The sequence below is a fragment of the Streptomyces endocoffeicus genome, assembly GCF_016741935.1.
Lineage (GTDB): Bacteria > Actinomycetota > Actinomycetes > Streptomycetales > Streptomycetaceae > Streptomyces > Streptomyces endocoffeicus.
This window is the reverse complement of sequence record NZ_JAERRG010000012.1, coordinates 115,344-172,069: the sequence shown is the minus strand read 5'-3', so window position 1 is coordinate 172,069 and position 56,726 is coordinate 115,344. Positions and strand designations below refer to the sequence as shown.

The following is a 56,726-nucleotide window of genomic DNA, read 5'->3' as shown; positions in this document are numbered from 1 at the left end:
GGCGATCAGGACGCTGCGCCAGTCGGCCTCTGGCGGCACCACGCTGACCCCGAGTCGGCGGCACCACGCCAACCACGTCCTGACCTGCCAGGGGCCATGGCCCGACCAGACGTTGGGGTGGACGAGGACGGCGATACGGTACCGCCCGGGTGGAAGCTCCCCGACCATGCGCGGCAGCAACATCTCGAAACGGCCGAAGAAGGAGTGGGGACCCCAGGTGGAGACGGCGAGCACCAGCCGTTCCCCGTCCGCGAGACCCAGCGCACGGCGATACGCGGTGCGCCGCGACAGGCTCGCGGTGATCCGGTCGTGCGCGGGGTCGCCAACCACGTGCGCCAGCTGAAGCGCCTCCGGGCAATGTCGGCCCAGCTCTTCCAGATCAGCCTGGTGCGGTACGACCACAGCGGCCGGAGGCTTCCCGCCGGGCATGAGGTCCCGCCTGCGCAGCCCGGCAACGCCCGCATCCGACGCCCCGGGCACGCGTTTAAGGTAGTTGGCACCGTGCCCCAGCGTGATCAGGGGCGCTTGCACCTGCTCCACTCCGCGCGGACCCGCTGCCACGGCGAGGTCGAACGTCATGTGGGTAGCCTCTGACCAAGGGAGCACAGGGCTTCCCAACTGTTGGAGGAAGCGCGGCACTTCGTCCCCGAAGGCATGGGGTGGCGTGGTGAACACCACTTGGAGCCGGAAGTCGGCCTCCAGGAGTGACAGGACATCGAGAAGCCGCTTGGCGTAGGTGATGGTGTGGACGACGGCCAGCACCTTCTTGCGTCCCACCAGTGTGAGCCACTGGCGGGGCTCGTCCGACGAATAATCTGCGATCGTGCTCAACGCCGACATGGCGTCCCCCCGTTGATCTCTTGTGCGGGTTTCGGATACGGACTTTCGTTGACCTCGGTCCTCTCCCCGGCCGGCCGGACAGAAGGCTTGCCGACCCCTTGCCGAAACCTTGCGGGGCCCGAACCGCGACGGGCACCGGGGAGCGTGGCGTGGCCCGGACAAGAAAGCAGCCCCAGGCGGTTGGCCTGGGGCTCTGTGGTGGTGGCACGGGATCGCCGGGTCGGACCGGAATGTCATCCGCTCACGGTGAGATTCGAATTCCCGCTGCTCTGATATCCCTCAGTCGCGAGGATCATGTAGTACTTGAAGGTGCCCAGACCCATTCCGGACCGGGCCCATGCGTCGAAGTGATTGCCCGTGGTGATGGTGCCGCCCGTTTTCTTCGACTGCCGGACGCTCCAGTACTGGTTGAACGTCCGGATGCCCTCGACCGAGGGGGCGTTGTAGCGCGTTGTCTGGTAGATGTCGTACGTGCCGCCATCGCTGGTGACGGCGCCCTTGTACGTTCCCGTGGGCCGGTATGTACCCCAGTTGTCGACGACGTAGTATTCCACGAGCGGATTCGAGGTCCACCCGTAGAGACAGAGATATCCATTGCCGGACGGGTTGAAGCTGCCCGAGTACTGCACGCTCCTGCGTCCGCCGTTGCTCCAGCCCTTACCGCACACGAAATTCCCGCAGTTGGTCCATGAGGTCCGGTAACTGCCGCCTGACGACAGCGTCATGGAGACCGACCCACCGCCGTCGGTCCAGAACGAATAGTAGAAGCCGTTGTTGGTGCCGGTTTGGTTCGTGGTGATGGTGGTGTCGGCGCTCGCGGTTCCGATAGTGGGCAGCGTCAGCCCGGACGTGACCAGCGTCAGGGCGCCGGCCCGGCCGATTAAGTTTCTGCGGCTGATCGGCCGGGCGGGGGTGTCGTCCCGGTGCATGTTTCCTCCTCCTCGGTTGTGGTGGGGGCCTGTTGGTGCGGACAGTGTTGGACCGGCACCGTGGGGTGTCAACGGTTTCCGCAAGGATTACGGAAACTCTGTTGTGGCCGGTGATCTCTCGGGAGGTAGTATTTCCTGTTCAACGCCTCTCCTTATTGATCGAATCCGGGAATGATCGATGAGGGGGAGAGATGAGAGATCATTTCCGGGGATCATTCATCGAAAATTTTCGGAGCCCTTCCGGATTGATTCAGCGCCCATGGAGCTCGGCCGGACAAAGAGGATGATGCGGTACATGACGTAACTCGCCCTCATATTGCGCGGGTTCGCTCTACAAGGCGGTCGGGACGACGAAGTACGAGGTCAGAGCGTTGTGAGCCTGTTATCGGGGCGTTAGTGGCGCGGCAGTAGATCGTCAGTGTCAACTGACAGTCTTACTGTCACGACCCCGGGGGACGGGGTCGAAGCCCACGACAACAGGGAACCCATGTCGCACCGCAGCACCACCCTTCGCCATGCCCGCAAGGCCGCCGCCGCGGCCGTCGTCGCTGTCGCCGCGTTCGGTCTGACCGCGTGCCAGGACAACGCGGACGCCGGCGGAAGCTCGCCCTCCTCGGCCGCGAGCGACTCCTCGGACTCCGGTTCGTCGGACGGGGGCTCGTCCGGTTCGGCCGGAGGCGACCAGGGCAATGGCGGTGCGGGCGGCGGTGGCGGCGCCGGTGCGGGCGCCTGCAAGACCTCGCAGCTCGGGTTCAGGAGCTCGCACGGCATGGGTGAGGGCACGCTGATCGTCGACCTCAAGAACAACGGGTCCGCCCCCTGCACCCTCCAGGGCTTCCCCGGCGTGGACCTCAAGAGCAAGAACGGCTCGCTCAGCGCCGAGCGCAGCGACATCGCGGCGCCGAAGACCAAGGTCAAGCCGGGCGAGGAGACCCGCTTCACGCTCTACTACCCGCCGAACAACTCCGGCGGCAGCGGCGAGACCTTCACCACCCTCGTCGTCACCCCGCCCAACGAGACCCACTCCCACTCCCTCCCCGTGAGCATCAACGTCCCCGTCACCGACGGCTCCGGCGACGCCATCAAGGTGGACCCGGTCGGCACCGGCAAGTAGGCGCGCACAGCATGGCATCCCCAGGCCGCTGGCCTGGGGATTTGCCATGAGCAACGAGTACGGGCAACAAGACTCCCTGATCGATCGAACGTTCAACTTCCGGCGCACCGGCGTGCGCCCTCGCCCACGACGGCCGACCCTGGATGGCGGGGGCGGTGGAGCGTGGACCGGACTGGAACCGGACTGGAAGGTGAACGTCACGATGGAGTCACCCGCGATCGTTTCGGCGCAGGAGTGGGAGGCCGCGCGTCAGCAGCTGCTCGGCGAAGAGAAGCGGCTGACCCGCGCCCGTGACGCACTGGCCGCCAAGCGCCGGCGGATGCCGTGGCTGGCGGTGGAGAAGGCGTACGCGTTCGACGGCCCCGAGGGCAGGATGAGCCTGCTCGACCTGTTCGCGGGGCGTCGTCAGCTGATCCTCTATCGCGCCTTCTTCGAGCCCATCGTGTACGGCTGGCCCGAGCACGCCTGCCGCGGCTGCTCCATGGTCGCCGACCACGTCGGCGACCTCGCCCACCTCAACGCCCGCGACACCACCCTCGTCTTCGCCTCGCGCGCCCCGCAGCCGGAGATCGAGCAGGTGAAGGCGCGGATGGGCTGGACGATGCCCTGGTACACGATCACCGATGACTTCGACGCCGACTTCGACGTGGACGAGTGGCACGGCACGAACGCGTTCATCCGCGACGGCGACCGCGTGTTCCGCACCTACTTCATCAACGCCCGCGGCGACGAGGCGCTGGGCAGCACCTGGAGCTACCTCGACATGACCGCGCTCGGACGGCAGGAGACATGGGAGGACTCGCCCGAGGGCTACCCCCAGACCCCGCCGTACGAATGGTGGAACTGGCACGACGCATACGGTGCCCCCGAGCCGGCCCCGGAATGGCTGGCCCAAACGCGCCGCGGCCCCCGAGGCCGGGCCGCTTGACCTCCGCGGCCCCCGAGGTTGGCCCGCCTGACCTCCGGGGCCCGTCACCAGCCCGCCTGACCTCCGGGGCCCCGTCACCAGCCCGCTTGACCTTCGCGGCCCCCGAGGCCAGCCCCGTGACCAGCACACATTGACGTCCGTATGCCGCACACTGTGGAGCCATGGACCACCACCTCCGCCCCGCGACGGCCGCCGACGCCGACGCCGTGAAGGCCGTCATCGACGCGGCATACCGCCCCTACGTCGCCCGGATCGGGCTCCGCCCGGCCCCCATGGACGCCGACCACGCGGCCGACATCGCGGCGGGCCGCGTCTTCGTCACCGGCGACCCGGTCGTGGGCGTGCTGGTCCTGGTGGCCGAGCCCGACCACCTCGTCCTGGAGAACATCGCCGTACACCCCGACGCCCACCGCCAGGGCGTGGGCAAGCACCTGCTCACCTTCGCCGAAACCCACGCACGCGCCCTCGGCCTCCCGGAGATCCGGCTCTACACCAACGCCCTCATGTGGGAGAACCAGGAGATCTACCCGAGGTACGGATACGAGGTGACGGAACGCCGCCGGGACGGCCAGTACGACCGCGTCCACTACCGGAAGCGCGTAACCGAACCGGCGCCCGACGAGCGGTGAAGGGGTAGCGGCCGGGCCGCCGACGGAGCACTGCCCAGCGGTACGGAGCACTGCCCAGCGGTACCGGCACCTCGACTTGACCTTACCCTCGAGGGCAAGGTTTAGCGTTCTTCGAGGTGAGAGACGTGCGAATCGGTGAGCTGGCCCGGCGGGCGGGTGTGACGACCAAAGCGGTGCGCTACTACGAATCGCTGGGGCTGCTGACGCCCGAGCGGCTGGCCAACAGCTACCGGGACTACGGCGAGCACGATGTGCGGCTCGTGCGGGAGATCCGGGCGCTCAGCGAACTAGGGCTGCCCGTGGAGCGCACCCGGCCGTTCCTGGACTGTCTCGCCGGCGGTCATCGGCACGCCGATGACTGCCCGGCCTCACTGGCCGAGTACCGGGAGGCGATCGACGAGCTCTCCCGGCGCATCGCGGGGCTCACCGCGCGCCGGACGGCGCTGATCACGCATCTGCGGCAGGCCGCCCATCGCAACAGCCGTGTCCCGGCCACCGACGAAGGAGAGCGCCTGATGACCGACTACCTGAGCCTGCCGCCCGACCTGCCCGTACCCGAGGACGACGGTGCGGCCGCCCATCTGCCCGGGACGTCCGCGCCGCCCCTGGAAGCGCACAGCACCGGCGGTGCGACGGTCCGTCTCGACGCCCTCGGACCGGGCCGTACGGTGATCTACATCTACCCGCTCACCGGCCGTCCGGGCACCGACCTGCCCGAGGGCTGGGACACGATCCCCGGGGCGCGCGGCTGTACCCCCGAGGCGTGCGGCTTCCGTGACCACTACCAGGAGTTGCTCGCGGCCGGTGCGGTCCGGGTGTTCGGGCTGTCCAGCCAGGAAACCGACTATCAGCGCGAGGTCGCCGAGCGGCTCCGCCTGCCGTTCGAGATGCTCTCCGACCCCACGCGGAGCCTGGCGCGGACGCTCGGTCTGCCCACGTTCGAGGTGAGCGGGCTGACGCTCTACAAACGGCTGACGTTGATCATCCGCGATGGCGCGATCGAGCACGCCTTCTATCCGATCTTCCCGCCGAACGAGCACGCCGACCAGGTGCTGACCTGGTTGCGGGAGAACCCTCTGTAGCCCGCTAAGGCCGCTCCAGGATCCCCCGCTCCATGGCCACCACCACCGCCCTCGTCCGGTCGTTCACATCGAGCTTGGCGAACAGCCGGAGCAGATGCGTCTTCACCGTGGCCTCGGCGATCACGAGGCGGCGTCCGATCTCGGCGTTGGTGAGACCGTCCGCCACGGCGTTGAGGACATCGGTCTCGCGCTCGGTCAGCGGGTCCTGAACGGGCCGCCGCATCCGCGCGACCAGCTTCTCCGCGACCCGGGGAGCGAGCACCGTCTCGCCTCGCGCCGCCGCGTGGATGGCGTCGACGAGCTGATCGCGGGTGGTGTCCTTGAGCAGATAGCCGATGGCACCGGCCTCCACCCCGCGCTCGATCTCCGTGTCGGTGTCGTACGTGGTCAGGATCAGCACCCGGGTACGCGGATACCGGGCGACGATCTCGGTCGTCGTCGCCACCCCGTCCAGCACGGGCATCCGCAGATCGACCAGGGCCACGTCGGGGTCGTACCGCTCGACGAGTTCGAGCGCCGCGCGTCCGTCACCCGCCTCGCCGACGATCTCGATGCTGTCCTCGGCGGCGAGCAGGGCGATCACCCCGGCCCGCATCACGGTGTGATCGTCCACCACGACGATCCGCAGACCGCCCTCGCTCATGCCCCCTATGCCTCCTATGTCCCCCATGCCTCTCATGCCTCCACCTCGCCCGCCATGGGGATCATCGCCAGGATCCGCGTCCCGTCGCCCACCGAACTCGTCACCGTGAGCCTCCCGCCCAGCTCCGCCAGTCGCTTGCGCATGCCGTCGAGTCCGAAGCCCGTCGACTCCCCGACCAGGAACCCGGTTCCGTCGTCGGTGATCTCCAGCTCCACGCCGTGCGGACGCCGCGCCAGCACCACGCCGACCATGGACGCGCGCGCGTGTTTGCGCACGTTGGCCAGGGACTCCTGGGTGCAGCGCAGCAGCGCGATACGGGTCTGCTGGTCGCACTCGAGGTCCGCCAGGTCGGCGTCCACCGCCAGTCCGGTGTCCTCCGCGAAGCGGTCCAGCGTACGGCGCAGGGTCCGCGCCACCGAGCCGCCCGCCACCTGGCCGGGGCCCGGCTGCCGCGCCGAGCCGACCAACTCCCGGGCCTCGGTGAGGTTTTCCCGGGCGGTGGACTCGATCGACCGCAGTTGCTGGGCGCTGGTCGCCGGATCGTGGTGAATGCCCGCCTGGGCCGCCTCCGCGAGCACGATGATCGACGCGAAGCCCTGCGCGAGCGTGTCGTGGATGTCCCGTGCGATGCGTTCCCGTTCGTCGGCCGCGCCCTGCCGCTGGTGGGCCTCGGACAGCTGCGCCTGCGTACGCTCCAACTCCTCGATCAGCCGCGCCCGTTCACTGCTCTGCGCGACGACCGAGTGCGCCCACAGGCCGATCAGTACGCCCACCGCGACCACGACCAGGGTGGACACCATCGTCTCGCCGAAGAATTCCGCGGTCCAGCCCTGCCGGATCAGACTCCCGGCCAGCGTGGCACCGGTGGCCAGCCCGAGGAACCCCATCGAGACCCGCGGTGTGCGCCCGAACATCCAGTAGTGCGGCAGCGTCACCATGAACAGCGCCGCGTAGCTGCTGCCCAGATAGGCCAGCCCGCCGAGCGCGAGCACGAGCGCCGAGAGATAGACCCGCGGCCGTATGACACGGTTCCCCGGGAAGCGGTCGAGCACCGCGTAGCACAGCACCACGCAGCTGAGCAGCGCGAGCGCCTCGTACTTGCTCCCGCTGGCCGGGACCGTCGTCACCAGGCCGACGGCCATCGCACCGAACAGCACCCAGCACACGGCGTTCCACCGGCGCAGCGACGTGGCCCAGAAGGCGTCGGCCAAGGGGGTGGCGAGAGCGGTCATACCGATCAACGTACGTCGACCGCCGGTCGTCCGTCGGCCGTGTCGGCCGAAGCCGCCGCCATGCGCCCAGCCGCCCGACCCGCCGTCCGTCCCGCCGTCCGACCCGCCGCCCGTGACGGCCACCAGCTCGCCTCACCGAGCAGCAGCATCGCCGATGGGAGGACCATGATCCGGACGATGAAGGCGTCGAGCAGCACGGCCGCCGCGAGGACGAAGCCGATCTGCTTCATCTCGATGATGTGGAGGAAGACGAAGCTCACGAAGACGGTCGTCATCACCACCGCCGCACTCGTCACCACACTGGCCGACTTCCGGATGCCGTCCAGCACGGCCTGCCTCGTGGCCGCGCCCGCGAGTACGGCCTCCCTGATCCGGCTCACCACGAACACCTGGTAGTCCATCGAGAGTCCGAAGAGGATCACGAAGAGGAACAGCGGTACGCGCGATCCGATCGAACCGGTGGAGTGGAAGTCCAGCAGCCCCTCGGCCCAGGTCCCCTGGAAGACCAGGACGAGCAGACCGAGCGCGGCCGCCGCGGACAGCACGTTCAGCAGGACCCCGATCAGGGCCAGCACCAGCGAGCGGAACGCGTACGCGGTCATCGCGAAGGTCACCAGCAGCAACGCGCCGAGGACCAGCGGGAGTTTGCCGTTCTGGTGCGCGGGATAGTCGGCGTACCGGGCGACGTCGCCACTCACTCCGAACTCCGCCCCGTCGATCCGGCCGACGGTCGCGGGGAGGTAGTCCTCGCGCAGGTGGTCGAGGGAGTCGTACGCCTGGTCGGAGTTGCCCAGGTGCGGCACCTTCAGCTCGAGCGTACTGATCCGGTGGTCGGCGGAGGTCCGCACCCGCGAGGCGCCGCTGAACAGCGGGTCGGCGTCGGCGCGTCGGGCCAGCTCCCGCAGAGCCCCGCCGACCTCGCCGGATCGCGCGGCGTCGGCACGCACGACGACCTGGTGGGTGACCCGCTGGTCCGGGAACGCCGCGTTGAGCCGGTCGTACACCCGCATGGCGGCGATGTCGCGGGAGTGGGTGTCCCGGCTCATCTCCGTGATCTTCAACCCGGCCAACGGGATGACGAGCGCGAGCAGGGCGAGTACGGACACGCACAGGGTCGCCAAGGGGTGCCGGCTCGCGGGGCGCAGCAGGGCGGCCCATACGCGGCCACCGCCGTCGCTCCGGGTCCGGCGCGCGGGCTTTCCCCGCTCCGCGCGGCGCCGAGCCCTGCGCTCCTCCCGCTCGCCGAGCTTGACGAGCATCGCGGGCAGCGCCGTCAGGGAGCTGGCCACCGCGACCAGGACGACCACGATCGTGCCGGTGGCCAGCGAGGAGAAGATGACGTCGGAGGCGAGATACAGCGTCGCGGTGGAGGCCACGACCGCGAGCCCGGAGATCACGACGGCCCGGCCCGAGGTGGCCGCGGCCAGGTCCACCAGCGCCTCGGAGCTCAGCCGGCCGCCCGAGCGGGCGCGCTCCTCGCGCTCCCGTTTGAGGTAGAAGAGCGTGTAGTCGACGCCGACCGCGAGACCGATCATCAAGATGACGTTCGTGCCGACCCCGGCGTCGGGGGACACATGTGAGGCCACCATCGAAAGCCCGATGGCCGCGGCGATGGACGACAGCGCGAGCAGCAGCGGCACCCCCGCCATGGTCACGGATCCGAAGACGACCAACAGGGTGATCAGGGTGATGGGGAGCGTGATCTTCTCGGAGAGCGCCAGGTCGTCGCCGCGCTGCTCGTCGACTCCCTTGCTGATGGAGGGGCTCCCGGTCTCCTCCAGCCGCAGCCCCGGATACGCCTTCGCCACGGCGTCCGTCTGTCGGGTCACCGCGTCGACCTTGTCCTTCGCGTCCCGCTCCTCGCCCTTCAGCGCCACCTCGACCATGAGGATCCGGCGATCCCCGGACGGCAGCGGGTCGGCGACGCCCGCGACCTCGGGCAGCCGCTCCATCCGGGCGGTCAGGTCCCCGGCGGCGGCTTCGGCCGCGTCCCGGTCGAGGGGGCCCGACCGGGCGGAGATCAGCACCTGCTCGGTGGCCCGGCGCTCCAGACCCCCCTCGGCGGCCATCGCCTCCGCCCGCCCGGCCTCGCCGACCCGGTAGTCGGCCGTCGTCGCGCTGTGTGTCCCGACGGCACTGCCGGCCCCCAGGCACAGCGCCACGAACACCAGCCAGCCGACGATGGCCCGCCAGGGGTGCCGGGCGCTCCAGCGCGCCATGCGCACAGTGAGTGATTTCATGCCAGAAAGCCTTGCTGGCGGGCGCGGTTGGCCGACAGAGGTACCCGGTTGAACTTCCCGTCCACCGATCGGTGGACGGCACGGCTACTCGGGCAGCGGCCGGTCGTGGACGACGTGCTTCATGACGAGGGTGGAGTTCAGCCGCTGGACGCCCGGGAGCCTGGCCAGCCGCTCGTCGTAGAGCCGCTGGTAGGCGGCCAGGTCGGTGGTGGCGACGCGCAGCAGGTAATCCGGTTCGCCGAAGAGCCGCTGCGCCTGGATGACGTGCGGGATGGCGGACACGGCCGCTTCGAAGTCGGTGACGGTGTCGGCGTCCTCCCAGCCCAGGGTGGCGAAGACCAGGGCCTCGAAGTTCAGGCCGACGGCGGCCGGGTCGACGATGGCGCGGTAGCCGCGGATGGCGCCCTCGCGTTCGAGGTCCCGCAGCCGGCGGTGGCAGGGCGAGACACTCAGCCGACTGGGCCTATGCGATCGCGGCCGGGCTGCGGGACCGCTCGGTCGTGCCCGCGGTCGCCGGGCTGATAGCCGGATACGTCGGGTACACGCTGCTCGCCGTCGCCGGCCTGGTGGTCATCGTGGCGAGCTCGCCCACCACCCTCACCGCGCTGACCGTCGCGGGGGCCGCTTATCTGATGTGGCTCGGCTGGGGAGTGCTGTCGCGACCGGCGGTCCTGAGCGCGTCGGGTGCGTCGGGCGTGCCGGGTGGGACGGACGCGTCAGGCGCGCTGAGCGGGTCGGGCGCGTCGGATGCGTCAGGCCGGTCGACGGAGGCCATGGCCTCCTCACGGTGGCGGATCGCGCTCAAGGGGGCGGGCATCAGCGGGCTGAACCCGAAGGCGCTGCTGCTGTACTTCTCGCTGTTCCCGCAGTTCATCCGCCCCTCGGACGGCTGGCCGGTCGCCGCGCAGACCGGACTGCTCGGCACGCTCCACATGGCGGCGTGCGCCGTCGTCTACCTCGGTGTCGGCGTTCTGGCCCGCACCGTACTGACGACGCGGCCCTCGGCGGCCCGGGTGGTGACCCGGGTTTCCGGTGCCATGATGCTCGGCATCGGCGGTCTACTGCTGGTGGAACGCCTGGCGAACACCTGAAGCCGGACGCCGCCGGTGCCCCATAGGGCCCGGCGGCGTCCGGCCGCGGTCAGGATCAGGAGCAGGACTCGAAGAACTGCTTCCAGCCGTCGCTGGGCATGGCCGGCGGCTCGCCCGTGGACCCGAACTCGCCGTACTTCTGCTTCAGCGCGTAGTCGAAGTCCCCCAGGCCGCTGCCCGCGTACGACAGACGCACGTCCCGGTCCAGCTGCCCGTCACCGGAGTTGTTGAGGATCGCGAGGTCCGGGTACGGGTCGTCGCCGTAGTTGGCGATCCGGAGCTGCTGGACCTCGCCGTGGTCGCCGATGTCGGAGTGCCGGGACTCGGCGGAGCCCAGGTTCGACCGCTTGAGCGGGCCGGGGCGGTACTCCGCGACGCGCGCGGTCGAGGGGTCGTCCCCGTCGGCCGGCTCGACGATGTTGACGACCATGTCCAGGGTGCCGTCGTTCTGGAAGTCGGCGACCGCGGCGGTCGCGACCTCCCCCTTCTTCGCGCCGAGAAGTGCGCTGACGGACTTCTTCGCGCCGAACGAGCCGTCCGCCGTCCCCCACTGGATCGTCATCTTGGTGCCGGTGTGCCCAGGATTCGAGATCTTGTCCGGGTGGCCGTCGCCGTCGAGATCACCGATCAGCGTCGTGGCATCGGCCAGACACGGACCCGCCGCCTTGGTGACCTTCCCCGACTGTCCCGCACCGCCCGAGGGCGACGACCCGGCCGCACTGGCGTGGTAACCGGCGACAGTCAGGGTCAGGGCGACAGCCGCGATCGGCGCGGCGATCAGACGTGACCGTTTGCGAAGCATCTACGAACTCCTCATGTCGTTGCTGCGAGAGAACCGCGGCGCAGGGCCCCCTTACGGGTCTTACGGGCTACTGGTCCGTTCCACCGAAGGGGACGGCATCCGCCGCGGAGGTGTGCCAGTTGGTGACGATGGGCTCGTCGACGGTGATGGTGCCGACCGGCAGGGAGACCGGGTTGGGGTCCTTGGCACCGATCCCGACGATGATGCTGTCCAGCTCCTTGCCACCGTTTTCCTTGGTGGTCTTCGGGTTCACGCCGGCGTAGGCGGTCGTTCCCTTGCCCAGCGTGATCGCCGGTCCGACGGCCTGCTCCGCGGGCCCCGCCTCGGTGCCGTCAGACCCGAAGGCCACCGTGGGAAGCGCGGCGGGCAGAGTGCAGGTGATCCCCGGCTTGGCCTTCGCGATGACCAGGATGTAGCCCCCGGCCTGCGTCTCGGACCTGGTGCTCCAGGAAATGTCGTTGGCCCCGCACGCCTGCCCGACCTTGCCCCGCTCACCGTTCCCGGTGTCGGCGCCGGAGCCGTCCTGGGACCCCTTGTCCTTCCCGTCGGAGGACCCGGCCTCTGAGCCGGAGGCGTTGTCCTTGCCGGTATCCGCCCCGGTCGTGGCCTCGGCGGAGGCGGACGAGTCACTGGACCCACTGCTCGTGTCCTCGTCGGACTGGCAGGCGGTGGCGAACATCGCGGCCGTCACCAGCAGGCTCGCACCGGCGAACGTACGGATCCGGGAGCGGTTGATAAGCATGGAATGACCCTCTTCGTCATCAGCGGAGTACTGCGCCCGGCGACGTTTCGCTCGGTGTGCCACCCACTCTTCCGGTGACCGCTACCGTTCCATTAGCGCCCCGCTAACGAACCGCTGACGCGCCATCAGCCGACCGCGCTCGCACGGGTCGTTGTGGTGGGCGGCGTCGTGTTCGTCAGCGCAGCGCGGTGGCGTTGGTGGGAGAGCCGACGCCACCGGTGAGGTTGAGGGGCTTGACGGTCAGCAGGCCGGTCCAGCGGCCGGTGGCCCGGCAGTCGGCGGCCAGAGCGGTCAGGTTCCACAGCTCACCCAACGGCAGGCCGAGCTTGGCGATCAGTTCCTGGTGCATCATGCCGCCGTCCTCGGGTGCGCTGGCGTGGAAGTCGCTCTCGGGCACCACGGGGAGGACTTCGACGGCGAAGGTGTCCGTGGCCAGCAGGGCGATGCGGTGATCCCAGCACCAGGCGGCGAAGTCCCGGGACTGTACGAACCCGGTGGCGCGCCGCTCGGCGCGGACCGCGGCTCGTGCGCCGGGTTCGGCGGTGAGGTACCAGTGGGCCCAGCCGGTGTGGACGAGAATCAGATCGCCGGGTTCGACACGGCAGTGCTGTGCCTCGAGCGCCGCGTCGAGCAGGTCGGGGCCGAGGGCGGGGCCCGCCGCATGGTCGAGCGGCGTGCCGCGGCTCCGGAGGAGGCCGTCGATGTCGATGAGGAGCGCGCGCCCGGCCAGCGGGGTCTCGGCCCACAACTGCACGCCCAGGCGTGGGCTTCGCGGCGCGATCTCATCGTCCGGCACGGCGTTGTAGAAGCCGTGCCCGGAGGCGCGGCGGTGGCGCAGGCCGTCGAGCTGGCTGCTGGCCTGGAGGAAGAAGCCCTCCAGGACGTCGTCGCGGGCCTGCTTGTGTTTGGCGGTGATGCGGTGGTGGGGGATGCCGCGGGCCCGGGACATGGGCGGGTCGAAGGCGTCGAGGGCGTAGTCGAGGTTGACGGCACGGCCGTCTTGGACCTCTTGTGCCGCCCGCCGGATCTGTTCGGGGCCCGCGAAGTTGGCCATGCCGCGTTCGGGCTGGTCCGCGAAGAGGTACCAGCTGGAGCCGGGCGGGGCATCGGTGCGCCGCAGCAGCTCGTCGTAGGTGAGGTGAGGCAAGGGGTGAGGCATGGGGTGGGACAAGGGGAGAGACAAGCGGAGAGACAAGGGGAGAGGCGCTTTCTGTTCAGGGACAGCGGGCGGCGATGGCGTCGGCCGCCCGGCGTACTTCGGTGCTGACGCGCGGGTGGTCGGCGGTGGGCAGATCGCCGCTGGGGCCGGCGACGCTGAGCGCGCCGAGGACCTGTTCGTCGCGGCGGATGGCGGCGCTGATGGCGGTGACGTCCAGGACACGTTCGCTGAGGGAGACGGCATGGCCGTTGTCCTTGGTGCGCTGGAGCTCGCCGCGCAGGTCCTCGGCGCTGACGCGTTCGCCGGAGATCCGGGTGAAGGGGGTGACACTGTCGACGTAGGCGTCGAGCTCCTCCTCGGGCAGCCAGGCGGCCAGGGATTTCCCGGCGCCCAGGTGCAGGGGGAGCTTTTCGCCGATGGGCAGTTGGTAACGGAGCGGATTGAGGCCCTCGACGCGGGCGATCAGCACCCGGGAGAGGCCGACGCGTACGTACAGGGTGGACGTCATGCCGGTGGTCGCGGCCAGTTCCTGCAGTACGGGCAGGGCGACCTGGCTGAGCCGGTTGTTGACCAGGAAGGCGTGGGCGGTGGCCACGGACGCCGGTCCCGCGACATAGCCGGGCTCTTCCTTGACGGCGTAGCCGCGGTCGATGAGGACGTTCAGAATGCGCTGAGCGGTGGCCACGTGGAGCTCGGAGCGGCGCGCGATCTCGCTCAGACGCAGCGGGCGGCGGGCGTCCTCCAGCACGGACAGAACGTCGAAGGCTCGGTCGACCGAGCGCATCGGAGAGGCGGGGGTGGCCATGGTCGGCTCCTGGGTGGTCTGCTCGGCTGCGGAAATTCCTGATAAGCGTTATCAGCATGCGAGCAGCGGCGTGGGTCGCACAAGATCCACCCGGAGCGGTACGACGTCCTATTCCGGCTGCGGTGCGGTTTCGGCGGGCTGAGGCTCGGGTGTGGCGGTGGCGGTGGCCGTAGTCGTGGCGGTGGTCGTGGCCGTGGTCGCGGTCGTGGCCGCGGTCGTGGCCGTAGTCGTGGCCGGTTCCGGGGCGTCGGCGTGGGCGTGGGCGTACGACAGGACGTAGGCGAGCAGGCCGGTGATGCCGGCGGTGATGAAGGTCGGGGGCCCGGCGGTGGTTGCGACCCCGTTGACCCAGGCGGCGTCGCCGAGAGCCAGCCCCAGCGCCTGGCCCGCGACGATGCAGAGGCCGCCGAGCAGGAAGCCGAGGACGCCGAGGCGGAAGAGGATTTTGATCAGGTGGGTGGGCATGGCACGACCTCGTGTGGAAGGGCGGATCAGACGGGCAGCACGCCGGTGGCCACCGCGGCGCCGATCAGGAGGATCGGCAGGCAGTAGTAGCCGACGAGGGGAGCGAAGGTGCGGGCCGGGTTGACCCCGGCGATGCCGCTGGCCACGTAGATCGGGGCTCCGGACGGCGGCGAGGCGCCCTCGGTGGAGGCGAAGATCAGCACGGCGACGCAGGCGGTGGCGGCCGGCACTCCGGCCTCGACCAGGGACGAGACGGCGACCGGGCCGATGGCGGCCATGGTGGCGCTGGCGGTGAGCGGGATGGCGACGGCGACGACGATCACCCCCACGATCAGGGTCATGGCCCACTTCGGCGCGTGCATCTGCGTCAGCACATCGGTCAGCTGTTGCGGCAGGCCCAGGTCGCCGAGGACGTTCGAGGCGGAGAAGGCGGCCACGATCGTGACGCCGATGACACCGAACTGCGGCGCCGCCCCCTCCAGCAGTTGCCACCACCCGCGGCCGGCGCGAGGCAGCCGGCGGCGGCCCAGGAACAGCACGATCGCGATGAGCAGGACCGGTATCCAGGTGATCAGACTGATCGCGTCCGACATCGTGGCACCGACGTAACGGCCCAGCTCGCCGCCGGTCGGTCCGCGGGTCAGCAACAAGGGAACGATCATCCCGGCGAACAGGAACAGGCTGGTCCACCCCGCGCCCAGGCTGGCCCGGAGCGGCAAGAGATCGGCGCGGTCCATGGGCTGGATCTTGTGGCGGCGGACCATCCAGAACGCCGCCAGCAGGCGGTAGCCCAGACACCACAGCCCACCCAGGAACAGCGGCAGCACGATGTCGTCCTTGGAGACCAGCGCCGCCACCCCGGCCGAGCCCATCAGGATGAACATGGTGGAGCTGAACGGAAAGGTGACACCCATGCCCGCGCCACCGGCGGCGACGGTGGCGGCGAGTTCACCGCTGACCTTGGAGCGCTTCATCCACGGGATGGTCACCGAGCCGACGGCGGCGGTGACGGCCGCTCCGACGTGGGCGATGGCGCCGAAGACGCCCGCGGCGACGGTCGAGGTGTACACCGGTCCGCCCCGCAGCCGCCCGAGCAGGGAGTTGAGGATGTTCAGCAACTGATCCAGGACCGGCGTACGGCTCAGCAGGTAGCTCATGAACACGAAAGCCAGGGCGGCGAAGGTGACCTCCTCCTGCATCGCTTCGGCGAACCCGTCCCACATGACGTGAGCGATGTCGCCGCCCGCGAACAGGCCGGTCACGACGAACCCGACGAGCAGGGCTTCGCCGATGTTCCTCTTCAGTACGGCGTTCCAGACGATGATGGCCGTCATGTAGGAGACCAGGGCCCATATCGCGATCATGCTGCTTCTCCTGCTGGTTCTCCGGCCGGTCCGCCCGCGGTCCGTCCGGCCTGTGCGCCCTGTGCGCCCTGCGCGCCTTGTCCGGCCTGTCCGGCCTGTGTGCCCTGCCCGGCCCGGATGCCGCTGCGGCGGCGCGCCTCGTCGGCCTCGATCTCACGTGCCGCGACCAGTGTCGCCTCCGCCTCCTCGGCGGGAAGGACGGCGACCCCGTCGCCGTCCGCGACGACCAGGTCACCCGGCCCGCACACCGCGCCTCCCACGGCGACGGCGACGTTCACCCTGCCGGGGCCGTCCTTGTAGGGGCCGGCGGGGGTGACCGCCCGCGCCCAGACCGGGAAGCCGATCTCTTCAAGGACCTCCACGTCGCGGGCGGCGCCGTCGAGCACCATACCGACCACCCCGCGAGCCTTGGCGCGCTCGGCGATCAGCTCGCCGATCAGGGCACGGGAAGTGTCACCCTGACCGTCGACCACGATCAGGTCACCGGGCCCGGCGATCCGCAGCGCTTCGTGGATGGCCCGGTTGTCCCCGGCCCGCGTCATTACCGTCAGCGCGCGGCCCACCGCGCGGGCCCCGGCCCACAGCGGACTGATACCGGAGTCGACCAGACCCAGCCGGTCGCGCGCATCGCCGATGTTGGCGGTCGGCAACCCCTCAAAAGCCGCCAGCAATGCCTCGGTCACCAGCGGTGTGGCGCGCAGTCCGTCCTGGCGGGCGGCAAGGGTATGCAGCCTGCTGATGTCATGGGCCAAGGCCGGGTCCAGGCCGAGGTCCGCCATCAGGTCGGCTGCGGCGGCCACTTCGCGGGCCCGCCGCAGCCCATGCTTGAACGTTCCTGCATACAGGCGTTCCAATGTGGCCTCACCGTCGGCGAGCTCCTGGGTGATCTGCTGACGCACCCACTGCTCGTCGCCGGCGGCACGGCCGGCCTCCACCGTCTGCACGATGATGGCGCCCAGCCCCTTCATGAAGAGGCTGCGCAGCAGCTTGCGGGCCGACGCCGCCCCCGGCTCCCCGCCCAGGTCCTCCACGGGCGCACCCAACGCCCGGAAGTGTTCCGCCACTGCCGAGGCCCCGCGGCCGCTGGCCACCAGAGCCGTACGGTGGCGGTACTTGGGAACCGAACCGATCACGGACACATCCGCGAAGATCGCCCGCCCACCCTCGGTGACGACGCCTTCGATCTTCCGCTTGAGGTCGGGCGCTCCGGCGTTCATGTCCGCGAAGACGGCATCGTCCCGCAGATGCGGCGCCGCCTCCACCGCCACCGACGCCGCCGCTTTGGCCCCCGTCAGCCCCAGCACAAGATCGGCCTCGCCAACCGCGTCCGCCACACTGCCCGCCCGCAGGACGCCGGTCGGCGTCGGCACGTCGCCGGGGTCATACCCCGCTACGGACCAGCCGTTTTCTGCGAAACCCGCGGCGTACAACGCCCCGGCCTCGCCCAGCCCAAGGATCCCTACACGCATCGACACCCTCGCATCTCTCATAGAGTGATAAGTTTTCTCATAGAAGGGGTGGGAGGATGTTGCCTACGTGTGAACCCCGAGTCAAGAGCTGAGTGCGAACCACTTGGACTTCGGGCGATCGGCAACGGGCCGGCGGAACCGGCGGAGCCGCCAGTACCGGCGGTACGAGGTTGTTTTCGCGGGCTGAAGTGGTGAGCCGGGGCCCATCGGGCACAGCCGAGCGCGGAGTTGTCGACGCAGGCTGGGCCGGTTTGTCCGCTCAGCCGGAGCGCGAATCCAGCGGCGGAGTCAGCCTCTGGTCATGGCCGAGATGACCCGGACGGCAAACCGGGCGCGTACTGCCGCGGCTGATGGACGCCGAGCCCGGCAGCCTGCTGGACGAACAGGGTGAGCTGGACCCCGCCAGGGCGTGGGAGATCATGATGCGCAACGAGAAGCCCGGAGGGCATGGGGAGCGCTCGGTGGCGGTCGGCGTGGTCGACATGGCGCTGTTCGACCTCGCGTCCAAGATCGCGGGCAAGCCGCTGTACCGGTGGCTGTCGGAGCGTTACGGCGACGGCCGCCCCGACGACTCCGTATTCGTCTACGCCGCCGGCGGCTACTACGCCCCCGGCAAGACCCTCACCGACCTCCAGGACGAGATGCGCGGCTTCCTCGACCTCGGCTACGACGTCGTCAAGATGAAGATCGGTGGCGCCGACCTGGCCGAGGACCTGCGACGCATCGAGGCCGTCATCGACGTCCTGGACGGGGACGGCTCCCGGCTGGCCGTCGACGTCAACGGCCGTTTCGATCTCCCCACCGCCTTGGAGTACGGACGGGCCATCGAGCCGTACGGTCTGTTCTGGTACGAGGAGATCGGCGACCCCCTGGACTACCGGCTCAACGCCGTGGTCGCCGAGAACTACTCCGGCCGGATCGCCACCGGCGAGAACCTGTTCTCCCTGCCGGACGCCCGCAACCTGATCCGCTACGGCGGCATGCGCCCCGACCGCGACATCATCCAGGTCGACCCCGCGCTCGCGTACGGCCTGGTCGAGTATCTGCGCATTCAGGACATGCTGCGCCGGCACGGCTGGTCCTCCCGCCGCTGCGTTCCGCACGGCGGGCACCAGTTCTCCCTGCACATCGCCGCCGCCCTCAAGCTCGGCGGCAACGAGTCCTACCCGGGAGAGTTCCAGCCCACCGGCGGCTTCGCCGATGACGCCGTCGTCGAGAAGAGCCGGGTCGCGCTCACTGACACTCCCGGCATCGGGTTCGAGCGCAAGGCCGACTTCTACAAGGTGCTTCGCGACCTGCACAGCTGAGCCGAACCGGGTGCCGTACGCCGTACACGTCACTCACGGAGACGCGGTAGGTGCTGCGTCCCCCCAACCCCGCACCCCCAACCCCCACAGAGACGTCGCGTGCAGGTACGCGTCGAGGTCATCGCGCGTCTGGGCCTCGCGAATGACTCGCTCGTACATCAGCTGGAAGTCCGCCTCGCCGGCCAGGTCGTAGACGTAGTGCGGTCCCCAGTCGATGTGGCCCGGCAGCGTGACGCCACCGGCCGTCGGCCCGCCCAACTCGGCGAGCGACTCCGGCAGTACGTACGGCTTCGCCGCTGCACACCTGCTCAAGGCTGCAGCATGCCTGATGGGGCCTGTCGATGGCGTCATATCGCAGCGAGTGCACGACAGGGTGAACGCCGACTGCGAGGCGAGCGGAGAGGCCTGGGCAACGAACAAGGCCCAGGTCGATGACCTGGACCTTCGCTATGGAGCGGGTGACGGGAATCGAACCCGCGCGGGCACGCATCGGGTACGAGGCAAAGGCTCACGAAGGCGCCCGCGTCTTCCCCCGTTTTGTAGTGTGGCATCAGCATCGTGTGGATACGAATGTGCACGGGGGGAAAGCATGGTTGGCATCACAGGTAGCCAACTCGGCGGTGTGATCGGGAAGCCGAGGGCCGCGGGTGAATCCGGCGGAGTGAAGTCGGGCCAGAGGGCGCGGTACACCGGGAGCGGACTGGTCGCCTTGCTGAGCGACGTGGAGAATGTAACAACCACCGGGGCCAGTGGCCAGGACAAGGGCTGGTGACCTGAACGGTGGACTACGCGACGCTGAAGGGTCTCAAGCCCAGCGAGTTCGAGGGCGCGGCTGACGGCTACCAAACGACCAGCGACATGGCTGGCCGGGCCAGGCAGGCGCTGGAGCGCCGGATCGCCGCCCAGATGCGAGAGTCCCTGGAGGGTGAGGCCGCGACGGCGGCGTACAACCAGTTACGGAACCTCTCGGAGAACTTCCACTACGTGGAGGTTGAGTGCGGCCTGGTCAGCACCGCCCTGAACGCGCTGGCTTTCGACCTGCGAGCGGCGAAGAAGAAGCTGGACGCGGCAATCGAGGACGCCCAGACGGAGAAGCTGACGGTGAACGCGGACGGCTCGGTGAGCTATCCGCCTGGTGGCGACAAGGTCGACGGCAAGACCCCCAAGGGCGGCAAGGTCACCGGCAGCGCCAGGGCACACGAGTCCGGTGCCCCGATAGACCCGGGCAACGACGCCAATGACATCGCTGACGCCCTGGACCGGCAAGCGGGGAACCAGCACCCGAACCCGTACTTCAGCCGGGCGATCGAATACGCCGACCGGATCGCCCAGGCTGTCCAGGAGGCGACCGAGGCCGACGAGCGGTGGGCGCCGAAGCTGCGTGAGTTGAAGGCCGACGATGATCTGAACGTCTCTGACAAGGACTGGATCGATACGGACAAGGACACCGGCGGGGTCAGGTCGGGTGCCAAGGACTACCTGGATCACATCAAGCGCCCGCCCGGGGATGGCAGCCCGAAGGAAAACGCCGAATGGTGGAAAGGCCTGTCCGAGGACGAGAAGGACGCCTATATCGCACTCCACTCGAAGGCTGTGGGCGGCATGAACGGGTTGCCCGCCGCCGCCCGAGACGAGGCCAACCGCACTCACCTGGACGTGATGCATGCCAAGTACCAGGAGGAGCTGAAGGCTATCCCCGAGGAACCTCTGGTCAAATACAAGACAATTCCCGGCAGTGGAGGTTATCCGGTCCAGGTATTCACCGACGAATACGCGAAATGGTACTACAAGTACAACGACCGCAGGGACCATCTGAACGCTGCTCTGGATGGCATGGAGGCCATCCAGAAGCGTTTTGATGAGACTGGCGGAAAGAATCACATACCCGAGGCGTATCTACTCGGTTTCGACCCGGAAAAGAATGACGGTCGCGTCATCATGGCCACCGGAAACCCGGACACCGCCGATCACACGGCGGTGTATGTGCCGGGCACCAAGACGCACATCGGCAGTATCGGCGGCGATCTCGACCGCGGGGAAAGACTATGGATGGAGAGCAATAAACTGGATCCCAACTCCAAGGTCTCCACAATCACCTGGTTGGGGTATGACGCCCCGGACGCCATTCCGGACGCACGGCACGACAAATACGCGGCCGCTGCGGCGCCCCATCTCCGCCAGTTCCTCGACGGCAACCGGGCGGCGCATGAGGCGGCGACCGGCGACCATGGCCATACGACCCTCATCGGTCACAGTTACGGCAGCACGGTCATCGGTGATGCCACCAAGTCCCATACCTCCTACGACCCCCATGGCGGTGCCCTGCCCGTTGACGACATCTTCGCGGCGGGCAGCCCTGGCATGCAGGTGGGGCACGCGTCCGACCTCGGCATCGGGAGCGAACACGTCTGGGCCATGAAGGCCGGCGGTGTTGGGGGAGACGACTGGTGGGTCCGGGAAGGGGGGCGGAAGGTCGGGCTCGGTGGTGACGGGAACATTCCCACCGACCCCGAGTTCGGCGCCCACCTGGTGAAATCAGGTGTCGAGGGTCATGGTGACTACTGGGACGATGAAACAACTGCGCTGCGGAATCAGGCTGCGGTGATCACCGGCAGCTACGACAGGGTTCAATATGATTAAATTGACTTCTGGGAAAGTTTGGTCGGCGCTCTTCGTGATTCCGATCCTCATGTTTATTGCGGGGTGTTCCCAGGTGGGCGATAAAAAGGCTGCGGATAAAGTGGATGTCCGTGATGTCGGCAGTATGGAGAAGAAGACGGAGAAAATGTCCAGCACTATTCTGGACATCATTGGCCTGAGGAAGGCGAAGGTCACCGAGCCGGGTCCGGGTACGCTACCGTGCTCGAAATACGCTGATGACGAGGGAGTGCAGCGCATGCACCATCCCTGGAGCGTCTACGATGTACCTTTCGATGATTTGTCCCGTGGTTTTGAGCGGCTTCGTACGGAGCTTCCCAAACACGACTGGAAGATCGTCAAGGACGGGCCCGACGGAAGTCCCGCGAAGACACCGCAGATCGTCGCGAACTTCTCTCGGGACCACTTCTCCGCAGACATCCGACTACTCGATCAGCGCAATCATCCTGACAAAACGTCATTGATCGAGGTGACGGTCGTCTCCGACTGCTTCCGCGACACAGCGCATGAGTCCAAGGAGTCCAGCTGAGGGCGGGCCTTCGGACTGGCAGGCGGGACGCTGGCATGACCTGTACGTCGGCCCCGACTGTCAGAACTCGCCGAGCAGCAAGAGCGCGGCGCCGTCCACCTCCACATCGTGATCCGCATCGACGGGACCGGCGGCGACTCCCTGCCTTCCGGCCTGGGTCACGGTCGAACTGCTGATCGATCACCATGTGTGCCGCTACGTTCAAGGCGTTGCGGGGCCGGTCGTCGGCAGTCGGGCGTGCCGGGCGACACCTTCACCTGCGGTGGCCAACTCGGCTACGGCCACCCGGGGTGCCGCCTTCAACGGCGGCCACGAGCTGACCATGAGGTCGCGCTGATCGCATGCAGGCCGGTGCCGTAGTCGCTGATCAGCCGAGCCATGTGACGCGGCTGATCACAACAAGTTCGAGCCGGTCCAGGGCCAGGAACATGAAGAAGCCCGTCCTCCGAAAATGTCCTGTGTCCGCGGACCTCCGCCGTGCGGGTTTCCGCGGCCGAGGTCGACCGCGCAGCGGCCCAGGACCGTCAGTTGCTCAGCCAGGCGCTCCACCTCGGCTATGACTTCGTGCGGCAGGCCGCCTACGACGTGCTCGGCATCGGGGTCGTAGTCCCAGGTCCAGTTATCGCTTACGCGGAGATCTCGCGCCGCGCCAGGTCTGTGATCTGTCGCATCTCGGCGAGTGCGGAGCGCAGGGCCTCGCGGTCAGTGGCCTCTTCCGCTACGGTCTCCAGCTCGCGCAGGCGGGCCGCTCGGGCGGGGTAGCGCTGGATGGCGACGAATTCTCCCCACCGCAGCAGGAAGGTACGCAGCGGAGCGATGGTGCTCTGAGTGGCGGCTTGTTCGACCACGCGGTCGAGGTGCTCGACGAAGGAGGGCAACTGGGCGGGGGCGATCTGGGCGACCGCTGCGCGGAGCGCTGCCGGAGTGAGCGCCGGCATGGGGATCAGCGGCCAGTCGGGGGCAGAGGACTGCTCGGTCATCGAAGCGTCTCCTGGGCGGCGGTCTGCGCGATCGTCATAATCTTGGCCATTGTTGCGGACGCTGGGCTTGAGCCCACGCCCGAGCCTCGTCCGCCACGCGACTCCGACGCCCCGGGCCGCTGGCCTGGGGCTTTTGCATGGAGCCTGTGACGGGAATCGAACCCGCGCTCTGAGCTTGGGAATCACCGGGTAGCGGGGACAGATCATTGCGTTGACCTGTGGAAACGGCCACAGGGGCGATCTTGGGCGCAACGGATGGTCGCCCGTGCTTGACCGTGGTTCACCGCTCGTTCTGGCACGCCGGTAGCTCCGTCACTCGTACACGACTGCCGCACTCAGCGCACGGGCGAAGAGTTTCCAGTCACCGTCCGCCGGCATCTCCTGGCCAAAGCCCCGGTACCAGTCCGGTGTGCCTTCCATCCATGCCGCGAGTGCCTCCAGGTAGCGTTCAAGCGTGGGGTTCTCCCATTGATCGCCTCTTGTGAGGAGATCGTCGCGCAGGCTGCGTATATGGCTCACCAGGGCTTCCCTGCTGTCAACTCGGTGCGCCGGGTGGTCCGGAAGCTTCTGCATGGCGGCACCCTACTGACGTGCTGAAGTCCCTCTGCCGGTATAGGCCGGACATTCTCGGTGAGAACCACCGGTCCTGTGGTCAGTGCTCGGGCCGGCTGTCACGGCAGGAGCGTGAGCGCCGGTACATGGAGGGGTTTGATGGCGCGGAAGTGGCGGTGATCCAGCGTGGCGACACTGGATGCCTTGAGGCGCTCGGTAAGCGCGATCACTGAAGCGTCGGCGATGCCGAGAGGGAATCCGCGGTACTGCTGCATGAGTTCGGCCATGCGGGAGAGATCGGCCCTCTCGGTGGGTACCTGGATGAGGTCCTCCGCGGCCACGGCTTCGATGAGATTGATCTCCGCATCGGGGCTCACGTACTTGGCTAGCAGGTAGCAGGCTTCGGTGAGCACATACGGCGTGATCAGCAACTCGCCGTCGTGGGACTCCAGTAACTCGGCACAACTCTCATGGTCGGGGTCGTTCCGGTTCAGTAGGGCGACGATCGGGCCGGTGTCAACGATCAGCATCGGCCTCGCCGAGTTCCTCGCGTGAGATGTCCTTGGCACGGGCTCCAAGGTCGTTCGACGGTCCGTCGAAGCTTCGCAGGACGCGGAAACGGCTCGGTGGGGGCGTCTTCACCAGGCGCAGGGCGTGCCGACGCAGCTCTTCGACCTGCTCGGGCTCAAGTCGCTCGATGATGTCGTACAGATCGCTGTAGTCATGGGCTGCGGTCATCGCGGCTCTCCCTCTCGGCCGTCTCTGCTGCCACGATAGCCCTCGACCACGCAAGTCCGCTGAAGGCTTCGGACAGGGCACACAACGGGCACCGGAGGCGTGAAGGGGAGCAGTCACAAAGAAGCCCCAGACCGCTGGCCTGGGGCTTTTGCATGGAGCGGGTGACGGGAATCGAACCCGCGCTCTGAGCTTGGGAATCACAGGGTGATCGGCGTTGATCAGGCCGCTGACCAGCGTAAACGAGTGCTGACGGCGGCTGGTGTGCCCGCGGCAGTGCGCGTCAGTGACCGCTGTTTGCCGCCCCATCTGGTGCGCATCTGGTGCGGGCAACCTCCTTCAGTCCCCCGGCGCGCACGCGGATGCTCATGGCACGGAGTGCGCGGACACATGTTGCAAGTTGCTGGGGTGGCGGTCTGAGCTCAACTGCGTCTGAAATTGCACGAAACATGGGACAAGCTCCGCATGATCGGTGCATAATGGGCTTCACTTGGCAACAGTGCCGACTCCCTGCGTCCAATGCCCCCTAGTGGGCCTGACTTGAGGGAGTCCGGAATGGAACCGATTTCGCTGCTGATCATTGCGATCATCCTCATGATCGCGCGTGAGAGGTAGTTGAGTCGAGTACGCCGAGTATCGAGGGCCCTCCGGGGCCCTCGATTTTACTTTCCCAGAACATCGTTTGCTGCTGACACGAGCGTTCCTATAGTTGCCAGAGTCGCAACAGGAACTCCTACTGCTGCAATTTTCTCTGCAACAGAAAGCCGCGACCACCACGATCCTGTTGCTACAGAGCCGTTGACCCGCAACAGCGCGCGCGAAGCCCTCTGTTTCAGCGCCTTAAAGAGGATGAGAAATACGCCTATGGCGAAAAGTGAACCTATAGCCAAGTTGGTGTACGGTTCATTCTGCCTGGATTTTTCGACCCTCCTCACGCACTCCCGTACGGTCTCGTGATCGTTATCACTTAGGAGCCAGAAAGCGAAAACGGCGACGAGGAAGGATAGGAAAATTAGGGAGACTTTTGTCTCGTATTTCGGTGAATTATCAACGGCTCCTCGTGCCCGGAGGAAGCCCTCTAGTCTGGCTGCCTGGCCGTAAGCCCATGTGGCATCTGACCCAGCTATGTTAAGCTCAGTGCGCTCCTTGTCTATTGTGATACTTACCGACCTTTCGGTCGAAATGGTGCTCGCTTCCAGGGATAGATTGGTCCAGTCGTCGTTCACTTCTGGCGAACTTGTATTTACGGCGGCGACGAGGTCTGCCAGGCTGGGCTCCCAGAATCGTGTACTACCTATAACGGTAGACACTTTGATTTCTGGCGATGGTATTCCTTCGCAGGCTATACTGAACATTCGTTCAATGTCGCTCTGGCCCAATCTGCACTGATAGAAAACTCTACGCAAGTCCGTTTGCTGGTTTGGGGCTGTCGTCACATCCGTAATCATTCCCCGCAGGGGTTGCTTATATTGCATATGTAACCAATTTGCGACACGCCTCTTGAGCGCCTGGGGCAGAGCGACGGCGCGCCGTGCCCCGGAAGTCATGTTCAGGTGGTGGCTCAAGTCGGGGGAGCGGATTTGAGCGGTGTCCTGCCCGGTCTGAGGTCGGGCATGGCGATCTTGTCTGACGGGGGACCCGGACCGGGGAAGTGCGTAAAGCCGTGGAGCCGACCCCCAGCTACGACGGCGCTCTTCCCCGTAGTCAGGCGCCCGCTGCTGGCGCGCGAGCGGGCGGCCCGGTGACAGGAGCGGCGGCCCGCGCCGCCATCCCGCGCGCCGCGCCGCTTGCTGGGCGTTTACTTGTAGGTTCTCTTGGGCTGCGTGGGCTTGGCTCGGTGCTGCTGATGACGGCCCGGGTGCGTAACAAGGCGTGGCCGATTGACCATCGTGCTGGCGATGACCGTTCAGAGCAGTTGCTGCTGCCAGTCAGCGAAGGTGTCGCGAATCGCCGCGGCCTCCTCAGGGGTGAGGTCGTAGGCGGCGAACTGCTTGTCGGTGTAGCGCTGGATGCGGCCGAGTGAGTCGGCGAACATGCGGCGGTCGAAGCCGGCGTCGTTCTGGGCAGCGAGTTCCATGAGCTGTTCGCGCGTGTAGCCGGCCTTCAACAGCCCTGCGACGTCGATGGCGTCGCGGACCTCGGCTCGGGTGAACAGTGCGCTGGTCTTGCCTGCGGCGACGTCGTCGCGGTGGAGTACCGGGCCGAGGTCGGATTCCACTGGTGTGTGGTGGAGGAATTCGGCGACGAGCTCCACCTTGCTCTGCGTGCCTGAGGTTGTGTCCGTGACGTTCAACCTGGTGTAGGTGGGGGTCAGATGTGCTTGCTCGACGGTGTAGCCAGCGGCTTCGTAGGCGGCGGTGATCCGCTGCGCGGCCTGGCTCATCTCGTGACTCGCCCTCTCGAAGGGTGCGAAGAGGTCCACGTCGTCGCTGACTCGGTTGACGATGTGGTGAGCCTGGACGGCGTAGCCGCCCGCGAGTGCGTATCCGTAGTCCTTGGCGAGCGCGTCCAGCCCGATGCGGATCAGCTCGCGGTGCAGCTCATCCACTAGGCAGCGGTTGTCGTCGTGCCGGACTCGCGGAGTTCAGGGAAGCACGCTTCCCAAGCGGCCCTGACCGGGAGGGGCAGGAACAGGTCGTGCCATACCTGGCGCAGCGATGCCGCGTGCAGGTACGCATTGAGGTCGTCGCGCGTCTGGGCCTCGCGGATGACGCGCTCGTACATCAGCCGGAAGTCCGCCTCGTCGGCCAGGTCGTAGATGTAGTGCGGTCCCCAGTCGATGTGGCGCGGCAGCGTGACGCCACCGGTGGTGGGCCCGGCCAGCTCGGCGAGCGACTCCGGCAGTACGTATGGCTTCGCCGCTGCATACCTGCTCATGGCTCCAGCATGCCTGATGTGCCTGCCAGCGGCGCTGATATCGCAATCGAGTGCACTACGGAGTGAACGTCGGCTGGGAGGAGACGGGCCGACATGCCCGGCGCCTGATCTGGCACGCAACGGGCACGGGACGCCTAGAGAGGTCTAGACAACAAACAAGCCCCGGGCCGCTGGCCTGGGGCTTCTGTCTGGAGCGGGTGACGGGAATCGAACCCGCGCTCTGAGCTTGGGAAGCTCATGTTCTACCATTAAACTACACCCGCGAGAGGCGCCCGATCTCTGGCGCCGCATCGTCGGACACTTTACCCCATGGCTGACCCCCGGCGCATTCGTCGTGGGGTCTTCGTGCTGTTCGGGGTCCGGTCGGGGGTGGGGTGGCGGCAAGGTGGGGGTGAGGTCGGGTGGGTTCGGGGGTGTTTTGAGGGGGATTTGGTGTGGTTTTGGGGTGGATTTTCGGGGGTGTCCGTGGGGTGGAAGCGGCTGTTGGGGTGCGGGAGTTGGGCGTACGGTGGGGGTGCGGAGTGCCGCGTGGAGCGGTGGGTGGTTGATCCCCTAATGTGGCTTTTGTCGTCCACGCCGTCCACGTTCTTGGGGAAGGGACTCATGGAGCGCACCGTCGTCCGTTGTGCTGAGGGGCATGTGTTCAGCACCTCCTCGTTCCCGATGCAGCACCTCACCGTCGATCGCATCGGCCCCGGCCGGTTGCTGCGGTGTCCGCGTTGCGCTCGGCTCCGGCACGCGGTGCCGGTGGGAGCCGATAAGCGGTGAGCGGTAGGTGAGCGGTAGCTGTTGAAGTCGCAGGGTGCGGGCCCGGTCCGGTGGGACCGGGCCCGCACCGTGGGGCACCTGTGATGTGCGTATCCTCTTCAGGTGCTTCTCTCAGACAAGGACATCCGGGCCGAGATCGACGCCGGACGGGTGCGGATTGATCCGTACGATCCGGCGATGGTGCAGCCGTCGAGCATCGATGTAAGGCTGGACCGGTTCTTCCGGGTGTTCGAGAACCACCGCTATCCGCATATCGACCCGGCGGTGGAGCAGCCCGATCTGACGCGGCTGGTGGAGCCCGAGGGCGAGGACGCGTTCATCCTGCACCCGGGGGAGTTCGTGCTCGCCTCGACGTACGAGGTCGTGTCGCTGCCGGACGACATCGCCTCGCGGCTCGAGGGGAAGTCGAGTCTGGGGCGGCTGGGGCTGCTGACGCACTCCACGGCGGGGTTCATCGACCCGGGGTTCTCCGGGCATGTCACGCTCGAGCTGTCGAATGTCGCGACGCTCCCGATCAAGCTCTGGCCGGGGATGAAGATCGGGCAGCTGTGCATGTTCCGGCTGACGTCGCCCGCGGAGCATCCTTACGGTTCCGCCCGTTACGGCTCCCGCTATCAGGGGCAGCGCGGGCCGACGCCCTCGCGGTCGTACCAGAGCTTCCACCGGACGAAGGTGTGAGCGGCGTGGGTGAGGAGCGGGAGAACCTTACGTACGAGCGGTTCGGGGTCGCGGTCCGCGAGCTGGCGGAGCAGATCGCCGGTGATGGCTACGAGCCCGACGTCGTGCTCTCCATAGCCCGTGGCGGGGTCTTCGTGGCGGGTGGGCTGGCCTACGCGCTCGACTGCAAGAACATTCACCTGGTGAACGTGGAGTTCTATACGGGCGTGGGGACCACCCTCGACATGCCCGTGATGCTCGCGCCCGTGCCCAACGCGATCGACTTCTCCGACAAGAAGGTGCTGATCGCCGATGACGTGGCGGACACCGGCAAGACGCTGAAGCTGGTCCGTGACTTCTGCCTCGGCACGGTCGCCGAGGTGCGCAGCGCGGTGATCTACGAGAAGCCGCAGTCGCTGGTGGAGTGCGAGTACGTCTGGCAGCGCACCGATCAGTGGATCAACTTCCCCTGGAGCGTCGAACCGCCCGTGGTGCGGCGGGAGGGGCAAGTGCGGGACGCCTGACACAAGCCATGACGCGTAGATGAGGGGCCCGCCGGTGCGGGCCCCCTTGGTCATGCGGCCTGTGGTGCCGGCCTTACGGCGTTCCCAGCCTCACAGCGTTCCCAGCTTCAGCAGGCTCAACAGCGCGATCAGCTGGATCGCCGACGCGCCCAGCGCCTTCTGCCACGGCAGGTCGTGCGACTTGCTCACCATCGAGGTGAAGAGCGCGCCCGCCGCTAGCCAGGTCACCCAGCCCAGCACCTTCACCAGCGAGCTGTCCCCGCCCAGGAAGAGCGCGAACACCAGCCGTGGCGCGTCCGTGATCGACATGATCAGCATCGACAGGCCGATGGTCGGCCCCCAGGTGCCGTCGCCGCCCAGCTGGCGGGCGAGGGTGTGGGTGACGGCGCCCAGGATCAGTCCACTGATCACCATGGCGACGCCCGCGGTGAGCACCCACGGGATGCTGTTGGACATGGGGGCGTTGAGGACGTCCTTACGGGCGTCATCGAAGCCGAAGACCGCCAGCAGACCGTAGACGAAGGTCACGATCAGCGCCGGGCCCCACACCGCGTAGTCCCGCATCTGCCAGAAGGTGGCCGACGGGCGCAGCACGATGCCGCTCAGCAGCTGCTGCCAGTGCAGCCGGGGGCCGGCGGGCGGGGCCGTGGAGGAGCCTGTGCGGTACGTCTGCCCGCCGTAGCCGTCGTCGTACGAACCGGGGCCCTGGCCGTACGGGTCGTACGCGTCGGGCCCCTCGCCGACGCTGAACTGCTGTGTATGGCCCGAGTTGTTGTCGGCGTACCCGCCGCCGCCCTGGCCGTACGGTCTCTGCCCCTGGCCGTAGCCTCCGGGGCCGGGGCCCTGCCCGGGCCCGGGGCCGTAGTGCGGGTCCTGGCCGCCGAAATACTCCGGCTCTCCCTGTGAGGAGGGCTGCTGCCACTGCGGCTGCTGCTGACCGCCGTACGGGTCGTTCTGTCCGTACGGCGGCTGCGGCGGCCGCTGCCGCTGCCCTTGTTGCGCGGAGTGGGAGTCCCGTCCGCGTCCGATCCTGAATCCAGCCACCATTCGAACGTACCCGGTCGTCGCGGGCCGGGTGCGGGAGCTGTGTGAGCGGACCAGGCATTGCGGCCGAGCTGTGACATCCCCTAGGGGGTCCCTTATGGGTTTTCCCCCGGTGGTGGATGGGGCTCGCCCGAGGAGAGGGAGGAGGAGGGGGTCGGCGGTGTGCCCGCCCGGCGTTGGTCCCGCGTTCGCCCGTCTTGGGCCGCGTCTTGGGCCGCGCTCTGGTCCGCGCCCCAGTTCGTGTCCTAGTCCGCGCCCTAGTTCGCGTCCCAGTTCGTGTTCTAGCCCGCGTCCGCCGCGAACGGCTTGCTGCTGAAGGCCGTCTTGTCCGCCGTGCCGTCCGTGATCCACCACCACTCGGGACGTTCGCCGTACCGCGAGAAGGCCAGACCGGGGCCCCACGCCAGGACGACCTCGTCCTTACCGTCGTGATCGAAGTCCGCGACGCCGTAGAGCCGGGCCGCGCGCTCGCCCTTACGGATGGTCTTGCCGTCCACGACGGCGGGTGCCGCGCGGGTCAGGAGGTGACGCCCGGCGACGCGGGTCGTGGCGGGGCGGGAGCCCCGCAGGGTGAGCAGCTCGACGCCGCCCCGCCCGAGCGAGACGGCCAGTTCATCGGTGCCGTCGCCATCGGTGTCGGCGGCCGCCAGGGTGCCGGACATCCCGGGCACCCTGAGGGGGCGCGGAACCGAACCGGCCGTCCGTGCCGCCCCCTTGTGGTAGACGCTCACCGTCTTGCCGATGTCCGGCCGCTCCGTCTCCACGCCCGGCTCGTCGTTACGGGTGCCGCTGTCGCCGACCGCGACATCACGGTGGCCGTCGCCGTCGAAGTCGCCGAAGGCGATCGAGTTTCCCTCGCGCAGCCTGCGGCCCGTGTGGCCGAGGCCGTGGGGCCCGGCGGCGAGGAGGGTGGAGCCGGACTGGTCGTTGTCGTTGAGCGCGTGCACCACCAGATCGGTGGCGCGGTGGCCGTCGGCGGTGTCCGCGATGGTGTCGGCGATGAGATCGCCGATCTCGCCGTGGCCTTCCAGCGGGCTCGCGTACGGCACGGTCCGGGCGGCCCTGCCCGCCCGGTTGAACGGCCCGTACAGCACCAGTAGCGAGTGCCGGTCCGCGCGGACCAGGGCCAGGTCGTGGTGGCCGTCGCCGTTGAAGTCGCCGACGGTGGGGCGTTGGGCGTCCACGCCGTCGTCCGGGCCGGTCAGCTGGACGCGGGCGGCGGAGCGGGTGCGGTGGGGGCCGCCGGGGCCGCCCCAGGAGATGTAGGGGACGGTCCGGACGGTGGCCTGGGTGCGCTCGGTCTCCTGCTTGCCGAGTGCCTCGCCCGCCGTGGTGGTGACGTCGGCGTAGCCATCGCCGTCGAGGTCGGCCGTGGCCACCTCGGTCGCGCCCGCGACGGTGACGTCCTGGGACGGCAGCCCGAGGTCGCGGTGGCGGAGCACGGTCCGGGTGGCGGGATTCAGGCCGTGGGACGAGCCGTGGACGAAGGCGATCCGACTGGGCAGCCCCCCTTTGCCGGACGGGACGGGGACGCGCAGATCGGGGTAGCCGTCGCCGTTGACGTCATCCGGCAGCCGGCTGCCCTTGCCGTGGGGGACGGGCGCGGTCGCGGTGGGGGTGATGACGGCCCCGGCGGCGGAGTCGTCGCGCCGGTCCCTGGCGCCGTCGTCGGGGCCGCAGGCTGTGAGCAGCAGCGCCAGACAGGCCGTACCGGCGGCGACGGCGGTGGTGACCGAAGTGACGGAAGTGGCGGCAGAGGCGGCGGCTGAGGCGGTGGAGACGCGGGGGACATGGGGGACGCGGGGGAGGGAGCGGCGTCGGGGGCCCGGGACGCGGCCGGGTGGTGCTGTGGGGGGAGGTGCGGGCGTCATCGGGCCACCTCAACCCATCAGGGCGGCTGAGGCCATGGGGCACGGCACTTCGTTACGAGGGTGATGCCTGGCGCTCCGACCGGCCGCCGCTCGGTGATCTTTCCGGATGATGCGGGACCGATCAGTCCGCTTGACTGTAAAGATGACCTTTGGAGCACAAGGGCCGTCCAGGACATTTACGGATGCCGTGTTGGGCATGATCCTGTAGGGAATTCGCAACGTCGTTGTGAGAAGGGATACTTCACGGCCAGTATCGGTACGTCCGGCGGGGAACTTCGATGCGGAAAAGCGGGGGCAACCATGTGCTTAACGCACGGTGTGCGGATGACGGGTGAGGCGGCGAGACCGGTGAAAGAGGGCGCGGGCGGGGTGTAGTCGCGATGTCGGACGGGAGTGGTCGGCCGGCGGCGGAGGATGCCGCTCGCCCGCCGCTGAGCGAGGGTGCTAGAAATAACGACATGGCCGGACTTTTCGGTCGACCACGGGTTCCGCTGGCCCGCACGATGACCGACTGGCGCCCACGCGGTCGGCGTGAGGGGCCCCGCTCGGCATGGGAGCGACGTGGGCGGCGCGTTCAGCAGGACACGCAGGACCAACAGGACCAGCAGGATCAGCAGGACCACCGACAGAACCAGCGGGATGAGCGAGGTCAGCGCGATCAACGGGATCAGCGCGATCAAGCCGATCGGCAGGGCTCGCCGGGCCCCCCTGAGCGCTGGGGTCCGCAGGGTCGGCAGAGCACGTACGCCCAGCTGAGCCCGCATGGGCGGCCGCCGGTGCGCACCGGCTGGAGCGGCCGCGGATCGGGCTCCGGCTCCGGCCCCGGCTCCGGCGGCGGTCCCCACGGCCGCGGCTACGGTCGGCGGCCCCGCTGGAGCCCGGTGCGCGGCGTGCGCACCGTGGCCGGCCAGGTCTTCGTCCTACAGGTCGGCGTCGTGCTGCTGCTGGTCGTCGCCGCCGTCGTGGCGCTCGTCCTGCAGTCCCGCTATGACAGCGAGCGGGAGGCCCGCAACCGCTCCATGGCGGTCGCCGAGAGCTTCGCGAACGCGCCGGGCATGGTGAGCACGCTGCGCGGCCACGATCCCAGCGCCGTGCTGCAGCCGCTCGCCGAGCGGGCCCGTAAGGGCTCCGGGGTCGACTTCGTCGTGGCCATGACGCCCCAGGGGATCCGCTACACCCACCCCAACCCCGCCCGGATCGGCAAGCACTTCATGGGCAGCATCCGTGCGGCGGCCGAGGGCCGGACGGTCCAGGAGACCTTCACCGGCACCCTCGGCCTGTCCGTACGGTCCGTCGTGCCAGTCAAGGACGCCCAGGGGAAGGTCGTCGGCCTGGTCGCGGCCGGTATCACGATCAAGAGGGTGAGTGGCGCCGCCGACCACCAGCTGCCGCTGCTGTTCGGCGCGGCCGCGGCCGCCATGGCGCTCGCCACGGCGGGCACGGCCCTGGTCAGCAGGCGGCTGCGGCGCCAGACCCACGGGCTGGACCCGTCCGAGATGACGCGGATGTACGAGCACCACGACGCGGTGCTGCACTCGGTCCGTGAGGGCGTGCTGATCGTCGGCGGCGACGGGCGGCTGGTGCTCGCCAACGACGAGGCGCGCCGGCTCTTCGACCTCCCGCCGGACGCCGAGGGCCGCCTGGTGTCCGAGCTCGGCTTCGATCCGCACACCGCCGCACTGCTGGCGTCCGGGCGCCCCGCCACCGACGAGGTCCATACGGCGGGTGAGCGGCTGCTGTCCGTCAGCCACCGCCCCACCGACCGCGACGGCGGCCCGCCCGGCAGCGTCGCCACCCTGCGCGACACCACGGAGCTGCGCGCGCTGTCCGGCAAGGTCGACCTCGCGCGCAACCGCCTCAAGCTGCTGTACGACGCGGGCGTCTCCATCGGCACCACGCTGGACGTGGTGCGCACCGCCCAGGAGCTGGCGGAGTACGCGGTGGCCCGGTTCGCCGACTACGTCTCGGTGGACCTCGCGGACTCGGTGCTGCGCGGCGAGGAGCCCCCGGACGGGGTATCGGGCATCAGCGCCCCGGACGCGGGCTCGTGGGCCGCCGTGGCGGCCGCGGACGGCGGCCGTACGGTCCTGCGTCGTACGGCCCTCAGCGGCATCCGGGACGACGGCCCGCTCTACCCCCTCGGCATGCTGATCGAGTTCGGCCCGAGCGCGCCCCAGGCCCGGGGCTTCCGCAGCGGAGCGGTGACGGTCGAGCCGGTCCTGGGCGACTTCGGCGGCTGGCAGGAGCAGGACCCCGAGCACGCCCGCCGGATCGTCGACTACGGCATCCACTCGATGATCACGGTCCCGCTGCGGGCCCGGGGCGTCGTCCTGGGCGTGGCCAGCTTCATGCGCGCGGAGAAGCCGGAGCCCTTCGAGGAGGACGATGTCTCCCTCGCGGAGGAGCTGGTCACCCGGGCCGCCGTCAGCATCGACAACGCCCGCCGCTACACCCGCGAGCACACCATGGCGGTGACCCTCCAGCGCAGCCTGCTGCCCCGGATGCTGCCGGAGCAGAACGCGCTGGATGTGGCGTACCGCTATCTCCCGGCGGAGTCGGGGGTCGGGGGCGACTGGTTCGACGTCATCCCGCTGCCGGGGGCGCGGGTGGCGCTGGTGGTGGGCGATGTGGTCGGGCATGGTCTGCACGCGGCGGCGACGATGGGGCGGCTGCGGACGGCGGTGCACAACTTCTCCACGCTCGACCTCCCGCCCGATGAGATCCTCTCCCACCTCGATGACCTGATCGCCCGGATCGACCAGGACGAGGGTCCTGGCGGGCTGGACGGCGACGGCAGCGGTGGCAGTGAGGGGATCACGGGGGCCACGTGTCTGTACGCGATCTACGATCCGGTGACGCGGCGTTGCACGATGGCGCGGGCCGGTCATCCGCCGCCCGCGCTGGTGCGTCCGGACGGCTCGGTGGAGTTCCTGGAACTTCCCGCGGGGCCGCCGCTGGGCCTGGGCGGACTGCCGTTCGAGACGGCGGAGCTGGAGCTGCCAGAGGGCAGCCATCTGGTGCTCTACACGGACGGGCTGATCGAGAAGCGCGACCGGGACATCGAGACCGGTCTGGAGATGCTGCGCGGCGCCCTGGCCCACCCCGGCCGGACGCCTGAGGACGCCTGTACGGCGGTGCTGGACGCGCTGCTGCCCGATCGCCCGAGCGATGACATCGCGCTCATCGTGGCCCGTACGAGGGTGCTGGAGCCCGGTCTGACCGCCGACTGGGAGGTGCCGTCCGATCCGGCGCAGGTGGCCGCGGTGCGGGCCGCGGTGGCCCGGAAGCTCGCGGAGTGGGATCTGGGCGATGTCGCGTTCACGACCGAGTTGATCCTCAGCGAGCTGATCACCAACGCGATCCGCTACGCGACCGGCCCGATCCGGGTGCGGCTGCTCTGCGACCGCAGCCTGATCTGCGAGGTCTTCGACACCAGCAGCACCTCTCCGCATCTGCGGTACGCGGGGACGACGGACGAGGGCGGCCGGGGGCTGTTCCTGGTCTCGCAGTTCGCCGACCGCTGGGGCACCCGCTACACCGCGGACGGCAAGGTCATCTGGACCGAGCAGGCGCTGCCGCTGTCGAGGAACGGCAAGGCCGCGGGCGTAAGGCCCTCATGAGAGTCGTAAGGACGACACGGCGGCCGTAAGGGCGTCATGGCCTCCGTAGGGTCGTCGGCAAGCGCCAGCGAGCGTGAAGCCCGCCAGTAAAGCGTGAAGCCCGCCCACGGACTCCGTGGGCGGGCTTCACGCATCGTCGCGACGTCTACGGCGCTACTTCGCCGGGGCCGGCTCCGGCTCCTCCGCGTTCTTGCCGCCGTCCTCCGGCGCGGCCGGGGTCCTCACCGAGTCCAGGAGCAGCTGGGCCACATCCACGACCTGCAGCTCTTCCTTCACCACGCCATCATTCTTCTTGCCGTTGACGGAGTCGGTCAGCATCACCAGGCAGAACGGGCAGGCGGTGGAGACGATGTCCGGGTTGAGGGACAGTGCCTCGTCCACGCGTTCGTTGTTGATGCGCTTGCCGATCCGCTCCTCCATCCACATCCGGGCGCCACCCGCGCCACAGCAGAAGCCGCGCTCCTTGTGGCGGTGCATCTCCTCGTTCCGCAGCCCCGGCACCTTGGCGATGATCTCGCGCGGCGGGGTGTAGACCTTGTTGTGGCGGCCCAGGTAGCAGGGGTCGTGGTAGGTGATCAGACCCTCGACCGGGGTGACCGGGATCAGCTTGCCCTCGTCGATGAGGTGCTGCAGCAGCTGGGTGTGGTGGATGACCTCGAAGTCGCCGCCCAGCTGCGGGTATTCATTGGCGATCGTGTTGAAGCAGTGCGGGCAGGTCGCGACGATCTTCTTCGCAGACTTGGGCTTCTTGGACGACTCGTCCTCATCGTCCTCGCCGAAGGCCATGTTCAGCATCTCGACGTTCTGCTGGCCGAGCTGCTGGAAGAGGAACTCATTGCCCAGGCGGCGGGCGGAGTCACCGGTGCACGCCTCGTCGCCGCCCATGATCGCGAACTTGACGCCCGCGATGTGCAGCAGCTCCGCGAAGGCCTTGGTGGTCTTCTTGGCCCGGTCCTCCAGGGCGCCCGCGCAGCCGACCCAGTACAGGTAGTCGACCTCGGTGAGGTCCTCGATGTCCTTGCCGACGACCGGCACCTCGAAGTCGACTTCCTTGGTCCATGCCAGCCGCTGCTTCTTGGCCAGCCCCCAGGGGTTGCCCTTCTTCTCCAGGTTCTTGAGCATCGTGCCCGCCTCGGACGGGAACGAGGACTCGATCATCACCTGGTAGCGGCGCATGTCCACGATGTGGTCAACGTGCTCGATGTCCACCGGGCACTGCTCGACGCACGCGCCGCAGGTGGTGCAGGACCACAGCACATCCGGGTCGATGACGCCATTCTCCTCGAGCGTGCCGATCAGCGGGCGCTCGGCCTCCGCCAGCGCGGCCGCGGGCACCCCGGCGAGCTGCTCCTGGCTCGCCTTCTCCTCGCCCTCCGCCGTCTTGCCGCCACCGGCGAGCAGATACGGCGCCTTGGCATGCGAATGGTCGCGCAGCGACATGATCAGCAGCTTGGGCGAGAGCGGCTTGCCGGTGTTCCAGGCGGGGCACTGCGACTGGCAGCGGCCGCATTCGGTGCAGGTGGAGAAGTCGAGGATGCCCTTCCAGGAGAAGTGCTCGATCTGCGAGACGCCGAACTGGTCGTCCTCGCCCGGGTCCTCGAAGTCGATCGGCTTGCCCTCGCTCACCATCGGCTGCAGCGCGCCGAGCGCGACCTCGCCGCTGGACTCCCGCTTGAACCAGATGTTGGGGAAGGCGAGGAAGCGGTGCCAGGCGATGCTCATGTCGAGGTTGGTGCTGACCGTGATCATCCAGATCATGGTCGTGCCCAGCTTGATCATCGCGAAGAGGTAGGTCAGGTTCTGCACCGTGTCCACGCTGAGCCCGTCGAAGAGCTGGACCAGCGGATACGAGGCGAAGTACGCGGGCTCGTAGGAGTCCACGTGGTGCAGCGCGCCCTCGGTGCCGCGCAGCGCCATGATCGCGAGGCCGATGATGAGGATGACGTACTCGACGAAGTACGCCTGCCAGGCGGTGGAGCCCGCGAACCGGGACTTGCGGCCGGCCCGGCTGGGCAGGTTCAGCAGCCGGATCGCCATCAGCGTCAGGATGCCCAGCGTGGTCATCGTGCCGATGAACTCGATGTACAGCTCGTAGGGGAGGAAGCCGCCGAGGATCGGCAGCGTCCAGTCCGCCTGGAAGAGCTGGCCGTAGGCGTTGATGATGGTCGGTGGCAGGGTCAGGAAGCCGATCGCCACGAACCAGTGGGCGACGCCGATGACGCCCCACTTGTTCATGCGGGTGTGCGCGAGGAACTCGCGGACCAGGGTCACGCTGCGCTGCCAGGGATTGTCGGTCCTGGCCCCCGCCGGGACCGGGGCGCCGAGCTTGAAGAAGCGCACGAACTGTGCGACGGCCCGGCCGAGCAGGGCAACGCCGACCGCGGTGAGGACCAGCGACACGATGATCGCGGCGAGTTGCATAAGGGGCTCCTCGAACCTGCGAGAGCTGGATTACTAAGCAGTACTTGATTACTAAGCAGTAACTTAATGTGGCTTGACCGAGATTACCCGCCCGGGCGGGCGTCCATGTAGTCGACCAGCCGGTGATCTGTGTCGCTCACTTGGCCCCTTCGCTCCCTCACTTGGCCCCTCCTCCCTCTCCTCCGCGCCCGCTTGGGCATAAGCCTCGTATAAAACTTGAGCGCCGTCGACTCAGGTCTGTTGACAGCGGCAGATCGGGTGATGCACGCTTGAGCCTGTTCCACTCAATGCTGTAGCTGGAGGATCCCGAAATGGCACGTGCGGTCGGCATCGACCTGGGTACGACGAACTCCGTCGTCAGTGTTCTCGAAGGCGGTGAGCCCACCGTCATCACCAACGCCGAGGGCGCCAGGACCACGCCGTCCGTTGTGGCGTTCGCGAAGAACGGCGAGGTGCTCGTCGGCGAGGTCGCCAAGCGCCAGGCGGTCACCAACGTGGACCGCACCATCCGGTCGGTCAAGCGCCACATGGGCACCGACTGGAAGGTCAACCTCGACGGCAAGGACTTCAACCCGCAGCAGATGAGCGCCTTCATCCTGCAGAAGCTCAAGCGGGATGCGGAGTCGTACCTCGGCGAGAAGGTCGCGGACGCGGTCATCACCGTCCCGGCGTACTTCAACGACGCCGAGCGCCAGGCCACCAAGGAAGCCGGTGAGATCGCGGGCCTCAACGTCCTGCGTATCGTCAACGAGCCTACTGCCGCCGCGCTCGCCTACGGGCTGGAGAAGGACGACCAGACCATTCTGGTCTTCGACCTCGGTGGCGGCACCTTCGACGTCTCGCTGCTGGAGATCGGCGACGGCGTGGTGGAGGTCAAGGCCACCAACGGTGACAACCACCTCGGTGGTGACGACTGGGACCAGCGCGTCGTCGACTACCTGGTCAAGCAGTTCAACAGCGGCCACGGCGTCGACCTCTCCAAGGACAAGATGGCGCTCCAGCGCCTCCGCGAGGCCGCTGAGAAGGCGAAGATCGAGCTGTCCAGCTCGACCGAGACGTCCATCAACCTGCCCTACATCACGGCGTCCGCCGAGGGCCCGCTGCACCTGGACGAGAAGCTCACCCGCGCCCAGTTCCAGCAGCTCACCTCCGACCTGCTGGAGCGCTGCAAGACCCCGTTCCACAACGTCATCAAGGACGCGGGCATCTCGCTGTCCGAGATCGACCACGTGGTCCTGGTCGGTGGCTCGACCCGTATGCCCGCCGTCGCCGAGCTCGTCAAGGAGCTGACCGGCGGCAAGGAGGCCAACAAGGGCGTCAACCCGGACGAGGTCGTCGCCATCGGCGCCTCCCTCCAGGCCGGTGTCCTCAAGGGTGAGGTCAAGGACGTCCTGCTGCTGGACGTCACCCCGCTGTCCCTCGGTATCGAGACCAAGGGCGGCATCATGACCAAGCTGATCGAGCGCAACACGACCATTCCGACCAAGCGCTCGGAGATCTTCACCACGGCCGAGGACAACCAGCCGTCCGTGCAGATCCAGGTCTACCAGGGCGAGCGCGAGATCGCGGCGTACAACAAGAAGCTCGGCATGTTCGAGCTGACCGGCCTGCCCCCGGCCCCGCGCGGCGTGCCGCAGATCGAGGTCACCTTCGACATCGACGCCAACGGCATCATGCACGTCGGCGCGAAGGACCTCGGCACCGGCAAGGAGCAGAAGATGACCGTCACCGGCGGCTCCGCGCTGCCGAAGGACGACATCGACCGCATGATGCGCGAGGCCGAGCAGTACGCGGAGGAGGACCACAAGCGCCGCGAGGCCGCCGAGACCCGCAACCAGGCCGAGCAGCTGGTCTACCAGACGGACAAGTTCCTCAAGGACAACGAGGACAAGGTCCCGGGCGAGGTCAAGACCGAGGTCGAGGAGGCCCTCACCGAGCTGAAGGAGAAGCTCAAGGGCGAGGACACCGCCGAGATCCGCACCGCGACCGAGAAGGTCGCCGCGGTCAGCCAGAAGCTGGGCCAGGCCATGTACGCCAACACTGAGGCGGGCGCCGCGGGCGCGGCCGGTGCCGCCGCCGGTGACGCCGGCGCCGCGGGCCAGGCCAAGGCCGATGACGATGTGGTGGACGCCGAGATCGTCGACGACGACAAGGCCGACAAGGGCCAGGGTGGTGCCGCGTGACGGAGGAGACCCCGGGCTTCGAGGAGCAGCCCGATGTCCCCTCCGAGGCCGCGAAGACCCCTGACGACGCGGCGAAGGGCGCCGGGTCCGCCGACAAGGCGGGCCCGGCAGCCCCGGCCGGGGACCTCGAGCAGGTAGCCCTTCAGGCACAGCTGGACCAGGTCCGTACCGCGCTCAACGAGCGGACGGCCGACCTCCAGCGGCTCCAGGCGGAGTACCAGAACTATCGGCGCCGGGTCGAGCGGGACCGGGTGACGGTCAAGGAGATCGCCGTGGCGAGCCTCCTGTCCGAGCTGCTGCCCGTGCTCGACGACATCGGCCGCGCCCGTGACCACGGCGAGCTCGTCGGCGGCTTCAAGTCCGTCGGTGAATCGGTGGAGGCGGTTTCGGCGAAGCTGGGCCTCCAGCAGTTCGGCAAGGAGGGCGAGCCCTTCGACCCGCTGATCCACGAGGCCCTGATGCACTCGTACGCGCCGGATGTCGCCGAGACCACGTGCGTGCAGATTCTGCAGCCGGGGTATCGAATCGGCGAGCGCACGATCCGTCCGGCGCGGGTCGCCGTCGCCGAGCCCCAGCCGGGCGCCGGCAAGGGCGAAGGCGAGAGCGCGGCGCCGGACGAGGAGAGCGGTGGCCCGGAAGAGGGCTGACGTGACGGTGACCGCGAGAGCAGCAGGAGAGGAGGGACGTCGGGGATGAGCACCAAGGACTTCGTGGAGAAGGACTACTACAAGGTTCTCGGCGTCCCCAAGGACGCCACCGAGGCTGAGATCAAGAAGGCGTACCGGAAGCTCGCCCGCGAGTACCACCCGGATGCCAACAAGGGCGACGCCAAGGCGGAGGACCGGTTCAAGGAGATCTCCGAGGCCAATGACATCCTCGGGGACCCCAAGCGGCGCAAGGAGTACGACGAGGCCCGCGCGCTGTTCGGCAACGGGGGCTTCCGCCCCGGGCCGGGCGGCCCCGGCGGCACCGGCAGCTTCAACTTCGACCTGGGCGACCTCTTCGGCGGCGCGCAGGGCGGCGGCGGTGGTGGTGGCGGCGCCGGTGGCTTCGGCGGCGGGCTCGGGGATGTCTTCGGCGGGCTGTTCGGCCGCGGCGGCGCCACCCGCGCCCAGCCGCGCCGGGGTCAGGACATCGAGTCCGAGGTGACGCTCAGCTTCACCGAGGCCGTCGAGGGGGCCACGGTCCCGCTGCGGATGTCCAGCCAGGCCCCGTGCAAGGCGTGCTCGGGCACCGGCGACCGGGACGGCACCCCGCGTGTCTGCCCGACCTGTGTCGGCACCGGCCAGGTCAGCCGGGGCGGCGGGGGCGGCTTCTCGCTCACCGACCCGTGCGTGGAGTGCCGCGGCCGTGGGCTGATCGCGCAGAATCCGTGCGAGACCTGCAAGGGCAGCGGACGGGCCCGTTCCGCCCGCACCATGCAGGTCCGGATCCCCGCGGGAGTCAGCGACGGCCAGCGGATCCGGCTGCGCGGCAAGGGCGCCCCGGGCGAGACCGGCGGCCCGGCCGGCGATCTGTACGTGGTCGTGCATGTGGACCCGCACCCGGTCTTCGGCCGCAAGGACGACAACCTGACCGTCACCGTGCCCGTCACCCTTCCCGAGGCGGCGCTCGGCGGCGAGATCAAGGTCCCCACCCTGGGCGGCCCGCCGGTCACCCTGAAGCTGCCGCCCGGCACGCCCAACGGGCGGACCATGCGCGCCCGGGGCAAGGGCGCGGTGCGCAAGGACGGCACCCGCGGAGACCTGCTGGTCACCGTCGAGGTCACGGTGCCGAAGGACCTGAGCGACCCGGCGCGTGACGCGCTGGAGTCGTATCGCGAGGCGACCGTGGGAGAGGACCCACGGGCGGAGCTGTTCAAGGCCGCGAAGGGAGCATGAGATGGACGGCCGAGGAGGAATCGGAGGCAGGGCCGCTGGCCGACCCCGCAACCCCTATGAGCTGACCGAGGATTCGCCGGTCTACGTCATCTCGGTGGCCGCCCAGCTCTCCGGGCTGCACCCGCAGACCCTGCGTCAGTACGACCGCCTCGGCCTGGTCTCGCCCGACCGTACCGCCGGCCGCGGCCGGCGGTACTCCGCGCGCGACATCCAGCTGCTCCGCCAGGTCCAGCAGCTGTCCCAGGACGAGGGCATCAACCTCGCCGGGATCAAGCGCATCATCGAACTGGAGCACCAGGTCGCGGCCCTCCAGGCCCGGGTCGCCGAGCTCCAGTCCGCGGTCGAGGGCGCCGCGACGGCGATGCAGCAGCGCGAGGCCCAGGTCCACGCCTCCTACCGCCGCGACCTGGTCCGCTACCAGGACGTCCAGCAGAGCAGCGCGCTGGTGGTCTGGCGCCCCAAGCGCCCGGAGTAGCGGGCAGTTCTTCCGTCTTCCGTTTCCAAACTCATCCGAACGAGTGGCCCGATGACCGATCCCGGTCGTCGGGCCACTCGCGTTCATAGCCGAGACCCGTGTCCCGTACGGCACCGAGGTCCTTGGCCGGGCGCGCCTAAGGGGGCCGCCGGGCGCACCATGGAGGTGTGGGAGGAGGTACCGCCAATGTTGGAGATCAAGACGATGGACAAGCCGGATGAGCGGCGGGACTTTCCCGGTGGTCATCTGGAGGCGCTGAACCTGAGCGGGTTGCATCTCGCCGTGGTCACCTTCGAACCCGGCTGGCGCTGGAAAGAGTCGGTGCGGCCGATCGTGGGGACGGACAGCTGCCAGGTCCAGCACAGCGGGATCATCGTGCGGGGCCGGATGCGGGTGCGCATGGACGACGGGGCCGAGGGCGAGGTGGGGCCCGGCGATGTGTATGTGGTGCCGCCCGGCCACGAAGCGTGGGTGGTCGGTGACGAACAGGTGGTGATGTACGACGTCGGCGGGCAGATGGCGGAGACCTACGCGAAGTCCAGCGATGCCGGGGCCTGAGCCCGGGGGCGGGAGCGGCGTCTGGTAGTGGTTCAGCCGGCGGCAGGGGACGAGATGACTACCGGTCCGAGACCACCGCGTGGCCCCCGCCGCGGAGGATGGCCGCACGGCAGCGCCCGTACCGACCAGCTGATCCGCACGCTGCTGCGGCGCCGCAAGGAGCCGCTGGCGATCGAGGACGTCACCGTCGTCGACAAGCCGGGAATGCGCCGCGCCGTCGCGGCGACGGCCATCGGCAACACCATGGAGTGGTTCGACTTCGGCGTCTACGCGTATGTCGCCGTCACCCTCGGCCATGTCTTCTTCCCCGCCGACGACCCCGCCACCCAGGTGGTCTCCACGTTCGCCACCTTCGCCGTGGCGTTTCTGGTGCGGCCGTTGGGCGGGCTGGTGTTCGGGCCGCTGGGCGACCGGATCGGGCGGCGGCGGGTGCTGTCCACCACCATGATCATGATGGCGACGGGCACCTTCGCGGTGGGCCTGCTGCCCGGCTACTCCCAGATCGGCTTCGCCGCCCCGCTGTTGCTCCTGGCCTGCCGGGTGGTGCAGGGCTTCTCGACCGGCGGTGAGTACGCGGGGGCGACCACGTACATCGCCGAGTACGCGCCCGATCAGCGCCGTGGCTTCCTCGGCAGCTGGCTCGACTTCGGCACCTTCATCGGCTATTCGCTGGGCTCCGGCCTGGTCACCGTTCTCACCGCCGGCATCGGTGAGAACGGGATGGTGGACTGGGGCTGGCGGGTGCCGTTCCTGGTGGCGGGGCCGCTGGGGCTGATCGGTCTGTATATGCGGCTGCGGCTGGAGGAGACCCCGGCGTTCCAGCAGATGGCCGAGCGGGCGGCCGAGGAGGCCGAGGCGGCGCAGGCACGCGGTGACACCCTGCCGATCGAGGAGGCGCGGCAGTCGGGGCGGGGGCGGCTGAAGGAGATCTTCACCAGGCACTGGCAGGCGGTGCTGATCTGCATGGGGCTGGTGCTGATGTACAACGTCACCAACTACATGGTGACGTCGTACCTGCCGACGTTCATGACCTCCACGCTCGGCAAGAACGCCACCACGGCCCAGGTGCTGGTGCTGGGCACCATGCTGTTCGTGGTGCTGGCGATCACGGTGGTCGGGCGCACGTCCGACCGCTGGGGGCGGCGGCCGCTGTTCCTGTTCGGCAGCGTGGGCATGATCGTGCTGGCCATTCCGGCGGTGCTGCTGATCCGGGCGGGCGGCGTACTGATGCCCGTGATCGGCTGTCTGATCCTGGGCGCGATGCTGGTCACCTTCGCGGGGACGAGCGCCGCGACGCTCCCGGCGCTGTTCCCGACCCGGCTGCGCTACGGCGCGCTGTCGATCTCGTACAACCTCTCCGTGTCGCTGTTCGGCGGGACCACGCCGCTGCTGGCCTCGTGGCTGGTGGCCACCACGCACAACACGCTGGTGCCCGCCTTCTACCTGATGGTGGCGGGCGTGATCGGGCTGATCTCCACGGTGTTCCTGCACGAGACGGCGGGGAAGCCGCTGCGTGGTTCGGGGCCCATGGTGGAGACCGAGGAGGAGGCGCGTACGGCGGTGGCCGAGAGCCGTACCGAGGCCGGGCGGCGCGCCCGCGACGTCTGGATCCGGCTGCGCCATCCCTGGGCGGGGGCGGGCCATCGGGAGGCCGGTCACCAGGAGGAGAAAGGGGAGTGACGGGCCTCAGGGCAGGAGGAGTGACGGGCCGCCTCAGGCCCTTCCCATGGCCCTGGTGAGGGCGATCTCGATGACGACGCGGTCCGGGTTGGGGCGGGGGGTGCGCTGGTAGCGCTCGGCGTAGCGGCGCTCGGCGTCCGCGATCGTCTCGGGCTCCTCCCGTACCACCGCGAGCCCCTCCAGCGTGGCCCACCGCCTGCCCGCCAGCTGGCAGACCGCGACCCGCGCACCGCCCTCGCCCGCCGCCCGGACATGGGCGACCTTACGGCTGTGACGGTTCGCGATGACGCGGGCGAGCCCGGCCTCGGGGTCGTAGGTGACGCCGACCGGGACCACATGCGGGGTGCCGTCCGGGCGTGGGGTGGTCAGGGTGCACACATGGCGTTCGCGCCAGAAGGCGAGGTACTCGGGATCGGGGTTGCGGGGATCGACGGACATGGTGCAGAACCTAAGGCCAGAGGAGTGGCGTTCGCGAGGTTGAGTGGAATAGACTCAACTTTACGGAGGTTGGGTAGGGCAGGGATGGGAAGATCGGAGCGAGGAGGAGCACAGGGACGTGGATGCCGAGCTGACCAACAAGAGCCGGGCGGCGATCAGCGCCGCCAATGACCGGGCGGTGTCCTCCGGGCATGCGGACATGACGCCCGCGCACCTTCTCCTCGCCCTGCTGCAGGGCCAGGACAACGAGAACGTGATGGATCTGCTGGCCGGCGTCGAGGCCGACGCGGCCCTGGTGCGCGACGGCGCCGAGCGGCTGCTCGCCGCCCTGCCCAGCGTCCAGGGCTCCACCGTGGCCCCGCCGCAGGCCAGCCGCGACCTGCTGGCCGTCATCGCGGACGCCACCCAGCGGGCCAGGGAACTCGGGGACGACTACGTCTCCACCGAGCACCTCCTCATCGGCATCGCCGCCAAGGGCGGCCAGGCCGGGGAGCTGCTCGACCAGCAGGGGGCGGGCGCCAAGAAGCTGCTCGCCGCGTTCGAGAAGGTCAGGGGTGGACAGCGGGTGACGACGCCCGATCCGGAGGGCACGTACAAGGCCCTGGAGAAGTTCGGCACGGACTTCACCGCCGCCGCGCGCGAGGGCAAGCTGGACCCGGTCATCGGCCGGGACCAGGAGATCCGCCGGGTGGTGCAGGTGCTCTCCCGGCGCACCAAGAACAACCCGGTGCTGATCGGCGACCCGGGCGTCGGCAAGACGGCCGTGGTCGAGGGGCTCGCCCAGCGGATCGTCAAGGGCGATGTGCCCGAGAGCCTGCGCGACAAGCGCCTGGTCGCCCTCGACCTCGGCGCGATGGTCGCGGGCGCGAAGTACCGCGGTGAGTTCGAGGAGCGGCTGAAGACCGTCCTGGCCGAGATCAAGTCCAGCGACGGCCAGATCATCACCTTCATCGACGAGCTCCACACCGTGGTCGGCGCGGGCGCCGGCGGCGACTCCGCCATGGACGCGGGCAACATGCTCAAGCCGATGCTGGCCCGCGGTGAGCTGCGCATGGTCGGCGCCACCACCCTCGACGAGTACCGCGAGCGGATCGAGAAGGACGCCGCGCTCGAGCGCCGCTTCCAGCAGGTGCTGGTGGCCGAGCCGACCGTCGAGGACACCGTCGCCATCCTGCGCGGGCTCAAGGGCCGCTACGAGGCCCACCACAAGGTGCAGATCGCCGACGGCGCGCTGGTGGCCGCCGCCGCCCTCTCCGACCGGTACATCACCTCCCGCTTCCTGCCCGACAAGGCCATCGACCTGGTGGACGAGGCGGCCTCCCGGCTCCGGATGGAGATCGACTCCTCGCCCGTGGAGATCGATGAGCTCCAGCGGTCGGTGGACCGGATGCGGATGGAGGAGATGGCCCTCGCCCGGGAGACCGACGTGGCCAGCAAGCAGCGGCTGGAGAAGCTGCGCCGCGACCTCGCCGACAAGGAGGAGGAGCTGCGCGGCCTCACCGCCCGCTGGGAGAAGGAGAAGCAGGGCCTCAACCGCGTCGGTGAGCTCAAGGAGAAGCTGGACGAGCTGCGCGGCCAGGCCGAGCGCGCCCAGCGCGACGGCGACTTCGACACCGCCTCCAAGCTGCTGTACGGGGAGATCCCGGCCGTCGAGCGGGAGCTGGCCGAGGCGTCGGAGGCCGAGGCCGAGGTCCAGGGGGACCGCCCGACGATGGTCAAGGAGGAGGTCGGCCCGGACGACGTGGCCGATGTGGTCGCCTCCTGGACCGGCATCCCCGCGGGCCGGCTGCTGGAGGGCGAGACCCAGAAGCTGCTGCGCATGGAGGACGAGCTGGGCAAGCGGCTGATCGGCCAGACCGAGGCCGTACGGGCCGTCTCGGACGCCGTGCGCAGGACCCGGGCGGGCATCGCCGACCCGGACCGGCCCACCGGCTCGTTCCTCTTCCTCGGCCCCACCGGCGTCGGCAAGACCGAGCTGGCCAAGGCGCTCGCCGACTTCCTCTTCGACGACGAGCGGGCCATGGTCCGCGTCGACATGAGCGAGTACGGCGAGAAGCACAGCGTGGCCCGGCTGGTCGGCGCCCCGCCCGGCTACGTCGGCTACGAGGAGGGCGGCCAGCTCACCGAGGCGGTGCGCCGCCGCCCGTACAGCGTGGTGCTGCTGGACGAGGTGGAGAAGGCCCACCCCGAGGTCTTCGACATCCTGCTGCAGGTCCTGGACGACGGGCGGCTCACCGACGGCCAGGGCCGGACGGTGGACTTCCGCAACACCATCCTCATCCTCACCTCCAACCTGGGCAGCCAGTACCTGATGGATCCGCTGCTCGGCGAGGAGGAGAAGAAGCAGAGCGTGCTGGAGACCGTGCGCACCTCCTTCAAGCCCGAGTTCCTCAACCGCCTGGACGACCTCGTGGTCTTCTCCGCGCTCAGCGGCCCGGAGCTGGCCCGGATCGCCCAGCTCCAGATCGCCCGGCTGGCCCGCCGCCTCGCCGACCGCAGGCTGACCCTCGACGTCACCCCGGCCGCGCTGGAGTGGCTCGCCGAGGAGGGCAACGACCCGGCGTACGGGGCGCGCCCGCTGCGCCGGCTGATCCAGACCGCGATCGGCGACCGGCTGGCCAAGGAGATCCTCTCCGGGGAGGTCCGGGACGGCGACAAGGTCCGGGTGGACCGGGTCGGCGACGACCTGTTGGTGGGCCCCGCGCAATAGGGGGCCGGGGCCGCTCGGCACCCCCGGTCCCGCTGGTCCTCCCGACCGTCCTCCCGCCCGTCCTCCCGCCCGTCCTCCCGGCCGTCGTTTCGGCCGTCCTCCCGGCCGTCGTTTCGGCCGTCCTCCCGGCCGTCGTTTCGGCCGGATCGGGCAATGTACGGCCGGGGTTGCACGGCGGGGGCGGGTGTGAGGGAGGATGGCGGTATTCCATACGAAGGGAAATCCACGGTGAGCATCGACCCGTCCTCGATTCCGAATTTCGGGGGTCAGCCCGAGCCCGAACCGACGGGTCCGAGCGGCCCCGTGCTGCCAGACCAGGACCTGGTCAAGCAGCTGCTGGAGCAGATGGAGCTGAAGTACGTCGTCGACGAGGAGGGGGACCTCGCCGCGCCGTGGGAGCAGTTCCGTACCTACTTCATGTTCCGCGGGGAGGAGGAGCAGCAGGTCTTCTCCGTCCGCACGTTCTACGACCGGCCGCACGTCATCGATGAGAAGCCGCGGCTGCTCGAGGCGATCGACGACTGGAACCGCCGCACGCTGTGGCCGAAGGTCTACAGCCACACCAATGACGACGGCACGGTCCGGTTGATCGGTGAGGCGCAGATGCTGATCGGCACCGGCGTCAGCCTGGAGCACTTCGTGTCCAGCACGGTCAGCTGGGTGCGGGCTTCGATCGAGTTCGACCGCTGGCTGGTCGAACAGCTCGGCCTGGAGGCCGACATCGAGTCCGACGGCGACGACAAGCCGGGCGACGACGAGGCCTGAGCGGGCCGGCCGTACGGCGGCCGTACCCTGGCCGTTTCTCGGCAGTACTGCGGCCATATCCCGGCCGTACCCCGGTCGGAGGAGCCGTACAGCGATCGAGGCCGCCGTACCCCGGTCGGCTAGCGCCGTATCCCAGTCGGTGAGGCCGTCGGCCGTATCGGTCAGACCGGGCTGGTGGCCATGGTCAGCAGATACGTCCCGTAGAGACAGGAGAGCCCGGCCAGCGCGCCGCCCACCAGGACGGCGGTGCGCGGCCGGGCTCTTGCCATCGCCAGCGCCGCCGGGATCAGCAGCGGGAAGGCGGGCAGCAGGAAGCGCGGCTTGGACGCGAAGTAGTTGGCGCCGGCGAGCGCGATGAACACCAGGGCGAGGGTGTAGACGACCAGCGGCAGCGGCGGTGGCCGCAGCGCGAGCCCGACCAGGGAGATCAGCGCGCCGCCGACGACGATCAGCGCCACGTAGTGCGACAGAGAGCCGCTCCCCATGATCAGGGAGCGTGCGGAGCGGAAGCCGCTCGCACCGAGATCGAGATACGTGCCCCAGTCGTCCTGGACGTCCAGATAGCCGCGCCAGGTGCCGCGCCGCACCCCCACCCACGCGGCGTAGCCGAGCCAGCCGAGCGGTGACAGCGCGGCCCCCGCCCACACCCGCCAGGACGTGCGCCCGCGGTGGTGCCGGATCTCGGCGGCCGCGCAGACGCACACCGCCGCCGCGACCGCGAGCCCGTTGGGCCGGGTGGCCCCCGCGCACAGCGCGAGCGCCCCGGCCGACACCCAGCGCCCGGTCAGCAGCGCGTACAGCGACCAGGCCGCCAGTGCCGTCAGCAGCGACTCGGTGTACCCCATGGACTCGACGACCGCATGCGGCAGCAGCCCCCACAGCGCGACCAGCGCCAAGGCCACCCGCCGCCCGTACAGCCGCTCCCCGACCGCGTGGATCCCCCAGGCAGCCAGCCCGGCCGCGACCCAGGCGATCAGCAGCCCGGCCGTCACCGCGCCCACGGGGACGACGCCGGTGACCGCCCGGATCAGCGCCGGGTAGAGCGGGAAGAACGCGAGGTCGCTGAAGCTCAGGCCGGGGTGGGTGGCGGAGGGTCGGCTGGTGCCGTAGCCGTGCTGGGCGATGCCCACGTACCAGATGCTGTCCCAGTAGTGCCCGAGCTGCGTCCGCGGACGCTCCCCGGCCTGCCGGGCGCCCAGCGCCACGCACCCGATCCCGGCGGCCCGCACCGTCGCGTACACCGCGAGCGCGAGCCACGCCCGCCGCAGCGACGCCCCGGCCCGCCCCAGTACCCGCCGCCGTTCCGGATGCCGCCGGGGCGGCTCCGGGGTCCGTGTGGACGCGGCGGTGTCGGCGGACACGGAGACCTCCGGTGCGGGCACACGACGGGCACACGACGGACCTGTGCCGAGCCCCCGGGAGGGGACGGACCGGGGGGCTCGGCGGACACACCGACCATCCGCCAGACCGCGGACGCCCGCGACCCGGGAAGTCCAACCGGGCGAGCGGGGCGACCGGAGGCTGCGCGTCAGCCCTGGGCGAAGGGCTTGATCAGCCCTGGGCGAGGGGTTTGATCAGCCCTGGGCGAGGGTCTTGAGGCGGGCCACGGCGTCCGTAAGGACCTCTTCGCGCTTGCAGAAGGCGAAGCGGACGAAGGGGGAGCCCTGGTCCTGGTGGTCGTAGAAGACCGCGTTCGGGACCGCGACCACACCGCAGCGCTCGGGGAGGGAGCGGCAGAAGGCGAAGCCGTCGGACTCGCCGAGGGGGCGGATGTCGGTGGTGATGAAGTAGGTGCCCGAGGGGCGGAAGACGTGGAAGCCCGCGTCGGTCAGGCCATCGGCCAGCAGATCGCGCTTGGCGCGCAGATCGTCCCGGATGCCGTGGAAATAGGCGTCGGGGAGAGCCAGCGCCTCGGCGACCGCGTACTGGAAGGGGCCCGCCGAGACATAGGTGAGGTACTGCTTGGCCGAGCGCACCGCCGTGACCAGCTCGGGAGCGCCGGTCACCCAGATCAACCCCTCTTCGTACACATCTTGCGTATGTGCTCTGACCTCGGGTGATGGCTTGGCGATGGCCATCAGCGGCCCGGTACTCGACCGTCTGCGCCTAGGCTGAGGGCCGAACCTCCTGGACGGACGTACGGAAAGCAGGGGCGCATGGGGACGAGCGGGACGGCTGACGCGCGCGGCATCGTGGGTACGGCGGACTGGGGTCCTGCGGCGCGGGTGCGGGACATGGGCACGTCGATCTTCACGGAGATGACCGAGCTGGCGCGCCGTACCGGGGCTGTGAACCTCGGGCAGGGCGTGCCGGAGCTGGCAAGCCCCGACGCACTGCTGAAGGACGTGGCGGAAGCGGTGCTCTCGGGCAACAACCAATACCCGCCCGCTGTCGGTTTCCCCGCGCTGCGTGAGGCCGTCGCCGAGCATCAGCTGCGGCGGTATGGCCTCGACTACAACCCGGCGGGAGAGGTGCTGATCACCACGGGCGCCACGGAAGCGCTGGCCTCGGCTCTGCTGGCGCTCTGCGACCCCGGTGATGAGGTTCTGGCCTTCGACCCCTGCTACGACGCATACGCGGCGGATGCCAGGCTGGCCGGCGCCCGGCTGGTGGCTGTGCCGCTGGTGAGCGACGGGGACGGCTTCGTGCTCGACGCAGACGCGCTGCGCGCTGCCGTGACGGCGCGTACTCGGGTGCTGGTACTGAACACCCCGCATAACCCGACCGGGAAGGTGTTCACGGCTGAAGAGCTGGCTGCCATTGCCGAGATCGCCCAGGAACACTCGCTGACCGTGGTGACCGATGAGGTGTACGAACACCTGGTGTACAACGGCGTGGCTCACCTCCCGATCGCCTCGTTGCCCGGCATGAGGGAACGGACACTGACGATCTCCTCGGCGGGCAAGACGTTCAGTGTCACGGGTTGGAAGATCGGTTGGGTTTCCGGTCCGGCTCTGCTTGTCGCCGCGGTCGCTGCGGCGAAGCAGTTCCTCACCTACGCGTCGGGGACGCCGTACCAGGAAGCGCTGGCGCGTGCCCTCGGCTCGGTAGAGGAGTGGGCTGCGGACCTGCGCGAGACCCTGCGGCACAACCGGAATCTGTTGAGCGAGGGTCTGACGCGGGCCGGACTGCGCCCGTACCGCGCGGATGCCGGGTACTTCCTCCAGGCGGACGTACGGCCGTGGGGATACGCGGACGGCGTGACGTTCTGCCGTGAACTGCCGGAGCGTGCGGGCGTGGTGGCCATCCCGACGTCGGCCTTCTACGAGAGTGCCGATGCTCCGGTGTGGCTCGTCAGGTTCTCCTTCTGCAAGCGGGAGGAGTCGATCCGTACGGCTGTTGAGCAACTGATCACAGTGCGCTGACCGTGCTCAGGCACAGGACTACGCTCGCGGGTATGACTGATTTCCTTCAGGTGGCGACGGCGACGGAGAACCGTGAGGAAGCCGAGAAGCTTGCGGGGTCGGTGGTGACGGCTCGGCTCGCGGCCGGGGCGCAGATCGTGGGGCCGGTGGTCTCCGTCTTCTGGCATCAGGGCGAGTTCGGCACGGGGGAAGAGTGGCAGCTCTTGTTCAAGACCCGTGCCGACCGTTACGCCGAGCTCGAAGCGCACCTCTTGGAGCATCACCCGTGGAAGAACCCCGAGGTGTCGGCGGTACCGATCGTCGCGGGCTCGGACGCCTATCTACGGTGGGTGGAGCGGACCACTGAGCCGGAGTCTGGGAACTGACCTCTTGGGACCTGAATCTTTAGCCTCTGGCCTTCTCCAGGACGTCGGCCACGGCCGGAAGCTCCTTGTGGGCCTTGAGCTGGTGGAGGATCGGCGCGAGGCGCTGGCGTGGGCGGACGGACGCCACTCCGGCGGAGAGCTCGAGGGCGCGGCTGGTGATGGCTGTGGCCTGCTCGATCTCTCCGGCGGTGAGGTAGGAGTCGGCGAGCCAGGACAGGTAGAGGCTCTTGTCGCGGGCGTGGGCGTCGTCGTAGCGGGAGAGGAAGTCCTCCAGTACGGGAACGGCACGGATGGGCCGGCGCAGCTCGGTCCAGCACCGGCTCGCCATGATCTGCAGTCCGTTTCCGTCCCACGCTGCCCAGTCGGGCTGTGGGGTTCCGTCATCCTCGCTGAGCGCCGTTTCAGCGGCGTCGAGGGCACGTTCGGTCTCGTCCGCGTCTCCGGCTGCGGCGTACGCCCAGGCCAGGCGCCCGTACAGTAGCGCGCGCACGACGGGCGGGGCGTCAGGGCCTGCGGTGCCGCAAGATTGCACGGCTATCTCTATCCCGACGGTGCGGTCCGCGTTGATCTTTTGGTAGGCGAGGAAGGCCAGGGCGTTTCCGGCGAGGGCTGTGTCTCCCGCTTGGGTGGCGGCCTGGTGGCTGGCCTCGTAGAGGCTGGTGGCATCGGAGTGCTTGCCCGCGTCGAATGCGGCCCATCCGGCTTGCTGGGCCTGCTCGGAGAGGACCGAGAGGAGTGCGCGGCCGGTCTCCTCGGTATAGCTGCCCTCTCGGAGCATCGTCTTGGTCGCTTGGTGCTCGCCGAGGTAGACGCGGTAGGTGTCGCCTCCGCCGAGGACATCGTCGAGTCGCCGTAGCCGTGCCGTCCGCTGACGCAACTGGTCGGGTACGTCGCGACCGATCTGGCGGCCCGTCTGGATCTGGGTCAGCTCGGGCAGGCCGAGGACCAAGCCTGCCCCGGCTGTGGCTCTGAAGAATTCCCTGCGCAGCACTGTTTCGCTTCCCCCTCGGGTTGTGGGTGAGGTGCGTGCTGAGGCGGTGGGGGCGTGACCGGGCGGGGTGGCCGCTTCCCAGTCGCGCGGTGCGAGGCCGAGGAGCTGTCCGGGGATGCGTAGGGCGTCGGCGATCGTCGCGATCTTCTCGAACGAGGTGATGCGGCCCTGGCCACGGGCGAGGGTGCCGACGCGTTCGGGCTTGATGTCACACTCGGCGGCGATCTTTGAGTAGCTGATCTTGGCTAAGTCGCGGGCAAGGCAGAAGACGGCGCCGAAGTCGTGAGCCACGATCGCGGCGCGCATCTCCGGGTGGCTGAGAAGTTCTCGGGGTAGTGCGGTCGGCGGTTGGTAAGCGGTCATAGTGTGCCCCGTTGCGCCTGCTGGTGACAGTGTGTCGCACAGTCGTGACCGTCAGCCTACCCATGATGGGTATAGCCACGGGCGGGAAGCCACCGCCGTTCCTCCGCACCACAGTTGGCAGACACAAGAGACCCCCGCGACCGATGCGAGCGGCCCGGGGGCGTGGTCAACGCTGCGAAGGAGCGTCAACGTGCAAAACCATATCCCCCGATTCGTGCGGTGGCTGCTGCGACTACTGGCGCCCGGAGCTGGTCGTCACGGCGCTGGTGAGACAGGCGCTTCGGTGACCTGTGCGGATGCGCCGACGCTGCGACTTCCGTGCGTACATCAGGCACATCGGGAGTCGGTCCCTCGCGTGGAACTGCTGTGTGCTCCCCACGGGATGGTGGTGGTCAGGTGAGTGCGCAACCGCGATTGCTGCCGTGGCCCGGCCCCGCCGGGAAGCCGTGCTACCTGGTGTCGGACGCGGACGGTGAGGGGTATCAGTCGCGCTTGGCCGACGAGATGGAAGCGGTCCAGCTCCGGATGGGCGCGGAACTCATCGGCCACGCCCGCCTGCTGCTCCACGATCGAAAAGCGGGAGCCGGAGAGCTCCGCTACCTCTCGAACCGCCTGATCGAGGCGCTACAAGACGCGCTCCGGATCGCGGAGAGTCGCGGCGGGCGTCTGCCGGTGTCCGATGAGTGCGAGAGCGACGGACCGACTCGGACGAACGAGGGGGACGAATGAGTCGGTCGTCAGATGGCTGGCAGGTCGGTCCCGCACCGGGGCGTGGTCTGCGCCCCGGGGAAGGCGGTCTGCTGGAGCTGCTGCTTCGAGTTCTCCGCCCCGGTCGCGCGTCCCTGGCATCGCTGGTGCTGACGGTGGTGGAAGCGGAGCAGTTGCACGCCGCCTTGTGTTACGCGCTCGGCGACGAACCTGCGCCCGAGGACGCGCCGGAGTGCCGAAAGCCGGTCCGCTATCCGGGTGGCCGACAGAAGTTCTGAGGTCGGCGCCGACGGAATCACGCGCGACAACCGAAAAAGCGATACCTGACCACCTCTGTGCCTGGTCAGCTCCTGGGGCGGCCCGGCTCGGGATCGATCACGAACCCCGGCGCCGATGGTACCGGGGTTGGCGTAGTGCTCCCGCTCGACGCCAACCAGTAGTTGATTGTCAGGTAGCTTGCAGAGAAGGGGACTTGACGAGACCTGAGCTTGAACGGTGCCAGCAGGGCCAGCCTGGTGGCTCAGATTTGCGAGCGTTTCAGAGGTGCCTCTTGCCTGCCCTGACAAGTCGGCTGATGTCATCACGGGTCCGCACTCTGAGATCGTCGAGTTCGGCCCTGCTATCAGCCTTGGCCAGTCCCGTGATGTCTGCAAGCACGTCCTCCGCGGCTTGGCTCAGCGTCTCGTCGTCCGTGAGCATCTGCATCCGGAAGAGAGCTTCTTGAGCGTTGGAACGCAAGTCGTAGGCGCGGATGCGCACTGTGTCCGGGCTCTCCGGCGGGGGATGCTCGTGCTCACAGAACCAGAGGTGAACGAGGCAGCGACGGTAGTTGAGCAACGCGCCGGCATAGACGGAGTAGGCATCGAGTCGCTCCTGCCGGAGCTTCTCGCGACGGGTGAACTGATGGCTCCTGTCGGTGGTGCGCTGTTGGAACGCCAGGGTGATCGCCGAACCCATCAGCGTTCCGAGTACGGCTATGGCGCTGGCGGTGATGGTCTCCACGGCCCAAGCTGATCACGCAATGCCGAGTTTCGTGCGTCGTGGGAGCAACTCCCGCAGCCACACGCTTTCCAAGTCTGTTGGTGGCCTCGGATGCGGCGAACGTGCCCGTTCACCGGGGTTCATGGATGACCAGGCGTGGAAGCGGCTTCCGACTTCGGTCTCGCCTGAACGGCAGTGAACGCCTCTGAATGAGACGGAAACCGAGACGGACAGCAGGCTCGCGCTCGCCTAACATGCTCAGCGTCGAGGGGGAAGTCATGGCACTGGTCCGCAAGGGCGCACGGCGCATCATCGTCGACGGCACGGCCTACCGCTGGCGGCTGCGACGCAGGCCGACCTATTGCCAGGGCCTGGCCTGGTCACCGTGCACGTTCGCGGTCGAGCACGCAGACGTTCCCGGGACAACGCTCGTCGTCACAACTGACCAGCCGCATCCGAGCAACTGGCTTGGTCGTGAGGCCAAACCCGTACTGCCATCCGACGTTTCTCAGATCATCCAGCTGGCTCTTCGCGAGGGCTGGACCCCAACTGCTCCGGGCTCCCCAATTCACCTGGACCTTTCTGCTGGCTTCACGCCCTCGCCCTGAGCAAGGCAACACGACATGTGCTTGGGAATCATGGGGCCCTGCAACTCCGAAACACGGCCTGACCTGCTAGAACGAACCTTCTGGTTGCCTCACGGGCCTCCTGGAGATGCCTCGTGTTGACCCTTGTTTCCCGTCCTGGCACGTATCTGGCACGCCGCAGGAGCTGATGCCTGTGACTTAACGGGCTTTCTCTACCGTCGGTGTGCCTCGCCGGTCGGCCACCGTAGACCTGCAGCACCAAGCCCGCCCGGGCTCCACTCGGTCGGCTGCGGGTGTCCGACGGCTTCGCTAGCGGTGGCGGCTACCGCCGGGTCGCACTGAGCTGGGATAGGTCTTGGCATGAGAAGGCGACAGCCTGCCGTCAACGATGGCGAGCGGGTCAGGTTGCGTTGCACACGGTGATTCGAAGTCTCAATGTCACCAGCGAGGGCAAAGTCACTGCCGCGACTGTTGAGCGGAACCGTTCCAGTGCGTGTTCGGAGTGCATTTCCAGGAAGCAACCCAGGGCCGGCTATCCAACTGCTGAGGCACTTCTCGGATCCTCCTTCGTATTCCCGGCCATCTAAAAACGGATTGGAG

The 56,726-nt window shown here is 68.7% G+C and carries 50 protein-coding genes, 1 tRNA gene and 3 pseudogenes (1 of these 54 only partly in view); 24 read left to right on the top strand and 30 right to left on the bottom strand.

The features are described from left to right. Positions 1-840: the 5' portion of a hypothetical protein gene (locus JK364_RS28100; RefSeq protein ID WP_201854113.1), read on the bottom strand. Its footprint begins 387 nt before the window's first position; the window shows 840 of its 1,227 coding nt (coding positions 1-840); the start codon lies at positions 838-840; its stop codon lies beyond the left edge, outside the window. A 233-nt stretch (positions 841-1,073) separates the two neighbouring features. After that, on the bottom strand, positions 1,074-1,769 hold the full coding sequence (xynA, locus tag JK364_RS28095; protein WP_201854112.1) for an endo-1,4-beta-xylanase XynA: 696 nt from the start codon (positions 1,767-1,769) through the stop codon (positions 1,074-1,076). A gap of 487 nt (positions 1,770-2,256) precedes the next feature. On the opposite strand from xynA, the gene JK364_RS28090 reads away from it, so the two are divergent. From JK364_RS28090 to JK364_RS28075, 4 genes are all read left to right on the top strand, one after another. Then, on the top strand, positions 2,257-2,883 hold the full coding sequence (locus tag JK364_RS28090) for a DUF4232 domain-containing protein (RefSeq protein WP_201854111.1): 627 nt from the start codon (positions 2,257-2,259) through the stop codon (positions 2,881-2,883). A 202-nt stretch (positions 2,884-3,085) separates the two neighbouring features. Continuing rightward, a complete protein-coding gene (locus JK364_RS28085; RefSeq protein WP_201854110.1) occupies positions 3,086-3,811 on the top strand; it encodes a DUF899 domain-containing protein in 726 nt (241 codons plus the stop codon). 161 nt (positions 3,812-3,972) lie between these two features. Continuing rightward, positions 3,973-4,440, top strand: coding sequence for a GNAT family N-acetyltransferase (locus JK364_RS28080; protein ID WP_201854109.1), 468 nt, complete (start codon positions 3,973-3,975; stop codon positions 4,438-4,440). Between the two features lie 125 nt (positions 4,441-4,565). Then, complete coding sequence (locus JK364_RS28075; RefSeq protein WP_201854108.1) at positions 4,566-5,522, top strand: MerR family transcriptional regulator; 957 nt, start codon at positions 4,566-4,568, stop codon at positions 5,520-5,522. A gap of 4 nt (positions 5,523-5,526) precedes the next feature. On the opposite strand, the gene JK364_RS28070 is transcribed toward JK364_RS28075, so the two are convergent. The 4 genes and pseudogenes from JK364_RS28070 to JK364_RS28055 all read right to left on the bottom strand — a co-directional run. Then, positions 5,527-6,165 (bottom strand): response regulator, encoded by a 639-nt coding sequence (locus JK364_RS28070; protein ID WP_201854219.1) that lies wholly within the window; start codon positions 6,163-6,165, stop codon positions 5,527-5,529. 32 nt (positions 6,166-6,197) lie between these two features. After that, the gene (locus JK364_RS28065; protein ID WP_201854107.1) at positions 6,198-7,397 is read right to left on the bottom strand and encodes a sensor histidine kinase; all 1,200 of its coding nucleotides are present in this window, start codon (positions 7,395-7,397) and stop codon (positions 6,198-6,200) included. A gap of 5 nt (positions 7,398-7,402) precedes the next feature. Further along, on the bottom strand, positions 7,403-9,637 hold the full coding sequence (locus JK364_RS28060; RefSeq protein WP_201854106.1) for an MMPL family transporter: 2,235 nt from the start codon (positions 9,635-9,637) through the stop codon (positions 7,403-7,405). Positions 9,638-9,721: 84 nt separating this feature from the next. Continuing rightward, positions 9,722-10,093, bottom strand: a pseudogene (locus tag JK364_RS28055) (Lrp/AsnC family transcriptional regulator); the annotation flags it as partial. Here JK364_RS28055 and JK364_RS28050 point away from each other — a divergent pair. Further along, positions 10,090-10,728, top strand: a pseudogene (locus tag JK364_RS28050) (LysE family translocator); the annotation flags it as partial. The pseudogenes JK364_RS28055 and JK364_RS28050 sit on opposite strands and share 4 nt — an antisense overlap. 55 nt (positions 10,729-10,783) lie before the next feature. On the opposite strand, the gene JK364_RS28045 reads toward JK364_RS28050, so the two are convergent. The 7 genes from JK364_RS28045 to JK364_RS28015 form a co-directional block, all read right to left on the bottom strand. Beyond that, positions 10,784-11,530: an FG-GAP repeat domain-containing protein gene (locus JK364_RS28045; protein WP_201854105.1), complete on the bottom strand. Its 747-nt coding sequence runs from the start codon at positions 11,528-11,530 to the stop codon at positions 10,784-10,786. A gap of 67 nt (positions 11,531-11,597) precedes the next feature. Beyond that, positions 11,598-12,272 carry a DUF4232 domain-containing protein gene (locus JK364_RS28040; protein ID WP_201854104.1) on the bottom strand — a complete coding sequence of 225 codons (675 nt, stop codon included), beginning with the start codon at positions 12,270-12,272 and terminating at the stop codon, positions 11,598-11,600. A 175-nt stretch (positions 12,273-12,447) separates the two neighbouring features. Beyond that, positions 12,448-13,419, bottom strand: coding sequence for a cyclase family protein (locus JK364_RS28035; protein WP_201854103.1), 972 nt, complete (start codon positions 13,417-13,419; stop codon positions 12,448-12,450). Positions 13,420-13,486: 67 nt separating this feature from the next. Further along, on the bottom strand, positions 13,487-14,236 hold the full coding sequence (locus JK364_RS28030) for an IclR family transcriptional regulator (RefSeq protein ID WP_201854102.1): 750 nt from the start codon (positions 14,234-14,236) through the stop codon (positions 13,487-13,489). A gap of 108 nt (positions 14,237-14,344) precedes the next feature. Next, positions 14,345-14,701 (bottom strand): hypothetical protein, encoded by a 357-nt coding sequence (locus tag JK364_RS28025; RefSeq protein ID WP_201854101.1) that lies wholly within the window; start codon positions 14,699-14,701, stop codon positions 14,345-14,347. Between the two features lie 26 nt (positions 14,702-14,727). Continuing rightward, entirely contained in the window at positions 14,728-16,065 is a 1,338-nt protein-coding gene (locus JK364_RS28020; protein WP_201854100.1) for a TRAP transporter large permease subunit, read from the bottom strand. Next, positions 16,062-17,534 (bottom strand): RraA family protein, encoded by a 1,473-nt coding sequence (locus JK364_RS28015; protein WP_201854099.1) that lies wholly within the window; start codon positions 17,532-17,534, stop codon positions 16,062-16,064. The genes JK364_RS28020 and JK364_RS28015 overlap by 4 nt, the downstream gene beginning before the upstream one ends. A gap of 350 nt (positions 17,535-17,884) precedes the next feature. Here JK364_RS28015 and JK364_RS28010 point away from each other — a divergent pair, with 350 nt between their 5' ends. After that, complete coding sequence (locus tag JK364_RS28010; RefSeq protein WP_201854098.1) at positions 17,885-18,841, top strand: enolase C-terminal domain-like protein; 957 nt, start codon at positions 17,885-17,887, stop codon at positions 18,839-18,841. 33 nt (positions 18,842-18,874) lie between these two features. Here JK364_RS28010 and JK364_RS28005 read toward each other — a convergent pair whose 3' ends face one another. Further along, positions 18,875-19,153 carry a hypothetical protein gene (locus JK364_RS28005; protein WP_230992601.1) on the bottom strand — a complete coding sequence of 93 codons (279 nt, stop codon included), beginning with the start codon at positions 19,151-19,153 and terminating at the stop codon, positions 18,875-18,877. Positions 19,154-19,621: 468 nt separating this feature from the next. On the opposite strand from JK364_RS28005, the gene JK364_RS28000 reads away from it, so the two are divergent. After that, positions 19,622-21,481, top strand: a complete 1,860-nt coding sequence (locus JK364_RS28000) for an alpha/beta hydrolase (protein ID WP_307841399.1) — start codon at positions 19,622-19,624, stop codon at positions 21,479-21,481. After that, positions 21,474-22,028 carry a hypothetical protein gene (locus JK364_RS27995; protein WP_201854097.1) on the top strand — a complete coding sequence of 185 codons (555 nt, stop codon included), beginning with the start codon at positions 21,474-21,476 and terminating at the stop codon, positions 22,026-22,028. The genes JK364_RS28000 and JK364_RS27995 overlap by 8 nt, the downstream gene beginning before the upstream one ends. 626 nt (positions 22,029-22,654) lie before the next feature. Here JK364_RS27995 and JK364_RS27990 read toward each other — a convergent pair. From JK364_RS27990 to JK364_RS27955, 8 genes are all read right to left on the bottom strand, one after another. Then, the gene (locus JK364_RS27990) at positions 22,655-23,008 is read right to left on the bottom strand and encodes a hypothetical protein (protein ID WP_201854096.1); all 354 of its coding nucleotides are present in this window, start codon (positions 23,006-23,008) and stop codon (positions 22,655-22,657) included. 312 nt (positions 23,009-23,320) lie between these two features. Next, positions 23,321-23,581: a DUF7660 family protein gene (locus JK364_RS27985; RefSeq protein ID WP_201854095.1), complete on the bottom strand. Its 261-nt coding sequence runs from the start codon at positions 23,579-23,581 to the stop codon at positions 23,321-23,323. A 98-nt stretch (positions 23,582-23,679) separates the two neighbouring features. Further along, positions 23,680-24,090 carry a type II toxin-antitoxin system VapC family toxin gene (locus tag JK364_RS27980; protein WP_201854094.1) on the bottom strand — a complete coding sequence of 137 codons (411 nt, stop codon included), beginning with the start codon at positions 24,088-24,090 and terminating at the stop codon, positions 23,680-23,682. After that, a complete protein-coding gene (locus tag JK364_RS27975; RefSeq protein ID WP_201854093.1) occupies positions 24,077-24,298 on the bottom strand; it encodes a hypothetical protein in 222 nt (73 codons plus the stop codon). The genes JK364_RS27980 and JK364_RS27975 overlap by 14 nt, the downstream gene beginning before the upstream one ends. Positions 24,299-24,957: 659 nt before the next feature. Further along, positions 24,958-25,650: a hypothetical protein gene (locus tag JK364_RS27970; RefSeq protein ID WP_201854092.1), complete on the bottom strand. Its 693-nt coding sequence runs from the start codon at positions 25,648-25,650 to the stop codon at positions 24,958-24,960. 551 nt (positions 25,651-26,201) lie between these two features. After that, positions 26,202-26,843: a nucleotidyl transferase AbiEii/AbiGii toxin family protein gene (locus tag JK364_RS27965; RefSeq protein ID WP_201854091.1), complete on the bottom strand. Its 642-nt coding sequence runs from the start codon at positions 26,841-26,843 to the stop codon at positions 26,202-26,204. Beyond that, on the bottom strand, positions 26,843-27,172 hold the full coding sequence (locus JK364_RS27960; RefSeq protein WP_201854090.1) for a hypothetical protein: 330 nt from the start codon (positions 27,170-27,172) through the stop codon (positions 26,843-26,845). Before JK364_RS27960 ends, JK364_RS27965 begins: the two co-directional genes overlap by 1 nt. A 189-nt stretch (positions 27,173-27,361) precedes the next feature. Continuing rightward, a tRNA-Gly gene (locus JK364_RS27955) sits at positions 27,362-27,435 on the bottom strand. Positions 27,436-28,042: 607 nt separating this feature from the next. Here JK364_RS27955 and dcd point away from each other — a divergent pair. Both dcd and JK364_RS27945 read left to right on the top strand, forming a co-directional pair. Beyond that, positions 28,043-28,618: a dCTP deaminase gene (dcd, locus tag JK364_RS27950; RefSeq protein ID WP_201854089.1), complete on the top strand. Its 576-nt coding sequence runs from the start codon at positions 28,043-28,045 to the stop codon at positions 28,616-28,618. Between the two features lie 5 nt (positions 28,619-28,623). After that, positions 28,624-29,121 (top strand): phosphoribosyltransferase, encoded by a 498-nt coding sequence (locus tag JK364_RS27945; protein ID WP_201854088.1) that lies wholly within the window; start codon positions 28,624-28,626, stop codon positions 29,119-29,121. A gap of 90 nt (positions 29,122-29,211) precedes the next feature. On the opposite strand, the gene JK364_RS27940 is transcribed toward JK364_RS27945, so the two are convergent. Further along, entirely contained in the window at positions 29,212-30,168 is a 957-nt protein-coding gene (locus JK364_RS27940; protein WP_201854087.1) for a Yip1 family protein, read from the bottom strand. 278 nt (positions 30,169-30,446) lie between these two features. After that, positions 30,447-32,036: a VCBS repeat-containing protein gene (locus tag JK364_RS27935; RefSeq protein WP_201854086.1), complete on the bottom strand. Its 1,590-nt coding sequence runs from the start codon at positions 32,034-32,036 to the stop codon at positions 30,447-30,449. 881 nt (positions 32,037-32,917) lie between these two features. Between JK364_RS27935 and JK364_RS27930 the strand changes: the two genes are divergently transcribed. Next, positions 32,918-35,656 carry a SpoIIE family protein phosphatase gene (locus tag JK364_RS27930; protein WP_201854085.1) on the top strand — a complete coding sequence of 913 codons (2,739 nt, stop codon included), beginning with the start codon at positions 32,918-32,920 and terminating at the stop codon, positions 35,654-35,656. Positions 35,657-35,809: 153 nt separating this feature from the next. Here the strand turns inward: JK364_RS27930 and JK364_RS27925 are convergent, their stop codons facing one another. Beyond that, the gene (locus JK364_RS27925) at positions 35,810-38,077 is read right to left on the bottom strand and encodes a (Fe-S)-binding protein (RefSeq protein WP_201854084.1); all 2,268 of its coding nucleotides are present in this window, start codon (positions 38,075-38,077) and stop codon (positions 35,810-35,812) included. A gap of 311 nt (positions 38,078-38,388) precedes the next feature. On the opposite strand from JK364_RS27925, the gene dnaK reads away from it, so the two are divergent. The 6 genes from dnaK to proP all read left to right on the top strand — a co-directional run bounded on the left by dnaK (position 38,389) and on the right by proP (position 44,853). After that, complete coding sequence (gene dnaK / locus JK364_RS27920; protein WP_201854083.1) at positions 38,389-40,260, top strand: molecular chaperone DnaK; 1,872 nt, start codon at positions 38,389-38,391, stop codon at positions 40,258-40,260. Beyond that, positions 40,257-40,907, top strand: coding sequence for a nucleotide exchange factor GrpE (grpE, locus tag JK364_RS27915; RefSeq protein WP_201854082.1), 651 nt, complete (start codon positions 40,257-40,259; stop codon positions 40,905-40,907). The genes dnaK and grpE overlap by 4 nt, the downstream gene beginning before the upstream one ends. A gap of 45 nt (positions 40,908-40,952) precedes the next feature. Further along, entirely contained in the window at positions 40,953-42,140 is a 1,188-nt protein-coding gene (gene dnaJ / locus JK364_RS27910) for a molecular chaperone DnaJ (RefSeq protein WP_201854081.1), read from the top strand. Position 42,141: 1 nt separating this feature from the next. Next, positions 42,142-42,615, top strand: a complete 474-nt coding sequence (locus JK364_RS27905; RefSeq protein WP_201854080.1) for a heat shock protein transcriptional repressor HspR — start codon at positions 42,142-42,144, stop codon at positions 42,613-42,615. A 186-nt stretch (positions 42,616-42,801) separates the two neighbouring features. Further along, positions 42,802-43,173 carry a cupin domain-containing protein gene (locus tag JK364_RS27900; protein ID WP_201854079.1) on the top strand — a complete coding sequence of 124 codons (372 nt, stop codon included), beginning with the start codon at positions 42,802-42,804 and terminating at the stop codon, positions 43,171-43,173. Between the two features lie 129 nt (positions 43,174-43,302). Continuing rightward, positions 43,303-44,853, top strand: a complete 1,551-nt coding sequence (gene proP, locus JK364_RS27895; protein WP_201854215.1) for a glycine betaine/L-proline transporter ProP — start codon at positions 43,303-43,305, stop codon at positions 44,851-44,853. A 33-nt stretch (positions 44,854-44,886) separates the two neighbouring features. Here the strand turns inward: proP and JK364_RS27890 are convergent, their stop codons facing one another. After that, positions 44,887-45,291 (bottom strand): pyridoxamine 5'-phosphate oxidase family protein, encoded by a 405-nt coding sequence (locus JK364_RS27890; protein WP_201854078.1) that lies wholly within the window; start codon positions 45,289-45,291, stop codon positions 44,887-44,889. Between the two features lie 118 nt (positions 45,292-45,409). On the opposite strand from JK364_RS27890, the gene clpB reads away from it, so the two are divergent. Continuing rightward, positions 45,410-48,001 (top strand): ATP-dependent chaperone ClpB, encoded by a 2,592-nt coding sequence (gene clpB / locus JK364_RS27885; RefSeq protein WP_201854077.1) that lies wholly within the window; start codon positions 45,410-45,412, stop codon positions 47,999-48,001. 228 nt (positions 48,002-48,229) lie between these two features. Beyond that, the gene (locus JK364_RS27880; protein WP_201854076.1) at positions 48,230-48,766 is read left to right on the top strand and encodes a type III secretion system chaperone family protein; all 537 of its coding nucleotides are present in this window, start codon (positions 48,230-48,232) and stop codon (positions 48,764-48,766) included. Between the two features lie 161 nt (positions 48,767-48,927). On the opposite strand, the gene JK364_RS27875 is transcribed toward JK364_RS27880, so the two are convergent. Then, positions 48,928-50,127: a mannosyltransferase family protein gene (locus JK364_RS27875; protein WP_201854075.1), complete on the bottom strand. Its 1,200-nt coding sequence runs from the start codon at positions 50,125-50,127 to the stop codon at positions 48,928-48,930. 213 nt (positions 50,128-50,340) lie between these two features. Next, a pseudogene (locus JK364_RS27870) lies at positions 50,341-50,775 on the bottom strand (aminotransferase class I/II-fold pyridoxal phosphate-dependent enzyme); the annotation flags it as partial. 225 nt (positions 50,776-51,000) lie between these two features. Here JK364_RS27870 and JK364_RS27865 point away from each other — a divergent pair. Next, the gene (locus JK364_RS27865; protein ID WP_230992632.1) at positions 51,001-52,131 is read left to right on the top strand and encodes an aminotransferase class I/II-fold pyridoxal phosphate-dependent enzyme; all 1,131 of its coding nucleotides are present in this window, start codon (positions 51,001-51,003) and stop codon (positions 52,129-52,131) included. A gap of 32 nt (positions 52,132-52,163) precedes the next feature. Next, complete coding sequence (gene cutA, locus JK364_RS27860) at positions 52,164-52,496, top strand: divalent-cation tolerance protein CutA (RefSeq protein ID WP_201854073.1); 333 nt, start codon at positions 52,164-52,166, stop codon at positions 52,494-52,496. A 19-nt stretch (positions 52,497-52,515) separates the two neighbouring features. Here the strand turns inward: cutA and JK364_RS27855 are convergent, their stop codons facing one another. Further along, a complete protein-coding gene (locus JK364_RS27855; protein WP_201854072.1) occupies positions 52,516-53,850 on the bottom strand; it encodes an NsdA family TPR-like regulatory protein in 1,335 nt (444 codons plus the stop codon). Positions 53,851-54,342: 492 nt separating this feature from the next. Between JK364_RS27855 and JK364_RS27850 the strand changes: the two genes are divergently transcribed. Next, complete coding sequence (locus tag JK364_RS27850) at positions 54,343-54,579, top strand: hypothetical protein (protein ID WP_372462001.1); 237 nt, start codon at positions 54,343-54,345, stop codon at positions 54,577-54,579. Then, positions 54,576-54,836, top strand: a complete 261-nt coding sequence (locus JK364_RS27845; protein ID WP_201854070.1) for a hypothetical protein — start codon at positions 54,576-54,578, stop codon at positions 54,834-54,836. Before JK364_RS27850 ends, JK364_RS27845 begins: the two co-directional genes overlap by 4 nt. A 259-nt stretch (positions 54,837-55,095) precedes the next feature. Here the strand turns inward: JK364_RS27845 and kilB are convergent, their stop codons facing one another. Next, positions 55,096-55,560 (bottom strand): plasmid transfer protein KilB, encoded by a 465-nt coding sequence (gene kilB, locus JK364_RS27840; protein WP_201854069.1) that lies wholly within the window; start codon positions 55,558-55,560, stop codon positions 55,096-55,098. Between the two features lie 257 nt (positions 55,561-55,817). On the opposite strand from kilB, the gene JK364_RS27835 reads away from it, so the two are divergent. Then, on the top strand, positions 55,818-56,147 hold the full coding sequence (locus JK364_RS27835; RefSeq protein ID WP_201854068.1) for a hypothetical protein: 330 nt from the start codon (positions 55,818-55,820) through the stop codon (positions 56,145-56,147). The last annotated feature ends 579 nt before the right edge of the window (positions 56,148-56,726 follow it).

What these genes read in the sequence shown, in the direction of transcription:
- dnaK (WP_201854083.1), top strand. Translation starts at nt 38,389, where the DNA reads ATGGCACGTGCGGTCGGCATCGACCTGGGTACGACGAACTCCGTCGTC.
- JK364_RS27970 (WP_201854092.1), bottom strand. Translation starts at nt 25,650, where the DNA reads ATGTTCAGTATAGCCTGCGAAGGAATACCATCGCCAGAAATCAAAGTG.
- JK364_RS28020 (WP_201854100.1), bottom strand. Translation starts at nt 16,065, where the DNA reads ATGATCGCGATATGGGCCCTGGTCTCCTACATGACGGCCATCATCGTC.
- dnaJ (WP_201854081.1), top strand. Translation starts at nt 40,953, where the DNA reads ATGAGCACCAAGGACTTCGTGGAGAAGGACTACTACAAGGTTCTCGGC.
- JK364_RS27855 (WP_201854072.1), bottom strand. Translation starts at nt 53,850, where the DNA reads ATGACCGCTTACCAACCGCCGACCGCACTACCCCGAGAACTTCTCAGC.
- JK364_RS28010 (WP_201854098.1), top strand. Translation starts at nt 17,885, where the DNA reads ATGGACGCCGAGCCCGGCAGCCTGCTGGACGAACAGGGTGAGCTGGAC.
- JK364_RS28085 (WP_201854110.1), top strand. Translation starts at nt 3,086, where the DNA reads ATGGAGTCACCCGCGATCGTTTCGGCGCAGGAGTGGGAGGCCGCGCGT.
- JK364_RS28045 (WP_201854105.1), bottom strand. Translation starts at nt 11,530, where the DNA reads ATGCTTCGCAAACGGTCACGTCTGATCGCCGCGCCGATCGCGGCTGTC.
- JK364_RS28080 (WP_201854109.1), top strand. Translation starts at nt 3,973, where the DNA reads ATGGACCACCACCTCCGCCCCGCGACGGCCGCCGACGCCGACGCCGTG.
- JK364_RS27940 (WP_201854087.1), bottom strand. Translation starts at nt 30,168, where the DNA reads ATGGTGGCTGGATTCAGGATCGGACGCGGACGGGACTCCCACTCCGCG.
- xynA (WP_201854112.1), bottom strand. Translation starts at nt 1,769, where the DNA reads ATGCACCGGGACGACACCCCCGCCCGGCCGATCAGCCGCAGAAACTTA.
- JK364_RS27905 (WP_201854080.1), top strand. Translation starts at nt 42,142, where the DNA reads ATGGACGGCCGAGGAGGAATCGGAGGCAGGGCCGCTGGCCGACCCCGC.
- JK364_RS27835 (WP_201854068.1), top strand. Translation starts at nt 55,818, where the DNA reads ATGGCACTGGTCCGCAAGGGCGCACGGCGCATCATCGTCGACGGCACG.
- JK364_RS27890 (WP_201854078.1), bottom strand. Translation starts at nt 45,291, where the DNA reads ATGTCCGTCGATCCCCGCAACCCCGATCCCGAGTACCTCGCCTTCTGG.
- JK364_RS28030 (WP_201854102.1), bottom strand. Translation starts at nt 14,236, where the DNA reads ATGGCCACCCCCGCCTCTCCGATGCGCTCGGTCGACCGAGCCTTCGAC.
- JK364_RS27845 (WP_201854070.1), top strand. Translation starts at nt 54,576, where the DNA reads ATGAGTCGGTCGTCAGATGGCTGGCAGGTCGGTCCCGCACCGGGGCGT.
- JK364_RS27865 (WP_230992632.1), top strand. Translation starts at nt 51,001, where the DNA reads ATGGGCACGTCGATCTTCACGGAGATGACCGAGCTGGCGCGCCGTACC.
- JK364_RS27925 (WP_201854084.1), bottom strand. Translation starts at nt 38,077, where the DNA reads ATGCAACTCGCCGCGATCATCGTGTCGCTGGTCCTCACCGCGGTCGGC.
- JK364_RS28015 (WP_201854099.1), bottom strand. Translation starts at nt 17,534, where the DNA reads ATGCGTGTAGGGATCCTTGGGCTGGGCGAGGCCGGGGCGTTGTACGCC.
- JK364_RS28025 (WP_201854101.1), bottom strand. Translation starts at nt 14,701, where the DNA reads ATGCCCACCCACCTGATCAAAATCCTCTTCCGCCTCGGCGTCCTCGGC.
- JK364_RS27900 (WP_201854079.1), top strand. Translation starts at nt 42,802, where the DNA reads ATGTTGGAGATCAAGACGATGGACAAGCCGGATGAGCGGCGGGACTTT.
- JK364_RS28090 (WP_201854111.1), top strand. Translation starts at nt 2,257, where the DNA reads ATGTCGCACCGCAGCACCACCCTTCGCCATGCCCGCAAGGCCGCCGCC.
- JK364_RS27935 (WP_201854086.1), bottom strand. Translation starts at nt 32,036, where the DNA reads ATGACGCCCGCACCTCCCCCCACAGCACCACCCGGCCGCGTCCCGGGC.
- JK364_RS27960 (WP_201854090.1), bottom strand. Translation starts at nt 27,172, where the DNA reads ATGAGCAGGTATGCAGCGGCGAAGCCATACGTACTGCCGGAGTCGCTC.
- JK364_RS28060 (WP_201854106.1), bottom strand. Translation starts at nt 9,637, where the DNA reads ATGAAATCACTCACTGTGCGCATGGCGCGCTGGAGCGCCCGGCACCCC.
- cutA (WP_201854073.1), top strand. Translation starts at nt 52,164, where the DNA reads ATGACTGATTTCCTTCAGGTGGCGACGGCGACGGAGAACCGTGAGGAA.
- JK364_RS27995 (WP_201854097.1), top strand. Translation starts at nt 21,474, where the DNA reads ATGATTAAATTGACTTCTGGGAAAGTTTGGTCGGCGCTCTTCGTGATT.
- JK364_RS27980 (WP_201854094.1), bottom strand. Translation starts at nt 24,090, where the DNA reads ATGCTGATCGTTGACACCGGCCCGATCGTCGCCCTACTGAACCGGAAC.
- JK364_RS27985 (WP_201854095.1), bottom strand. Translation starts at nt 23,581, where the DNA reads ATGCAGAAGCTTCCGGACCACCCGGCGCACCGAGTTGACAGCAGGGAA.
- JK364_RS28065 (WP_201854107.1), bottom strand. Translation starts at nt 7,397, where the DNA reads ATGACCGCTCTCGCCACCCCCTTGGCCGACGCCTTCTGGGCCACGTCG.
- JK364_RS27990 (WP_201854096.1), bottom strand. Translation starts at nt 23,008, where the DNA reads ATGACCGAGCAGTCCTCTGCCCCCGACTGGCCGCTGATCCCCATGCCG.
- JK364_RS28040 (WP_201854104.1), bottom strand. Translation starts at nt 12,272, where the DNA reads ATGCTTATCAACCGCTCCCGGATCCGTACGTTCGCCGGTGCGAGCCTG.
- JK364_RS28070 (WP_201854219.1), bottom strand. Translation starts at nt 6,165, where the DNA reads ATGAGCGAGGGCGGTCTGCGGATCGTCGTGGTGGACGATCACACCGTG.
- JK364_RS27975 (WP_201854093.1), bottom strand. Translation starts at nt 24,298, where the DNA reads ATGACCGCAGCCCATGACTACAGCGATCTGTACGACATCATCGAGCGA.